Raw genomic sequence first — 52,345 nt, 5'->3', positions numbered from 1 at the left:
CTGCCTAATCAAAACGCGAAAGGAGATTTATCTAAAAATTTCTAATTTCGTGTCTTGACAAGCGTGTACATTATATTTCCTGACCCACAATTCCGGTAAATGGATAGATAATAGTTTTATTTTTCACGTTGTATCCTCTTTTGTTTTAATTTTAATTCATAATTTTAATTTATCTCAATAAGCTCAGCTTACTCTACTGTATTACTCAACGGTTTTGCAATGTCGTGCCCCCAGAACAAACAGGACCACCAGATAGGCGACCAGAATTCCGGCATGGAGCGCCATTTGCTGAGATGATTCTCCGGTCGTCCGTAAGGCAATATTGGTATGGGTTAAGGGCAGCAGGTAAATAATCCATTTTAATACTTCTGGCATCTTGTCAATGGAAAAAAAGGTTCCACATAAAAACGACATCGGTGTAATCACAAAGCTGGTAAATTTGGCCATATCTGAATGGGAATTAACCAGCAGTCCGATTAAAAAGCCCAGCGCGGAAAAAACAAAACAGTTTAATAGGGCAATCAAAATAAAATAAGGTGTAATCACTAGATCATTGGTGAAAATCGATACCATGATAATAATCAGGGTAGCCGAATAAATACCATAGAATGCCCCTGCGATGATTTTTCCCAATGCATAGACGGTCATATTTATCGGTGAGATCATATAATCTTCAAAGGTCTTGTAGAAAATTCTAGAAATATTAATGGTATTGGCGGTGTTGTTAAAACTGGTCATCATCGTGCTCATCCCAATAATCCCCGGGATAATATAGGCCATATAAGAAACCCCACCGATCTCAACCCCACTGCCTAGTCCCCAGCCAAAAGCGACCAGATAAAGTATCGGTGAAATGAGAAAACTGATGCTGGTAGCTACAAATTTTCGCTTGAAAACAGCAAATTCCTGCCAGAGAATACCGTATAATCCACTCATTATAATTCCACCCTTCTGTTTGTGAATTTTAAGAAGACATCCTCAAGGTTTGAGGGACGGATCCGGATATCACCTTCTAGCGAACCGGCATATTCGTTGGCTTTTTCTCTTGTCGGAAAGAACTCTTCATGGGTTTCTCCGTCAGCAAAATATTCCACCGTTACCTTGCCAACCTCTTCGATTAGATTAACCGGAGTGTCCAGTCTCAGCAGTTTTCCCTTATCAATCAGTCCAACCCGATCACAGAGGATCTCCGCCTCTTCGATATAGTGGGTGGTTAGCAGCACCGTTAAGCCCTTGGATTTCAGCCGTTTTAACAAATCCCACATTTTCCGACGGGCGGCGGCATCTAGCCCCACCGTTGGTTCATCTAAAAGCAAGAGCTCCGGCTCGTGAAGCAGGGCTCTGGCGATCATCAGCTTGCGCTTCATCCCGCCGGAAAAATTCTTGGTGAGATCATCTTTTCGTTCTGTGAGTTCCGTAAACGCAAGCATTTCAACAATTTTTTGTCGTCGTTTTTCTTTTGGCATCTTATACAGCATCCCGTGCACTTCCAGATTCTCCCAGGCCGACATTTCATTTTCCAGATTATTCTGCTGCGGGACAACTCCAATCTTTGCTTTGATCGAAATCAGGTTCCGATCAATACTTTCTCCACCAATGACAATATCTCCACTTGTTTTTGGTGTCAGGGTACTGATCATTCTCACGGTTGTTGTTTTTCCAGCGCCATTGGGGCCCAACAGGCCAAAGAACTCCCCATCCGCAATGGTGAGATTAAGCGCATCAACCGCTGTTAGACTTTTATATTTTTTTGTCAAATCAATTATTTCAAGCATTTGTTTCCCTTCCTCTTAAACCTTTTAATTCTCCAATAATTGCGAAACTATCCGCAACATTCACGGCACTTTCGCAATTCCAAACCGACATTTTTTGTTACCCTGCAGTCTTATTCGCTATAGTTTTCCAGATCCCCCTCAATGTCCATATAAATTTCCCGGAGTTTTTCGAGACTTTCTGCTTTCGCCTCCCACATCCCTCGCTGGGCGGCCTCGAACAGGCGCTCGGTCATATTCTGAATGGCCCAGGGATTAACGCTCTTGATCCACTCCCGGCGCTCATTGTTAAACAGAAAATTCTCCGAAATCTTTTCATACATCCAGTCTTCAACACTATCTGCAGTAGCATCCCAGCCAAAGACAAAGTCCACCATTCCCGAAATCTCCTGAGCACCCTTGTAACCATGCTCTTTCATCCCGTCAAACCACTTGGGGTTCAGAATCCGCGAGCGCATAATTTTAGCCGTTTGTTCTTTGACATTGTTTAGCGAAACCCGGGCTGGATCACTGCTATCCCCACAATAGGACTGGGGTTTATGACCCGAGGCGGTGCGGACCGCGGCAATCAGGCCGCCATGATAATTATAAAAATCATCGCTTTCTAACATATCAATTTCCATGGAAGATTCGTTTTTTATGGTAATCTGCGCCTTCGACAATCGTCGGGCAAAAACCTCGGTAACCCGTTTACCATGAACCTTTTTACCATAGGCGTGGCCACCCCAAAAAGTATAGATCTTGCCCAGATCGGTAAAATCTTCCCAATTCTTGCTGTTAATTAATTGGGTCACCCCAGCCCCGTAGGTTCCCGGTGGATCGCTGAAGATCCGCATCCCGGCTTCTTCCTGAGCAGTTTCAATACTGGCACCGTTTTGAATCAGCTCCCTGACCTCATTTTGAAAATTTCGTTTGATGAAGTTTTCTTCATCGCTTTCATCCAAACTGGCAACCAGGTTAACCGCTTCCTCCACCGATTCAATCAGATTGGGAAAGGTATCCCGAAACAGTCCGGAAATACGTAGGGTCACATCCACCCGGGGCCGTCCCAGTTCGGAAATGGGAATGACTTCCAGTCCAATAACCCGGTCTGAATTTTCCAGCCACTTGGGCTTAACCCCCAACAGATAATAGACTTCAGCAATATCATCACCAGAGGTTTTCATGGTTTCTCCGGCATAGACCACAATCACCATCGTTTCCGGATAACACTGCTCGTCTTCTAAATAGCGGTCGATCATTTTTTGGCCCAGCTGTTTGCCAACCTCCCAGGCGGCCCGGGTCGGCACCGCCGCCGGATCAATGGCATAGAAATTGCGACCGGTTGGCAATATGCTGACTCTGCCCCGGGTGGGCGCTCCCGATCCCCCGGGCGGCACAAACTCGCCATTAACCCCCTTAACCAGATGGGTCATTTCATCGGTGGTGGCGGAAAGTTTTGGCATCAGGGTACTGTTCATAAATTCGAAAACCGTCTTTAAATCAACCAGATCCGTCGGATTAACAGCTTTAAAATGACTTTTGATGTGGTCACTAATGGTGTCTGGTTCAGTCTTATTTTGCAGGTAATCTCTGACTACTTCCCGACTTAAGGCTTCAATCTCATTAAATTTCATCAAGTTAGTGACCCCTTCGGCATCCCGATGCTGGGGGTTATCTTTCAAAAATTCGTAATCCATCCCCATCGCTTTGGCAGTTGCCTGGGTTAATGACGGGATCTTGCCATTTGATAACCGCAGCAGGGAACAAACCAGCTGATAAAGCCGTTCCGATTCCGGCACCTGTCCAAAAATATGGAGTCCATCTTTAATTAAGGTATTCTTAATGCCTTCCACCCAGGTATGGAGTTTTTCTACAAAGGCTGGAAACTCTGCTTCCATCTCTTCCTGGCTGATATCCAGGTCGGTGAGGTAATTTTGTTCAATCACAATGGTTTGGATGTTTTGCTGGACAAAGGAAGTTTTCCCCTGGTCGGTGCTAACCGCCCGGTAATATTGTTTGATCAGGTCATCCAGCTCTTCCATCTCGTCATAGCTGCCACTCTGCGCCATCGAAGGAATCAGATGATCCAGAAGAACCGCATAAGAACGCCGCTTGGCCTGGATGCCTTCACCTTCGACGGTAATGCTGTAAGGATACAGATTGGGCAGGTTGGAAATGGCAATATCGGGATAACAGGCTGCCGACAAGCCAATTTCTTTGCCCGGCAACCACTCGAGCGTGCCATGGGTTCCCACATGAATCACTACATCGGCCTTAAAGCCATTTTTTAGCCATTTATAATAGGCAATATACGGATGGGGCGGTACAATATCAGTGCTGTGATAAACCTCTTCAGCTTTGTCCTCATAGCCCCGGGCTGGCTGGAGCCCAATGAAAATGTTGCCATTAAGAATTCCCGGCACCGGCATCTGATCCTTAAAGACCATGTTTTCCCCGGGCGGATCGCCCCAATCCCGGATCATCTCTTCCTGGACCTTACTTTCCAGCGCCTTAAACCAGGGCTGGTAGTCACTCTTATCAATCACCGCGACACTGCGTTTAAGGGCTTGTTCAGCCGATAAAAAGCGGGTGTCAAGGCTGACGGCGTCGATAATTTTTTGGATGATCTCATCGCCGCTATCAAAATCGTATTTGGTTGTAATCCCATCGGCCGCCAAGGCCTTAACCATATCAAAAACACTTTGGGGTGAATCCAGACCAAAGGCACAGCCGATCATATCATTTCGAGGCGGCATATTATGAAAGAGGATCGCTACCTTCTTGTCGGCATTCTCCTTTTGTCGTAGCTTTGCCCAATTGAGTGCCAGTTCGCAGATATTGACGACCCGATCCGCTATCGGTCGGTTAATGGTCTTATCGCCGATTTCATCTTTTACAAAAACCGAATAGGCAATCGTAAAGCTCATAATCTGACCGTCAAACTCCGGATAATAAACACTTCCGGGAAAAGACATGGCATCGATTCCGCACAAATTATCACACCAGTTTTCATAGCTCTGGAAGGTGGTCAGGGCCTTAATCACCGGTACATCGATGGCCTGATAAATGCTCTTTTCCACCGTTTTGGTACCATCCCCGGGATCTGAAAGGATACTTTGCGAATGGCTCATGGTGTTAATGATCACATCGACATTTGCGATTCCGGCGGTGGTGAAAATATGATCAACGACCCACTGAAAGCCTAAGCAGCCAATGGCGGGGTTAGGTGCTGAGGACGAATAAACCGCCAGCGGATGGGCTCCCTGTTTTCTGACTTCTGCAATCAGGGCATCAATGTGTTCTAAATTGTTCTCCTGCACCAATTTGCTGTACATTAAAATACCGACCACTGGTTTTTGGCTTGCCCGGGCTTCTTTAAGGGCGGTTTCAATGCTTTGTTCTTTACTTGATTTTTTGCTTGCTTCTGCGTTTAGTTTCTGGCCTGGGCAATAAATACCTTCCCAGCTGGAATGACGGGGCTCGCTGTATGCGATGTTAAGCGAGCCATAATAGGCCCCCAGGTATTTAATCAGGTTAAGGCAGTTTTCGGTGCTGGTGTCCAGAGCATATTTCTGAATCTCCCCATGTTCCCATGGTGAAATACCAGATTTTTTTAAAGCAATGACGTTTTCTTCATCACAGCCGGACCAGATAAAAAAGCGTTTCTTATTTTCAAATCGCTCCATCAGCGGCGCGAAGCTCTTAAATTGAGTGAGTCCGGCATGAATAAAAATCAGAATAAAATCAGCTCTTTCCAGTTCTGCCATGGCCGCGTCAAATGCTTCTTTGGAATCATCCAGCTTGTTGCTGGTAAGAAAGCTGACAGCAATTTTTGTTTCATCTTTAGTTACCGTTTCATTATTGGAAGATCCTTCACTTTTAAAAAGCCTGACAGCTTCCTTAAGATTGTAGGTGTGATCCATCGGTGAATGAATAAATGTTATCCGATACATATTTGCGCCTCCAGTAAACCAACTAAACAATCGGTCATCTTCTGGGTCATGGCTTCAATGAATCCATCTTTTGTGACACCTTGCCAGTCAGTGCCATTAAACCCTGCCAACTGGGGATTCATCCGTTTTAATATCTGCTTGGCTTCAGAAACTGTTTGTTCCATGTTGATCAGATCCCAATCGAATTGGTCCAGAAGATGAACGTAGAGGGAGGTAAGAACCACCAGTTCTGGTTCCTTATCCAGCTTTTCCAGCAGGCAAACAAATTCCGGCTTGGCTAAGTCATTCCCTGTTTTAAACTGATCCCAGATCGTATCCAATTTAATACCAAATCGCTGCATCCGTCTTAAAATGCTGAATTGCTGCTCGGGGCTAGCGCCCGTCTGTAAAAAAAGTGCTTCTTTTACGGCTGGTTTAACCGCTAATCCGATCAATTCCCCCAGTTTACTGTGTTTGCCGGCAAACTGATAATAGTTCGGGGATTCCCCGTTAGCGATCAAGATGGTGCCATCAGTTCCCGACCCGGTGGCCAATCCCCGAGAATACATGCTCCCCAGCAGCAGCTCCTGAATCGCTGCTGTTTTGGCCTCAGTGCAGGTGACCAACGCCCGGGTCAAAGTTTCCGGCGGCATGTTGCCATCGATGTAGAGGATAATATTAATCGTCCCCTCTTTGATTTCATGGAGCTTCCCATTAACCTCATACCAGGTGGTGGGATCGCCGACCCGACCACCATTGACCTCAATGCCTCCGGTTACGATGACGGTCACACTTAAGTTTTTATAGGCGACGGTTTTAATCGCCACATTTTCCATCGATGCAGCGGTCGTGATGCCTGCGGTATAATCGGCATCCAGGCCCAGTTCTTCGGTAATGATCTTCATGTGCTCCTGGTAGGTTTCCGCCCGGAGTTTACAGGCCATGCCAGCACCCTGGGTGGCGTCGTAATTAAAGACGGATTTAAGTTCTTCAGAATATCCGCCATTTAGGTGGGCTGTTGATAAAACCTTCACTTTTCTTTCAAAACAAATTACAATACTTTTCTGATAGCGGTGAACCGCTTCTCCTGTTGGTAACCGATGTATACGCATACTCTGATTCTCCCTCACTGAATTAATATTCATTCTCTACTCTTCTCTACCCCCTTTAATTGGTTCATCTCAGCCTATTAATGAATCAACAATTTCTTCAATGCTATCGGTATTAAACTGAGAATCATCAAAGGGGCGCTTCCGCATCCGATGGGGCAGAACAAAGATGGCCGCTTCTTTAATATCCTGGCTGGTCACCGATTCATTGCCATGATAGGCGGCGATCGTCATCGCTGTTTTCATCATCACGATATCAGCCCGATGACCATCGACTCCCAACGACATGGAAATTCTGGCGATGGTTTCAAGCAGCTGGTCATCAAAGCGGACATTTGGCAAAAACACCGCGGCATTTTGAATCCGCTCAACCTGTTCATTTTGATTGACTTTATACAGCTCATGAAAGGCGTCATTGTTTTCTTCAAAATCCAGACGTCGCTTAATAACATCTACTCTTTGGCTAATCTCCCCTTCACCGACAACATCAACAACCAGGCCAAAGCGATCCAGCAATTGCGGCCGTAAATCACCTTCCTCGGGATTCATCGTCCCCACTAGGGTGAATTTCGCCGGATGGGTATAAGAGATTCCCTCCCGTTCAATGGTGTTGACTCCCATAGCCGCTGAATCCAATAGAATATCAACCACATGGTCATCCAGCAAATTGACCTCATCAACGTAAAGAATATTACGGTTAGCCTGGGCAAGAATCCCCGGTTCAAAGCGTTTTTCACCGTGTTTAATAGCATGTTCAATGTCCAGCGTTCCCACGACCCGGTCTTCGGTGGCACTGACCGGAAGATCAATAACCTTCATCTTGGCTTTGACGATCGTGCTATCATGGTTTTTTATCTTTTCACGACAGCTCTGACAAGCTTGATCCAGATTGACTGGGTCACAGGAGAATTTGCAGCCTTCAGCCTGATCACGCTCCGGCAAAAGATCGGCCAGGGCCCGGACCGCGGTGGATTTAGCGGTTCCTTTTTCACCTCGGATTAAAACCCCACCCAAGGATGGGTTAATCACATTGAGAATCAGGGCCAGTTTCATTTTTTCCTGACCCACGATAGCAGTAAAGGGATATATTTTCTTATTATTCATTTATTATTCCTTTTCTTGTACTCGACATTTGCTGATTATAAGGAAAGCGAAACCGCAGTGACCAGACTCATGGCTTTCAGCTCATCAATCTGATAGCGGTCAGCATCCATTTGTTTCGCTAGTTTTTCAGCCAACTTTAGTTTTACAAAACGCTCATCGGTATCGATGACAATGGTTTTTATCTTTTCGACCCGAATCTTTCCAGCGGCTTTCATGGCTTCTTCAAAAGGATCACCCCGGTCGCTGTAGGTGGCCCGGCCATCCGAAATCAGGACGATTACCGGCAGCATATCCGCGTCTTTATATTTTCCGGCCTTCACCACCTCGTAAGCCATATTCAACCCTGCTGCCAGAGGTGTTCTTCCCCCAGTAGGCAGCGTTACCAGTTTCTTTTCGGCTAACTCAACACTTCTGGTCACACCCAGAGCCAATTCGGCGGCATCATGTTTGAAAACAATCATCCCGACCTTATCCCGCTTCTGATAGGCATCGTTGAGCATCGCCACAATGGCACCCTTGACAGCCTTCATCCGTTTATTGGCCCCCATGGAACCACTGGCATCAACGACAAAAATAATCGTATTTCCAGTTCGTTTTTCCCGAATCTTCACCCGGATATCGGATTTTTTAATGGCAATTGCCATCCCATCCTTTTCCCGGTCTTTCTGATAGGGTGCAGCGGTCCGAAGCGTGGCGTCCAAGGCTATGTCCCGGATTTCACCATTTATCGGAGAGCGGTTCCGCACATACCGTCCCTGAAGCGACGTGGTTACCATCAGGCTCCGTTTTCCACTGCCTTTGGAGATCGTCGCTTTTTCACTGTCTGAAATCCAGCGGGCAATCTGAAAAACAGATTCCGGTGCATCCAGATTTTCTGTTTCGCCCTGATAGAAATCATCCTCCGGATCACTCTGATCGGTCGTCTCATTCTCCGGCTCTGCTGATTCTGGCTGCTCTTGCGGTGGCTGTTCCTGATGTTCTTCCGATGATTCCGAATTTTCTGAGGAAGGGTTTTCGGGATGATCCGCTACTTCCGGTTCCGATTGAGATTGATCAGGCGCCTGCTGGTCCTGCTCTTCCGATTCTTCTGGCGTCTCAGGCGCTGTCGGCGGCGTAGCCTCCGGCACACTGTCTGCTTCCCGGACACGATGGGGCAGCGCATATTTAGCAGCTTCTTTGATATCTGAAATATTCAGTACCTTTCGTCCATCCTGGGCGGCTATGGCCCGAGCGGTTTCAATAATCACCAGCTCGGCCCGATGTCCAGCACAATTGGCTTCCTTGACCATCGATGCCGCCAGATTCATGGCATTTTCTGAAACGACAATAGCATCGATTTGATCCCAGGCGCCTTCAATCTGGTTGGATAAGGTTTTCATTTCTAAATGCCATTTCTTTTCGTAGTCGGCCGGGTTTTGTTCAAATTCAATCCGTCTGCGAATAATTTCTGCTCGAATCCGGATATCCGTTTCCCCTTCTACCTCGACATATAAGCCAAAGCGATCCAGAAATTGGGGGCGTAATCCCCCTTCTTCCGGATTCATACTACCAACCAGCATAAATTTTGCATCATGCCGATAGGACAGTCCTTCACGTTCAATAATGTTTTCTCCGGAAGAGGCTGCTTCCAACAGTGATTTGACCAGATGATCACTTAACAGATTGACTTCATCGACATATAGCAGATTACCATCCGCCTTTTTCAAGATTCCCGGTTCAAATTTTCTTTCCCCATATTTAATCGCATGCTCAAAATCGATATTTCCCAGCAGGCAGTCCTCAGTAGTGTTGAGTGGCAGTTCCACCAGCGCCGTTTCCTTTGTCAGTCGACAGACTCCTCGAACCAAGGTTGATTTAGCGGTTCCTTTTTCACCACTGATCAAAACCCCGCCGATCTTTGGATTAATGATATTCCAGATTAAAGCATTCTTTATTTCCGTCTGTCCAACAACCGCTACAAAGGGAAATACGGTATTTTTCATCATTTTTCGCTCCTCTTAACCAAGTGACTCCAGGCTTCCTTCCATTTCCAGGCATAGCTTTTCCAGTTTTTCGACACTTTCCTTTGAGGCATGCCACATTCCCCGCTGATTAGCCTCTAATAATCGTTCAGCCACATTCTGGAGAGCCCAGGGATTAACTTCCCGCATCCAGTCGGTGGTTTCTTTATCGAAGGCGTAACGGTTGGCAATGGCATCATACATCCAGTCGTCAATGACGTTAGTAGTGGCATCCCAGCCAAAGGTAATATCCACCATCGCCGAAATTTGTTTGGCCCCCCGATAACCGTGATTTTTCAAGCCCTCAATCCATTTGGGATTGTTGACCCGGGTTCGCATCACCCGGGAGGCTTCTTCATGGAGGCTCAGGGTTTCGATATGATCGGTGTCCGAAGTGCTGGGCACGTAGGCCGGCTTCTGGGAACCGCTATGGGTCGTAATCGCTGCAACCATGCCGCCAAAATAATTATAAAAATCGTCGCTGTCAAGCATGTCCACTTCCCGGGTCGATTCATTCTTCACCGCCACATTGATCTTGCTAAAACGCCGGGTAAAGACCTCTGGCATTTTTTCACCATGGACATCCTTCCCATAGGCATGACAGCCCCAGGTGGTGTAGACGGTCCCCAGATCGGTGACGTCATTCCATTTCTGACTTTCGACGACATTTTTGGTACCGGCACCATAGGCTCCCGGTGGATCACCAAACACCCGCAGCAATGACTGGCGTTCGGCCTGTTCCAGGGAAATACCCTGGCTAACCAGTTCAGCTACCTCTTCTTTTACATGCTTGCGGATATAGTTCATCTCATCGGGCTCATCCAGTGCAGCGACCAGATTCACTGCATCTTCCACCCGTTCGATCAGATTGGGAAAGGCATCCCGGAAAAGCCCGGTGATCCGTAGTGTCACATCGATTCTGGGTCGTCCCAACTCTTCCAGTGGGATCGCTTCAACCCCAATCACCCGGTCAGTGTTCCCCAACCAGACGGGTCGGGTACCCAACAGATAAAAGGTTTCGGAAATATCATCCCCATAGGTCCGCATCGATTCAGTGGCATAGACCAGCATCGAGACGCTCTCCGGATATTTACCTTCATCCTTCTGATATCGCTCCATCAGCTGATCTCCCAATACCTGGCCGATTTCCCAGGAAGGTCGGGATGGCATCGCACCAGGATCGACAGAATAGAAATTTCTACCCGTGGGCAGAATTCCAGCATTTCCTCGAGTCGGTGCCCCGGAGGGTCCCGGCGGGATAAACTTCCCATGGATTCCATTGATAAAGTGATCCAGCTCGTCGGTAATCCGCATCACCCGTGGCAACACAAAGCGACAGACATAATCCAGAGTTTCCTGCAATCGTCTGGTGGGGTTTTTATCACTACACTCAAACAGTTTGATAATTTGTGCAACAGCCTCGGGTTCATAATTTTGCTTTTCCAATTCCAGAAAAATATCACGACCAATTTCATCGGCCTCTGCTAATAGAATCCCATAGGATTTTCCATCACTGGTCGCTTTATCCGGTTCAGCCAGTAAGGCTTCATGATCCAGACCCAGTAAATCACAGACCCCATCCCGCAGCGAGGGGATGGTGCCATTACGGTTTCTGACCAGCATTTTCAGCATGTTCCTGAATTTATCACCTTTCGGAACCATCCCAAAAATGTGAAAGCCGTCATAAATATCACAGGCCTGAACGTTGGTAACCCAGGAGTGAAATTCATGGATACAGCCATCAATATCCGTTTCCATTTGTTGGGCGGTAATGCCAATATCGTCATGCAGATTCATCCTGATGGCCAATTCCTTGATTTCCTGCTGAATAATTGGCAGCTTTTTAGGATCTGCACTCTGAATATGATAGTACTGTTTCATCAACTCATCCATCTCAGCGAGTTCATCGTAAACTCCGGCTTCAAACATTGATGGCACCATATAATCCAAAAGGGTGGCGTAGGTTCGTCGCTTGGCCTGGGTGCCTTCACCGGGAGCATTAATAATATAAGAATAGAGATGGGGAATGGTACCAATGCAGATATCGCTATAACAATTTTTGGACAGCCCCACTTCTTTGCCGGGCAACCATTCGATGGTGCCATGGGTACCGACATGAATAATTACATCGGCTTCAAAAATTTTTTCAACCCAATTGTAAACCCCAATGTACTGATGGGGACAGGGGATATCGGTGCTGTGGTACATTTCTTCAGCCTTATCTTCAAAGGCTCGGGGGGGCTGCAGTCCGATAAAAACATTACCATTGAGAATCCCGGGAACGAGCAACTGATTCTCCACCGCCATAAAATCGCCTACCGGTTCGTCCCAATATTTGACCAGATTTTCCTGGATTCGGGGAATAAACTGATCAAACCACTTTTGATACTGTTCTTTCTTAACTGTGTCAATACTTTTTTTAAGCATCGCTTCCGGCGAAGACCAGCGACCGTCATTCGTCAATCCACTGGTAATACGGTCAATAATTTCTTTCCCATCCTCAAAATGATAGGCGGTAAAGATTCCACTCTCCTCCAGCGCATTCATCATCTCATAAACCGAAACTGGCGTATCCAGTCCGGCGGCGCCGCCGATGTTATCATTTCGGGGCGGATTATTATGAAGGATGATGGCCACCTTCTTTTTGGCATTATCTTTATGCCGTAATCTGGCCCAATTATGCGCTAGCGTAACAATCCGGTTAACCCGTTCAGCAATCGGTTTGGAAACCCGTTTCGAACCAAGGGGAGTGTCTTCATTTTCGGTGGTGGCAAAAGGATAGGCAATCACCTGACCGTCAAACTCTGGCTGAAACACACAAAAGCTAAGTGAAAGGGGGTCCAGACCCCGCACCGATTCATCCCACTCCGCCAATGATTGCAGGGTGGTCATGGATTGCAAAACCGGTACTTTGAATAATTCGAAAATGCTGGTATCTTTGAGCTTTGAGCCATCCCCCGGATCGGAAAGAATCGTCAGACTAAACGCTGTGGTATTGATGATGGCATCGACAATCACCTGACCATCCTGAATCATACAGCGTTCCAGCACATTGCGGATACCTTCACAGCCCAGATCCAGATCCGGCAGCATATCGGAATAAATACATAGGGGATTGACACCCTGATTTCTAATCTCACGAATCAGGGCATCGATATGAGCCAGATTATCCTTCTGAACCAGCAATACGTTGATGATAATACCAATAGTAAATTGACCATTGCTGCGAAGCTCAGTTAAATAAGCGGTCTCATCGGAGCTATCGCGATCTGGATCATAGATCCCACTCCATTTTGGCAGCACCGGTGGATCAAGGGGATATTCTCCACCGGCAAACTGATTGCCGATCCACTTGATCAGGTTTTTAAAATTTTTTACGCTGGTCGACTTGAAATATTTATAAATCGTCTTGAAGTCCTCCGGCATAATGCTGCAATCCGGAAAAACCTCACCGACCTCTTCTTCTATAGTAGTGTTAATAAAAAAAGGTTTCTGCTTTTTAAACTGATTAAAATAAGCATAAAAAGGTTTGAAAAAGGATAATGAACCATGAATGTTCATAAAAATGAAATCAGCTTTTTCTGTTACCTCAACACATTGGGCATAGACTTCACTATTTTCTAGCTCCGTTGTATTAAACAACGCCACCCTAAACTTACCGGGATAGTGTTTATCTAAATTGACCAGAGCCTCCCTGAAAGTCAGGAAAGGCTCCATACTGGTCATAATAATGACTAAATTTAACATTTTTTCACCTTATTTGGCGACGGCAGGCATTTGTCTGAAATGACTGAATTCCGCATCCGGATAGAGGTCAGAGTGGAAAATGGCCGCCAGCTCCAGATATTTTTCATCAATGGTATGATAAGTCGACCAAAAACTATCGGTAATCTGCCATACGTTGCCACTGCTGTAAATCGGAAGATCCGCCGCTACCGGCACCTGATCGGTGATCGATTTAATATCCGGCCCATATTTTGGCATCCCGGAGTTAATATAATAATCAGCCTTTGAAACCCGGCTGTAGAACTCTTCCGGGGTTATAACGATAACCCCATCTTTGCCAACCCCAATGTCATCAAAAAGGTATTCACCGCCAGCATCACGAACCATTTGCGCCGCTTTTGATCCGGCATTCTGAACATAAATTTTCCCAGAAGAGACAATGGCCCAGGCAACCTTTGGTTTTTCTTCATTTTCTACCTTGGCTTTCATTTCGTCAATACGAACCATCGCTTCATCATAGTATTCAGCGGCTTCTTTTTCCAGATTATAAAAAGCAGAGTAGTATTTAAGCCATTCCATGGTGCCCCGATAATCGGTTTCGGTACTTGATGAATCATAGAGATAAGGAATGTTATTCTGGGATAGCATCTCCATCAGCTTCTGCTGTTCACTACCCATGCCAGTTATAGTAAAAACAATCTTCGGCTTCAGGGATTGGATCACCTCATAATCATAACTGCTGCTGGTGGCAGAATTAGAGCCAATATCTTTGATTTTACCTTCTAGCATGCGATTTTTCATCGCATCGAAATCCCACTCTTCGGCTTTTAAACGCACCCCAACAATGCTGTCAAACAGCGTTTCGTCATCAAAGGCTCGTAAAAAGCCAACCTGGGTGGTACTGGTATAAACTGACTGATCAATCGGAATGGTAATCGATGGTAGATCCTTGTATTCCTCTGGAGCTTCCTGACCTTTTTGCAGCAGTAACATTTGTTTTCCTTCACCATCGGTGACTATCTTATTATTATTATCAAGATATTCGATGTTAAAATTTTTGGCATACTGCAATTTGATGGTATTGCCATCCTCGCTTTTATAGCTCTTGTCAGCAGACTGACACCCTGTTAATCCTACTAACCCTGATACTACCATTACCGCAGTGACCGCAATCACCGCTAACTGTTTAAACTGTCTTTTCATTACTCTTCTTTTCTCCTTCTGAGTTTGTTTTTATTTCATTTGCCATGACCATTTCTGAAAGGGTCGTCACAAAAGAATTTACCATTTTTTGAATCACCGCTTCAGCGGACTCATGTTGTTTTGTTGATAAGTCAAGATTAATTGATTGATCTTTGGCAATCTGCTTAAGAATTATTACCCCGCCATTGATAGCTTCCGATCCAGACAACAACCCCCAGCCCAGCTGATCCATCAGATGAACATAGAGGGAAGTCATGGTTACCAGCTCATCCTCCTGATCCAACCGATGGAGACGATCGATCCATTTGGGAAAATCGCGTTGACCTTTATGACTGAGTTCATTGAATTTTTTAAAAAAGGTTCCCTCGGTAACGCCATAGCGTTTCATTCGCGCAAATAACCGATGCTGGGTAACCGGGTTTAAGGCCATATGCTGATTGAGGGATTCTTTGACAGTATCCCGCACCAACCGACCAATCAGTTCTCCCAGCTTGCCATGCTTTCCAGCATAGGTCAGTCGGTTAGTCGACTCGCTATCGCAAATAATCATCAGGTTATCCGTTCCTGATCCGGTGGCGATACCGGTTGAGTAAAGGCTGCTGGCCATCAATTCCTGACAAGCGGCTGTTTTGGCCTCGGTTGCTGTCACCATGGCTCGGGCCATACAGCCTTGTGTCATATTGCCACTGACAAAGACCATACTATTAATGGTTCCCGGTCTTAAATTAATATACTCGCCGTTTTTTTCATAGCTGGTAGCTTTCTCACCAATCCGCCCGCCATTGACTTCCAGACTAGCGGTGGTAATAGCCGTCACGGTCAGGATGTCATAGGTTTCGCTTTTAATGGCCGCACTTTCCATGGACACAATCGTAGCCATCCGTGCTACCGTGTCCGGAGCCAACCCCAACTCCTCCCGGATAAAGGACTGCATTTTTTCCTGCTGACCGGGTTCCATGTGTTCGCACAACCGACCCGGCCCGGGGTTGACATCCTGATTAAATATCGCCGTTAGATTTTCCTGATAACCACCATGCTCCATGGCGGTACTGATAACCTTTCGTGGTCCCGAAAAAGGCACCACCAGACACCGATGATAGCGATGAATAGGATCTCCGGTAGCTGTTACCCCCAACATCATCTCAGCACCCACTTCCTGTTTGTGGCGGGATGATCTGCAAAATCTCGGCCGGATTTTTACAGCATTTTATTTTTTCGGCCCAATCACCAAACCGTCCTTTTAATTCGCTTTGATCAGTTAAGCTAAAAACTACTTTTCCCATTTTGATGGCATCAATGATTAAATCCAGATTATGCTCATTCGTTTTTCCCACCGGAAAGCCGGTGTCAATAACATAGTGCATTTTTGCCATTTTAGCTGCTGCATCTTCGTAATGTTTTTCGGTAATCCGACTAAACGAGTCTTCTTCAACAACATCGCAATTGAGGGCCTTTGCCACATGCAAGTCAATGTCATTGCTATGCAGTACCCCGCAGCACATGCCAAAACCAGCTCGGGATACGGCCCGATAAACGCCGGTTCCAGTGCCATTTCCGCCGGTAATAAACACTTCCGGTAATACCGGTGAACAAAATTCGAGGCACCCTAACAACTCATTATAATTAGCCCCTTCAATTGAGTAAAGACTCTGAATTGTACCAGTTTTGATAATCTCTTCTGGCGTTCCCTGAGCTTTAACCTTACCCTTTTCAATCAGTAAAATCTTCTGACAGCCTTTAATAGCAATATCAATGTCATGGAGGGATAGCACCACGGTGATGCCTTTTTCCAGACAGAGTTTTCTTAAAATACTGATGACTTCCACCTTGTGCCGAACATCCAGATGACTGGTAGGTTCATCCAGAACAATCAGCTCGGGTTCCTGAACCAACGCCCGGGCAATCATGACCTTTTGTTTTTCACCATCGCTAAGTTCGAAATAATAGCGGTTTTTCAGATATCCAGCATCAACCAGATCAAGCGCCTCATTAACAATCTTTTCGTCTTCTGCTGATAGTCTTCCCATAAAATTGGTATGGGGATATCGACCCATTGAAGCAATTTCAAAAACAGTCAACAGTCCCAACGAGACCTGTTCAGTCAGCACGATCGCCATTTTTTTAGCCAGTTCTGCTTTTTTGATGGTCGCTATATCCCTTCCATTAATTTCAACTCGCCCATTTACCGGTGGTTGCAATCCCGTTAAGGTCCGCAAAATCGTAGATTTTCCAGACCCATTGGGACCCAACAAACAGATCAGTTCTCCTTTTTGGGCACAAATATCCACTTGTTCAACAACTACCTTTTTATCATAACCAACATTCAGATTTTCAGTGAAGATTACTGGTTTCATAGCTCATTTCCTTTCGTTTTATGGACGAGTAAGTAAACAACAATCGGCGCACCGATTAAGGCCGTAATAACCCCCAAGGGCAGTTCAATGGGGGAAAGAATCATCCGTGCAATAAGATCACAAACCCCGGTCATCAAGGCCCCAGCGAAAATGACCCCCGGTATCAGAATGCGATTATCTGACGTCCCTAGAGTGATTCGCACCATATGGGGAACGGCCAGGCCGACAAAGGAAATTGGCCCGGCAAAGGCGGTGATCGTTGCCGTCAAGACACTGGCAATCAGAATCACAATCACCCGGAATTTTTTCATGCTGAGCCCCATGGAAATCGCATAATTCTCACCAAAGAGCATGGCATTTAATGGTTTACTCAAAACAAAAGCCAGAATAATCATCGGTAAACCGATGCCATATAAAAACTGGACCTGTGGCCAGGAGAATCCCGAAAAACTGCCCATCGACCACATCACAAAGCCATGCAGCTGTTCTTTGTCGGCAAAAGCGGTCAGGATACTGGTAAAGGCATTGCAAATAAACCCGGCCATCATCCCGATGATTAAAAGGGTTGTGATGTTCTTTACTTTTTGAGCGGCAAAAACCACCACCACCATCACCAGCATGGCACCCAGAAAAGCACCGGCAAACAAACCCATCGGGGGCAGGGACTTCAATCCGAATGAGAATCCACCTAATAGTACCAGCCCCACGAACAAGGTTGCCCCGGATGAGACCCCTAAAATATAAGGCTCGACGATTGGATTTTTAAAAAATATCTGCAGCAACAAACCGGAAAGTGCCAGACAGGCTCCCCCCATGATCGTAGCCAGGGTTCTGGGTAGGCGAATATTCATAATAATCGGGCCATAGGTATCATCTGCCACTGCTTTTCCCGACAAAATAGATAGAATATCCGGAATACTGATATTGATGGACCCCACACTGATGCTGTATAGCGAAATCACCACAATGGCCCCAAGAATCAAGACCAGGATGCTGATTTGTCGTGCTTTTCTGTTTTTTATACTTTCCATTACCACCTCTGATTCATAATTTTCGTTGCTTTTTTCTTCATTATGAAACCTCCATTTATATTTCTAAATTAATACTATCGATGCTAACCAATATTTTCGCAATTTCCCCTGCTAGCTCGCAATATTAATTGCTCTGACAGTTTTGCTTTGTCCTTTAATCAGAAATGTTGATCTGACTATTTTGTAATTTTCCCAAGTATAAAAAAAGGCTCATTATCTCAAATTGAGACAATGAGCCCGTAAAACGGTACGCAAATAAAACCTTTTTTCTGTCTCTCGCAGAGTTTTGCATAAACAGGCAGGTCTTCTGGCTCAAGCGTCAACATACCCTCCTACCTTCCCATATTTCTACAGTGGCATTCCTGGAGGAACTCTTCTTTTACAGCGGCGGGACCGCGGAGGATTTTCACCTCTCTTCCCTTTTAATCGGCCTGCAATACAATGGATTGCAACCGACACCTGTTTTTAATTATTCAATTTTTAAACTTAGTCCTTTTAAACCCGTCTTATTTCTTAGCTTTTTTTGAGTCTGTTTTTTTTGGCTCGTCTTCTTTTTTCTTTCGCTCCACAAATCGCCCCATTAAGAAGGCAATAATCCCGACCCCGATTCCGGTTTGAAGACAGAAAAACAAACTTTCCACTTCACCGGGTATTTCACCGTTTATCGCCGTTTCAAAAATTGGGGTAAACCAGGGTTCATACTCTGTTCCGGTAATCTCAGACACAACCCCACTGCCCGCATCATCAGAGCCCCCAAACTCGGCATCCTGCAAGATAAACAGGGGGACCAGAGCAATGATTACTGCCAACACTAAAAGACCAATGACTGTTTTTTTTGTCGCTGTCATTATTTTACACCTCCGGTAAGATATCCCAGATCATTAAGTTCTGGTTGTGCATAGGTTTCCAGCCCGATTATAATAACCACGGTTAAAATTCCTTCGATGATAGCCAAGGGAACCTGAGTCGGTGCAAAGACGGCTAAAAATTTAACCATCGAAGCGGCAACGCCACCACTTTCGGAAGGATAGGCCATCGCCAACTGGAATGCGGTAACACAATAGGTAAACAAATCGCCAATTGCCGCTGCCAGAAAAACACCGACATGCTTATTAATTTTTATTTTTTTACAAAGTATAAAAATTCCGAAGGTTACAAAGGGGCCGGCAATCGCCATTGAAAAGGTATTCGCGCCCAGAGTCGTCAGCCCACCATGTGCCAGCAAAATAGCTTGAAACAATAGGACAATGACGCCTAAAATACTGACTGCCGCTGGTCCAAACAGAATCGCGCCCAGCCCGGTCCCGGTCATATGAGAACAACTGCCGGTTACGGATGGAATTTTTAAAGATGATAACACAAAAACATAGGCTCCAGCCATAGCCAGTAAGGTGATGGTTTTAGGATTTTCTTTGAGTGTTTTTTTTATCGACATGTAACCCTTAATTAAAAATGGAATACAGATCACGCCCCAGGCCACACTAAAACCGACTGGCAGGTAACCTTCCATAATGTGCATCGCACTGGCCACCGGGGTAAACCCAAATACCAGGGCGATCGCAGCCGCAGCCGCAATAAATCGCTTCTCTCTTGTTGTTAAACTTGTGTTCATAGTTCCTCCTCTAGTTTTTATCTATATATTATAAGGGTTTGCGAAAATTCTTGAGCGCTCAATTTTGAACTCTCACAAAGCCAACTTAACTTAAAATCGATTGCGCAATTACTGCTATCGTAACCATCTACCTAAATGACTCTTTACCGAATATTTTTTTGTAATAAAACTTTAAGCGCCTGGGGAGTGGTTGGATAGTTGCTTTCGTCCTTTATCATTTTGTTTTCAACCAGCATCTCATAAACATCGAGCATGGCTGGCCGTTTCAGATTTGCCTGCTCCAGGATTCTCGCGTTTTTAAAAATCTCCAATGGCGTTCCATCAGCAATAATTTTTCCCTGATCAAAAACTATCGCCCGCTCTGCCCAACGATAGGCAAAATCCACATCGTGCGTGGAGATCAGCATCGTTTTGCCTTCTTCTCCGAGCTTTAGTAGCACCTCTTCTAACATCTGGGCATTGAGGGGATCCAGGGCCGCGGTTGGTTCATCAAAGATAATGACCTCTGATTTCATCGCGATAATATCAGCAATCGTCACCCGCTTTTTTTCGCCGCCACTTAAATAATGAGGCGGACGATCTTTAAAATCGAGGATGTTCATGTAGGTTAGGGCCTCATCGACCCGGCTGATTACCTCTTCTCGAGGCAGTTTTAAATTCATCGGGCCAAAACCAACCTCGGCCATGACGGTGGAGGCAATGATCTGATTGTCGGCGTCCTGAAAAACAATCCCGATATTCTTGCGCAAATCTTTTATATTCTTTTTATTAATAATTGTGCCCTGATAGCTGATTTCGCCGTGATCGGCTTTAAGTACCCCATTGGCATTAAGAAAAAAGGTCGACTTACCAGACCCGTTCGATCCGATCACCGCAATCTTTTCGCCCTTAAAAATATTCACACTGACCCCATCCAGCGCCGGGTTTCCGTTTCCATAACTGTAATAAAGCTCGCTGACCTTTAGTATTGGTTCACTCATAATTAATGCCATCAATCCTTTCTAGTGCGTAAAAATCCCAAGCAGAATCAGAAAAATCATGAAGGCAGCCCCAATTATCAGGTGACTCACCTGAAGCTTCTTTTCTTCTTCCAGAAAAACCAAATCGCCGTCATAGCCTCTGGCTTCCATGGCGGTATAATAAGCATTGGCCTTTTTAAGTGAAACCACCAGCATATTGCTGGCGACACTGCCAAAGGTATAGCAGGCAGTCTTAAAATCACTATAGCCCTGGCGGGAATCGGCAGAATTTCGTATGTTATTAAAAACATCCAGCATAATAAAAATATACCGATAAATCAGGTTCATTAGCTCAATAATCAGCTTGGGCACATGGGCCTTTCGGAGCACCCCGATGATTTCTGAAGAAGGTGTGGACAAGGTCATCATAATCATGGCGCTAATGGCACCAAAGACTTTCAGAATCAGAAAGGCCATTTCCTGGAGCTTGGCAACTGAGGTAAAGAGATAGCCAAAACCAAGAAAAAGATTAAACTGCCCGATCGGCTGGCTTGAAAAATCAACCCCAATGGCAATGGTTCCCAGAAGAATAAAGGTAATCGGTATCATCAGTACCGAAATATACGCTCCCAGCGGCAGTCCGCCTTTTAACACCGTCAAATAGGCCATGCTGGCGATTACGGCCAGAGACACAAAGGGATTATTTAGCCCAATGCAAAGAAGCAGGGTGGTAAAGGAAAAAACCACTTTAAAGGTCGGGTTCCACTGTCTTATTTTTGAGGCATAGGCATAAAAATCAATGGCCGATCCTTCGCCATGTTTATGTCCAATTTGATGATGGTGTCGCTTCTGATGATGCATTGTTTCATGCTCCGGTTTTTCACCGGTTTTTACAACACTGATCCATTTATCTAAACTTTTTTCCACATGAAGCCTACCCTTCTATTGTTTGCTTGTCTTGACGCTTACTGATTCAACTGACCATGGCAAATTTTTCCCACACCTTTCATCAACTCTTCAATTGAAGAGAATTTATTGCTGCAGTTTTCTTCAATCCGGTCGACCAGAATAATTTTCATCCCCAGTTTTTTAGCGGCTTTGATTTTGTCCACTACGCCACCCATGTTGCCACTTTCCTTGGTTACCAGGACCGACGCCTTACAATATTTAAATAATTCAATATTTAACGCTTCATTATAGGGGCCCTTAATGGCAATGATATTTCTGGGGTTAAATCCCAGACTTTCGCATTTACTTAAAACTTTCCAGTCTGGAAGCACGCGCAGATAAATCCTTTTCGAGAAGTCGGGAATCCTTTTGAATGTTTCAATCTTATTACTCCCAAGCGTAAGTAAAATATTGCCTTCGCAGTTTTCCAGAACATCACAGGCTTCTCCGTAGTTCTTAACGATGGTAATGTCCGGGTCATCCTCATATCTGATCCGCTCCCGTTCATAACGAAGATAGGGCAGGGCTTCGAATTTGCAGACATTGATGGCGTTTCTTGTTATTTCTGTTGAAAATGGATTGGAGGCGTCAATTAAACAGGCCGGTTTAAGCTTTCTAATCAACTGGGTAATGTAATCTTTGTTCAGTTTACCCTGATAAATATCCAGATTATTAAACTCATCCAACATACCAGCTCCCAATCGCGAAGTAACCGTCACTGCCGTATCCTGTTTTTTTTCTAGTAGTCTTTCAATCACTGTCTTTGCGTCGGTTGTCCCGGCTATTACGAGTACTTTTGACATTAATTCTCCATCCTATTTCTTACTTTTTTGCACCAAAAAACCTCATTATCTCTAAACAAGACAATGAGGTCGCAAAAATGCGTACAAAAATAAACCTCCTCCATCTCTCGTAGAGTTTGAGATACACAAACAGGCAGGTCTTCTGGCTTGAGCGTCAGCATTACCTCCTGCCTTCCCAACTAAGTGGTGGCATTCCTGGAGGAACTCTTCTCTTACAGCGGCGGGACCGCGGGGGATTTTCACCCCTCTTCCCTTTTCACCGGCTTATAATACATGGATTACAGCCGACACCTGTTTATCTTATTAAATTCTTATTCTTTTTTTAAGTCTCTTGTACTATATCAAAAAATAGTAATTTTGTCACGGATTTTTTTGTCGGATTTTTTATAACTTGAAAAGTTCCGTTCTTAAACCCAGCTCGACTAATGACAGACCGGCGATGGAAGTCACATCGGTTTCATCAGGATCCACCAGCACGATGGCTTCTGAATCGATGGTATCAATGGTTTTTAAATCATCAGTCAGACCAACACCCGTTTTCTTTACTTTAGTTTATTTATTTTTCAAAGCTTTGCGTGCCAGTCTTGCTGGTGTGATGATGCGATCTTGATAATCAAAGCACTCTTTGGCAATAACATTACTCAAAAGCAACAGGCAAATGAGATTTGGAATGGCCATGAGGCCGTTCATGGTATCCCAGACGATTTCCAAAGCAATGGTTGAACCGATAAAGGTAACCAGACAGTAAACAAATCGATAGATCTTAGTTGCTATGGGCGCTCTGATAAGATATTCCAGGGATTTTTCGCCATAATATTCCCAACCCAAAATAGTTGAAAAAGCAAATAGCATAATACCAATGGTTATAATCCATCCTCCGGCAGGTCCTAATGCAGATTGAAATGCCATAATAGTGAGATTCACACCGGTTACCAAATTTCCAGAGGCATCCACACTGCCTAATGCACCGGAAGAGGCAATGACTATGCCGGTAATACTGCAGGTTACCAGGGTATCAAAAAAGGTGCCGGTCATATTGATATAGCCCTGTCGTGAAGGATAGTCGGTTACTGCAGCCGCTGCGGCGATGGGTGCGGAGCCCAGGCCCGCCTCATTGGAAAAAACCCCCCGGGCAACGCCCCAACGCATCGCGGTTAACATACTGGCAATAATCGTTCCACCGACACCACCGGCAATGGCAGTGGGAGAAAAAGCCATCGTAAAGATTTCAGCTATGCCGGCTGGGACATTTTCATAATTAATGATAATGACGGTTAATGCGGCGATAAAATACAAAACAGCCATAAACGGTACAATTATGCCGCAAACCTTTCCGATACTTTTAATCCCGCCAAGAAGCACAGTGATCGCCAGACCTGTAATGATGAGTCCGGTAATCCAGGTTGGCACCCCAAAGGTTCCATAAACCGCATTTGAGATGGAGTTGGCCTGGGTCATGTTGCCGATACCAAAAGAAGCGGCCACTGCAAAGACTGAAAATAAAACGGCCATTGTGGATCCCAGCCATTTAATTTTAATGCCATTTTTCATGGCATACATGGGCCCTCCGGACATTTCGCCCTGTTCGTTGGTTTCCCGATATTTTATGGCCAGTACACTTTCACCATATTTGGTGGAAAGACCAAACAGGGCACTGATCCACATCCATACCAGGGCACCAGGACCTCCCAGTACCATGGCCGTTGCCACACCGACGATATTTCCTGTACCGATGGTGGCGGCCAAAGATGTCATTAACGATTGAAAAGGGGAAATATCCCCACGTTTTTTCTTCTTCGTTTTCTCGGTTTTTACAAAAATTGATTTCAAAGCATAACCAAGGTTACGCCATGGCAAAAACTTTAACCGAATGGTTAAAAAGATTCCTGTTCCTACTAAAAGCATTAGCATAACAGGTCCCCAAACTAAATTGTTGATCGCTGTAACTATTTCCGAAAAGTTCATGTATTCCTCCTGAATTTTTAAAGCAACTTAAATATCGTAGCATAGTTAGTCGGTTTATGCCAAGAGACTCAAGGTAATGCTAGCGCTAAAAGGTAGGCTTCTTTAATACTAATCGAAACTATTCAAAACATACGTTTCCATAATAAAGCGGCTCCCCAGTGCTGATAATCACATAAAGCCCCTTTCGATATTCGTTATAGTACTCATTTTGAAACGGCGATTCAGTGGCTTTTTTCTGGGTCACCACATATTGATCCGGTGACAGTGTTTTAATATGGTATGCGGATCCTTTTTTTGATATTTCATCGTGATTCCTACCTTTCCTGCAACTGTTTTATTATTACCCTATCTTTCCGAGTGCTAATCAGTCTTCAATAATATTAAGAAAGGCTTCAAGACCATTCACTGGCTGTTCAAGCGGTTATTTCTACAGATATAGGCTGTCCGGTTCGCCGTGAATCATCTGCTGATTGACGGCAAACTCATTGATCTTTTTCAGATCTGTTTCGCATTTATTGATTTCAACCGACGCCTGCTTATCACTATTCAATTTTTATTAAATCCTAAATCTCATTGTGGTATATCGAACAAATGTAATTTTATCACGAATTTTTTTGTGCATTACATCCTCATCCTGAACGCTTTATTTTTGACCAATCTCGAAAAATCCAAGTCCATCAATAGCGGCTATCATCTTATGAAGATAATCATCACTGGTAATCGGCCATTTATATCCTTTACGGAAAAGCATATTAGTGGTAAACCGTTGTTCACTGCCCAGATAAGCAATCTGCTGGTGCGAGCCGGTATCGGTGTAGGCAATGATCCCCGATAAATAACGGGTCAGGCGGTCATCATTCATCGCTGTTTCCAATCGTTTCTGGAACTCTTTTTCGCTGATGATCGCAATCTCAAATCCGTAGCGCCCCATCGCGGCAATCACATCAGCCATTGTGATATGATGATTATTGTAGGGATGGAAGACCCTGAAATGGTCAGCCGTTTCGCTGAGCTTAAGGATAGCCGCCGCGGTGGAATCGATTGGGGCAAATTCCACGGATGCTTCCAGACCAGAAAATGGAAAGGCCCCAATCAGTTTATAAGCTTTCAGTTTACCCATAAAGGCATTGGAATTAAAATTGATCTGGAATTCTCCGTCAGAATTCCGGGCCATCAGATTTCCAACCCGCATAATTTTCGCTTTCAATCCCTGATTTACGGCCTCCAGAATATATCGCTCGGCCGTAAATTTACTATTTGCATACTTATTGTCGAGATCCTGACCGATAAAAAGATTGTTTTCTGACAGCTTGGTATCTACCGGCGGCTGACTGTCAATACTGGTACCCGCAATGCTATGGGTAGAAATCTGAATCAGCCGAGCTTCTTGGGCCATACAATAATCAATCAGCAGCTGAACCCCACCCACATTAATATTTTCAATTTCTGTTCCAGCGGCAAAATGCTTCACATTAGCCGCACAATTGATCACAGTATCGACGTTAATCGCATTTAAGCAATTCAGAAAAGTACTGTCGGTAATTTCTCCTTCGACAATCTGAATGCGATTTCCGAAGAACTCAGCATAATCCTTATTAAAGTAGAAGACCAGCATGTTTTTCAAGCGCTTCTCACCACTTAAGGAACCCTTCGGACGCACGACACAATAAGCCGTGCCAGGATAATTCTCGATAAAGTTCTCCAGAATATGAACTCCGAGGTATCCAGTGGCGCCGGTCAGCAAAATATTCCCCACGCACTCACCCGCGACATGCTCGGCTTTTCGCAGTTCATCCATGGTATTAAATTGTAACACCCGATTAATCTCATTGTAGTTATAATTTCGGACTTCCTGTTGCCGACAACCGCCCTGAAGTGGGACGTGTCCCTCATTTTTCATAAATTCAGCCATTTCCCCAGGGGTCTGATATTTAAAAATATTGGCATAACTGATTTTAACGCCACGTTTTTCCGCCTTAATGGTTAGTTTTGTTGCCATCAGTGAAGTCCCACCAATTTCAAAGAAATTGTCATTAGTCCCAATCGGTTTAATCCCCAGGGTTTCTTCAAATGCTTCGCAAATTTTCTTTTCAAGATCAGACTCCGGCTTCACATAATCGCCAGTTTTGGTTAGCTCCGGTTGCGGCAACGCCTTCATATCGATCTTGCCATTTTGATTCATGACAAATTGTTCCAACTGCGTGAAATAGGTGGGTACCATGTATTTAGTCAGTTTTTTCTTTAAATGTTTGGCTAGCTGATCAGGATTAATCCATTTCCCAGCCGTATAATAGGCACAGAGATATTCTACCCCATTGATTTCCTGAATGGTTACCACTCCCTGGGATATACCCGGATAGCGACTGATCAGGGCTTCAATTTCACCCAGTTCAATCCGCAGCCCACGCAGTTTTATTTGATGATCCATCCGTCCCAGCACTGCCACTTCACCATTTTCAGTCCACTTCGCATAGTCTCCGGTTTTATATACCCGTTCATTATTAAAGCTGATAAATTGTTTGGCTGTAAGTTCCGGATTATTTAGATACCCCCGGCCAACTCCTTTACCGCCAACTAGCAATTCGCCAACGACCCCAATGGGCAGCAGGTTGCCATCCGGGTCACAAATATATTCCCGGACATTAGCTAGCGGCGCTCCGATGGTGATCTGGTCGTTTTCCAAATGTCTGGCATTTGAAGAGATGGTGATCTCCGTGGGCCCGTAGCTGTTGAATAAAACCGCATTGGTCAGACCTTTTAGGATATTATACAGGTTCGATGGGTATTTTTCACCGCCACAGATGATCAGACGGGCTGATCCCAAAACAGTTTTAAAAACTTCTGACTCCAAATAGGAAATCATCCGGGAAGGAGTTGCGGAAAACCCATCCGCCCCAGATTCCTTGAAAAAGGCCGCCAAATCATTGGGGTTATTCACCTGTTCTTCGTCAGCAAAGGCAATCGTGATACCATTGAGCAATGCTGTCATATTCTCTTTCAAAAATACATCAAAGGCCACAGTGGTAATCGATAATAAGGTCGACACATTGTTAACCAGTGCCTGAACAAAGTTATTATTGGGTATATTAGCCACATAATTGGCCAAACCTTCCTGTTCCAACATCACTCCCTTGGGTTTGCCGGTGGAACCCGATGTATAAATGAGGTAAACCAGATTATCCGGAGCAATGTCTATCTCTGGATTTTTATCGTCATTGCCTTTTAACAACTCATCAATATCCAGCGCCCGATCAAATCCTGCTGAGATATTTTCATTGCTGGTGATCAGATATTTGGCGGCACTATCAGCTAGAACCTCGGCAATCCGCTCACTCGGATATTCAGGATCAACAGGAATAAAAGCCGCTCCTGATTTGAGAATTCCAAAGAGGGCAATATGCAGGCGGCTGTCGCGATCCAATAAAAACGCAATCTTATCCTCCGGTTTGATGCCCTTTTTTATCAAAGCATTCGCGACCCGGTTTGACAAACGATTCAACTGATCAAAGCTCAGCCGACCATCTTTAGCAATTAAGGCCGTTCGCTCTGGATAACTTCGAGCCATTATTTCAAAGCGACGAACTGGAATTTTTTCATCCAACTGGGCCTCTGTCACGTTAAAACTTTTTAATTTAAGACGATCTACGGCCCCTAACATCGACAGTGATTTCACCGGCTGTTCACTATTACTAATCATCTGAGCCACTAGCTGTCTAATGCTTTCTGTCAGGCGCATCATCATTACCTGGGAATAAAGGCCCTGGTGATACTGCGTCTCAATCTCATAATCACATCCCCGCGAATTGATATGAATGGATAAGGAAAATTTCGGTTTCTGCTGTCCCATTTCGTTTATTTGTAAGGGTTCACCTGCTAGTGTTACGGCTTCCAGTACCCCGGCCTGATAAGCAAAGTTAATCGTCGGGGTCAAGTGGTGGGCTTCGGCAATTCTGGTAAAAGGATAAGCTTCGTGACTCATCGCTTCAAACAGCAGATTCTGAACCCGTTTTACAAAAGCTCCGACCGCTTCATCATTCTGTATCTCCAGACCGATGGGTAAGGTTTTAACCAGCATACCGATACTGCGACCGACCCGAACATCACCCCGCCCATTGGAAATAGTGGTAAACTGAACATCTGGATTTCGAGAATAACGATAGAGCGCCATAATCAGCCCACCCATAAACAGACCGCTGGGAGAAATTCCCTGACTTTTGCAGAAGTCATCAACCACCTTACCATCAACTACCAGCTTTTCTGACGCCAGCAGCGCTTCCCCTGAATGATTACGATCACCAGGTATCACGGTCATTTCCGGCTTGATGATCGCGTCAAAATAGGCTTGATCCGCTAGATAGTCTTTTGTTTGCTGATAATCAGCTTCTTTCAAAGCCAGATCAAAAGCCGTGTACGCTTCTTCCTCCAGTGGACTTCCATCATAAGCCGCTACCAGATCGGTCAGAAAAATCTGTAAGGATGCGCCATCAAAAATGATGTGATGGAAATCACAAAGCAGATAGATCTGTTTTGGCGTTTTTACGATAGTCACCCGATAAAGCGGCTCCCTGTATAGATCAAAAGGTTTAACAAACGCCGCCTTAATCTTTGGATATTCCGTTTCCGTGGATTCTATCAATAATACCTGGGGCTCGGCCTGATCATTACGTTTCTGCGTAACGCTACCATTTTCATCGACCAGATAAGTTTTTAAATAGCTGTGTCGATTGATCACCTTTCCGACTGCCTCCACCAGCGCTGCGGCACTAATCTGATTTGACAGCTTTATTTCCGAAGGGATATTGTATTGTAACGCCTGGGGGTCTTTCTGACACTCCAGATAAATTCCCAGCTGATTTTCAGTAAGTGGATAGCTTGGCTGTTTTTCGTAACTAACTACCTCTTTCTTAGTGGCCGAAGCTGAATTCGTTACCAGTTTTTCCAACTTTTCAATGGTTTTATTGCTAATAATGTCTGTCGTTTTTATTTCAATCCCGCAGATTTTATGAAGCTTAACCGACAAACGAATGGCCATCAACGAAGTAAAGCCAATGGTGAAAAGGTCGTCCGTGATCCCAAACTCGTCGGTTCCAACAATCTCGCTGATAACCACAAATATTTGCTGTTGCAATGCATTCTTTGGCAAAACAATCTCGCCCCGGGTAATCATCGGCTCTGGCAAAGCTTTTTTATTAAATTTACCATTGGGGGTCAGTGGCAACTGTTCCAATTGCATATAGGCGGTAGGAATCATAAAAGAGGTCAATTTTTCGGCCAAAAAGGCCTTTAATTCCGCCACATCCACTTCCGCTGGAGCCGTATAATAGGCGCAGAGGTGCTGCGTTCCGCCCAGTTCCTTTACATCGACGCAACAAGCGGTGATTCCCTCAAACTGAGCCATCCGGCTTTCGACTTCACCCAGCTCAATCCGCAGTCCCCGAAGCTTGACCTGACCGTCCATCCGGCCGATAAATTCAATTTCCCCATTTTCCAGCCATCGAACAAAATCCCCGGTACGGTAGATCCGTTGACCCTGCCATTTTATAAATTTTTCCCGCGTCAGTTCTTCTCGATTGAGATAACATCGTCCCACGCCGGCACCGCCCACACAAAGCTCACCGATGGCGCCAATGGGTAATACCTGAAGTTGCTCATCCAGGACAAAGAGTTGATAATTGCCAATCGGACCACCGATCAAAAGGCAATCCTTTTCGGTCTGGAATTTACGAACGGTCGAAAAGATCGTGCATTCGGTCGGTCCATAGGCATGGAACAAATCATAGTCTGGCAGCGAGATCGAGGGCAGTTTTTCACCACCAATAGTCAACGCCCGCAAGCTTTTATTATCAATTTCCTGAACAAACTGGCGCCCCAGTTGGGTTGTCATAAAAGCCAGGGTGACCTTGTTTTTTTCATAATATTCGTTGAGCGCAATAAAATCCAGTCGGATTTCCGATGGAATAATGCAGACGCCAGCGCCGGCGGTAAGATAGGGATAAAGATCCAGCATATGGGCATCAAAGCCAAAATTGGCATAAGCCCCACATCGGTCGGCGTCTGTAACCGCGTAGTAAGACTGGAACCATTTGCAGAAATTAGTCAGATTGCCATGCTCCAACACGCACCCCTTGGGCATTCCGGTAGATCCTGAGGTGTAAAGCACCACAAACTGATCCCCAGCTTCCGGCATTTCCAACGTGATCCTCTTATCATCTGCCAGATTTTCTAGCACTTCCGTTTTGATAACATGCCCGGCAAAGTCGGGGAGATGTTCTTCTGGCAGGTTGTTTTCGCTAAGAATCAGCTTGACATCGGCATCTGCCAACATATAGGCCAACCGGTCAGCAGGAAAGCTATAGTCCAACGGCATATAAGCAGCACCGGCTTTAAGCACCGCTAATGGATAAACAACCATCAGCTCACTGCGGTCAATCATAATTCCCACCACGGTTTCTTTATGAACCCCCATCTTTTTAAGATGTTTGGCTAGTTTTGTGGTTATCTCATCAACCTCTTTAAAAGTCAGGGTTTTGTCTTTAAAAACTACCGCCACTTGATCTGGTAATTTTGCCGCTTGGTTTCTAAACATTTCGACAATACTCTGAGCTTGATCCGAATAGACCTGATCATTCTGGTTAAAGTCCCTTAGCAAACGACTTTCTTCGCTGGCCGCGATCACTGGAATTTTAGCGCAGGAGATTTCCGGGTCATTAATAATTGCCACAATCATACTTTCCATGGCGGCGGCCATATTAAGAATCTGATTCTCACCAAAACAGGCGGTTTTGTAATCATAGGCTATCGCCTGAAGCCCCTGGCTATCGTCCTTTGCCAAATTTACCCGAATCGTAATCCCGGCAATCCCAGTATTCATCACTCCTGCAGTAACCGGATAAGGCATCGCTTTAGTGGCATTGGAAACAATGGCCACATTCATCAGTTTTTCGGATACCTCTGCCGGCTGATCTGTAAGGATTAAGTCAAAGGGATAGCGAGAATGGCTAAGACTTTTTTTCATGGACTCTTTTGAACTGATCAGAAACTTTGAAAAGGGGGTTTCGATTTCAAAATCGGTCATTACCGGTACCGTACTAACATACATCCCCAGCGAATGATTGATTTCATCATCATAAATCCGATTGCCAAAACCCATCGAAAGAACTGCTTTTCTGGCATTATTAAAGCGCGCAAAATAAAGACTTGAAAGGGCCAGCATAAAAACAAAGGGCGATACCGGCTTTTTAAAACTGTTTAAATAGCCATTCAGTTTCTGGGTCGTTTCCGGTTTCAGTTCTAAAATATGGCGTCTGGCAGCATTGCTATCAGTAACATTTATTCTTTGCGAAAGATCCCCAGCATCCTTTAATAGCTCCTGCCAATAAACCTTATCATCCTGACAATCCGGCGATTCCAGATAAGCCTTTTCAACCACTTGATATTTCATCGTGTTGGAATGGAGCTTAAACAGCTCTTTACCTGCTGTCAAGGTATCATAAAGCGAAATAATATAATCACAAAGAATATTAACACTGGTACCATCACAGATCGCATGGTGAAGCAGCAAATGAACCCTGGTTACATCGGCACCTTTAATAATCCCAAAGCGAAACAAAAATTGATTAAATACCTTACCAAAAGGATAAAGATCGAGCGTTTCCATGGATTTCGCTACTGCTTCGCTGGTTTTCTCCTTCCAATCATAAACACTTATCTGGGACAGATCCGCTTCGCTCACATATTGACTAATCTCACCATTGTCGTCCATATCAAAGCAAATATTCAGATCCTCGGTATTGAGTACCACATACTCTAAAACCTGTCTAAGCTGTTCTTCACTATCTGGGGGAAAGGAAATAATCATCGGTATATTGTTGATGGTGGTGTTTTCCACAAATAGTTCACTGTCTAAAATCCGCTTTTGCGGATGGCTGATGGGTTTACTTTTCATTTTGTTCCTCCGTTTTTCAATTTACATACTGATCATGGTATTGTTAAAGTTCAAAACATAGCTGTAACGAAAATCTGTCGCCATTTCATGTACTAACCGCAGCCCATAAGTTTTTTCGACTCCAAAATCATGAATATAGGCCACCGGATTAAACGGCCGGCCGTCATCTCTAAAGCGCAGGACCAGATCTGAATCAATAATGGACAACCGAATATCGATAACATTTTTTTCTTTTTCCTTAAATCCATAGCGGATGATGTTCACACTTAATTCTTCCACAATCACCCCGACATGGTTGGTTCGCTTGGCATCAATACCATTTTCCCGACAAAAATCCATCATTGTCTTGGAAATCCCGGTAGCATCAGTAAGTGAATTGGAAATCGTCACATCCATTAGACGTGTATTTGTTTTCTCGAGCAGCAAAATCGGGATTAAATCCTTTTGCGACCTTTTTTTGATAATCCCACCCGTTATTAATATTAAGGTTAAAACAATCATTTCATTTAAAACAAAGGCGATCCAGATTCCAACTTCTCCAAATTGTAATCCCAATAAAAAAACCAGTGGAAGTAAGACGAGATTATTCTCAAAAACGGTAATCATTGAGGCAAACCCGCGTCGATTGACCGTTTGATAATAACTGGTCAACAAAAAATTAATCCCGAAAAATGGTAACGAAAAGGCAAATATCCGGATGGCTGTCTGGATGGAAGTCATCATCGCCTCATCTCCTGAAATACCAAATAGTCCCGCCAGTTGCATGGGAAAAAGCAAAAATATAACCATGAGAACCCCACAGAGTATTGCAACCAGTGTCATCGCCGTTTTGATGATCACCTTTATACCGCCATAATCCTTTTCCCCGTATGTACACCCAACCACTGGCACAACCGTTTGAGCTGTTCCGCCAATAACAATACTCGCGGTGGAAATCATATTCAGACAAACTCCAAAAGTTGCCACACCAATAGGACCAATGCTAATAATCAAAAATGAATTGATCGCAAGATTTTTTATAAACCCCGTTATTCCAAACAAAGCTGATGGCAATCCGGTTAATAAAATATTTCCACAATTTCTGAGTTCAGACAGCTTCGGTTTAACGAACTTTAAATTTCGTTTTGAGGATAGTAAATAGATCAATACAAACATGGCCCCAACAAGATAACCGGTTACCGAAGCCCAGGCAGCCCCGCTAATCCCCATTTTAAAAACACCCATATAAATAAGATCACAGGTCAAATTGACGACATTTGCAATAATCAAGATATTTGCAGCCAGTTTAGGAAATGAGTCTGCGCGCATAAAATAAACAATCCCGGGAATAACAACCAATGCTGGGGCACCAAGGATTAACACCGAATAGTAATCTTTGACCAGTGGCATTAAGGTACTTCCGCCACTTAAAATCTGGCTGATCTGATTTGAAAAAACAAAACCTGTTATTCCCAAAAATCCTGAAATCAGCAACAGTCCAAGCACCGATAAGGTAAAATTCAAATTGGCGCCTTCGTGATCCATCCGTCCTTTACAATGGGCTACAACAGTGGAGCCCCCCACTCCAATCAGCGCATATATTGCATAAAATAGAAATACAATGGGAATACAGATGTTTACCGCCGCAAAAGCTTCTGTTCCCAAAATATTTCCAACAATAATTCCATCTACAATCATGCCCAGGGACAATGCCACATTCATCATAATTGTCGGCAGCAGATAGGAGAAAAACTTCCGCTGTAACAAAACGCCTGAGCGCTCAAATATCGGTTCTGAATTCTCGTTTATCATCAATTATCTCCTTTTAATTTTTTCAATACGCATCTAATACTTTGTGATCGATTTCAAGCGACTAATTTTCATGTTATTATTATGCTCTGAAAATCTCGCTTCTTAAACCCAGCTGAACTAACGACATACCGGCGATCGAAAACACATAGGCTTCAGCCGGGTCCACCAGTACAATGGCTTCCGAATCAACGGTATCGATCGTTTTTAAATGATCGCTCAGTCCAATTCCTGTTTTTTTTAGCAGACTTTCCTTTTTTGTCCAGATTTTTGTAAAGGTCAGCGCTTTGTTATCACTTTCATTAATTAGTTTCAGTTCATTTTCATTACAAACATGTCCGGCAAGTTCCGGATCATAGTTTTCAACTGTTTCAACGTCGACCCCGACCGCTGAGTGATGCACGGCGCAGATAACCCCTTTTTTACAATGGCTAATATTGAAATGGATCTGGGGATAATCGATTAGAAATGGTTTGCCCCGCTCGGAATAACTGAACTGTATTGCCCCCGAAACACCATACTCGCTTTTTATCCCATAGTTTAATAAAACATATCCCAATACCGAAAGCTTTTGGTCAATTTTCTGACGATAAGCTGTTGCCTTGTTTTGACGTTCGGCAGGAAGTAACCTCAAACTACTTCTAAAAAGATCATCTGAAAATTCGTCTATCCGATCAAATATATAAACCGCCATTGATTACCTTCCCCTTTTTATTTGCAATAGCACCATTGTAACAAACTTTTCATTTGTTTACAATTTCTTTCACAAAAAGGGATTAAACTGTCTTGAAAAAGACAGTTTAATCCCTTTTTATGGAATTTTCACTTTAGCCTAAAAGCAATCTATTACAACGTGTTTTAATATTCTTCCCGGATTCCAAATTCAGCGTCTTCCACCCATTCCTCTGGACGTTCAACCAGGGTAATCAGGTTAGCAAAAATATTATAATGATTTTCTTCCTGCTTAACCAGATAGCCAAATAATTTTTTTATCTGTGCCTCTGTCGATTCTTCGAATAATTTTTCATACAGTTCAATACTGTCTTTTTCCATTTGTAGCGCCATTCGGTAAGCATCTAATTGCTTGGGTATTTCTTTGAATCTTTTTTTAAAATCACCCTTATTTTTAAAGACGTTGTCAGTATTCGCGAGTGCTTCATTGTCACCTAATTCATAATTTACTTTGTCGAGCTCTTTTTTTAGTAGTGCCGCATGATCTTTTTCATCATCGGCCAATAATAAAAATACGGCATTAAGTGAATTATCCTTATTCTCTTCTGCTAGTCCCCGATAATATTTTTCGCCATCATGTTCCATTTTTATTGCAAATTCAACTGTGTTCATCTTTTTTACCCCTTATTATTTATAGAATCGTCGCTTTCGCGATAAACCGATTAATCTACCAATTCCAAATAGTCGCCATACCCCTGAGCTTCCATTTCGTCTGCCGGAATAAAGCGCAACGATGCGCTATTGATGCAATACCGCAAGCCACCAGTTTCTTTGGGTCCATCGTCAAAAACATGACCCAGATGGGCATCGCCAGTGCTGCTGCGGACCTCGGTTCGTTTCATTCTCAAACTCGTATCACTTAATTCTTTGACCAGCTCCGGGTCGATCGGTTTAGAAAAGCTTGGCCAGCCACAGCCCGACTCAAACTTGTCACTCGATGAAAAAAGCGGCTCCCCAGTGGTGATATCCACATAAAGCCCTTTTCGATATTCGTTATGGTACTCATTTTGAAATGGCGGTTCTGTGGCATTTTTCTGAGTCACCGCATATTGATCCGGCGTTAACGTTTTTAATAAGGTGTCCTGATCTTTTTTTTTGTATTTCATCCTAGTTCCTACCTTTCCTACGACTATTCTATTACTACCCCATCTTTTGGGGTGTTAATCAGTCTTCAATAATTTTAAGAAAGGCTTCAAGATCACTGACTGGCTGCTCACAGCGATAGTCTTTGCAGATATAGGCGGTGGGTTCCCCATGAATCATCTGCTGATTGACGGCAAATTCATTGATCTTTTTTAGATCTGTTTCGCTTTTATTAAAAAGCACCACTGAAAAAGGCAAAAACTGCTTATTCAATCGGCGATTCATCTCCCGGATTGTGGTATCTTTTTCATAACCGGCAAAGACCACCTCAGTGGTTGGCTGTTCATGGAATAATTTTACGCAAAGCATCATGGTACTCGCCATCGGTGCCTGATTCAGGTTTCCGGCAAAATAGCTAAACATGCCATTGACAATATCGAGGTACCTTTGTTCTCCGGTTATTTTCCCGATTTTAAGCAAACAATAGGCCGCCAGCGCATTTCCCGATGGCTTGGCGTTATCATAGATTTCCTTGGGCCTGGCAATGAGCCTTTCAGCGTCATTTCCGTACTGAAAAAAACCCGCCGTTCCAAATTCATCGCCAAAGAGATTAATCATCTCCACTGCCCGAACAATCGCTTTTTCCAGATAATCGGTTTTAAAAGTGGCCTGATATAATTCCAGATAGCCCCAGATGACACTGGCATAATCATCCAGATAACCCAGAATTTTAGCCTCACCCTTGCGATAGCGGGCATAAAGTCGGCCGCTCAGCCGGGTCATGTTATTCTCTATAAATGCCATCGTCTCTTCGGCCTGTTTGATATAGACAGATTTGTTAAAAACCCGGCCCGCCATGGCCAGAGCGGCAATCATCAGGCCATTCCATGAGGTCAGGATCTTGTCATCCTTATGGGGATGAACCCGCTTTTCCCGCTGAGCAAACAGATCGGCGGTCATCTCATCGAGGGCTTTTTCAAGCTCTGGATTGGCTTCGATGAGATCAATGTCACAGTCAATCATATTGGCAATATTTTTGCCCTCAAAATTTCCTTTTGTCGTCATTGGATAAAATTTGAAAAAGACCTCGGCTCGCTTTTTGCCCAATATTTTTTCGACCTTATCCGTGGACCAGACATAAAACTTGCCTTCTTCCCCCTCAGAGTCGGCATCCTCGGCACAATAAAAAGCGCCTTCCGGTGATCGTAAATCCCGATTGACATAGGTGATCGTTTTCTGGGCAATTTTTTTATAGAGTTCATTACCCGTGGCCTGATAGGTTTCGGCATAAGCCATAATCAGTAAGGCATTATCATAGAGCATTTTTTCGAAATGAGGAACCAACCATTGTTCATCGGTTGAGTAGCGGGAAAAACCAAACCCGATATGATCAAAAATGCCACCCTTATACATCTGCTGCAGCGTTTTTTCCACCATCACCAGGGCATCCGGCTGTTTAAAGGCCTGATAGCAACGTAACAAATAGAACAGGTGATGGGGGGTGGGAAATTTAGGGGCCTTACCAAAACCACCATAACAATCATCAAAGCTTTCATCCAAAAAATCATAAGCATCGTAAAAAATGCTCTGCTTTAATTCCGGTTGTTCTTTTCGCATCTCCAGATCATTGAGCAGTCCTGTCATCTTATTCGCTGAATGGACAATGTCTTGATTGTTTTTTTGCCACTGACTGTCGATGCCGATGAGCACATCGATAATACCAGGATGCCCAAGCCGAGATTGCTTGGGCAAATAGGTGGTCACATAAAAGGGTTTTCGATCGGCGGTTAAAAAAACATTGAGGGGCCAGCCTCCCTGACCAGTACTGACCTGGGAAAAGGTCATATAAATCTGATCAATATCCGGCCGTTCTTCCCGGTCCACCTTAATGCTGATGAAATATTTGTTGAGAATTTCAGCTACTTCTTCATCCTCAAAGGATTCTTTTTCCATCACGTGACACCAGTGACAGGTGCTATAGCCAATCGACAAAAAAACAGGTTTATCTTGCCTTTTGGCCAAATTAAACGCCTCATCCGACCAAGGATACCAATTAACCGGATTATAGGCATGCTGTAATAAATAAGGACTCATTTCATGAACAAGTCGATTCGCTTTCTTTTGAACGTCGTCGAGAGCCATCTTCTTCAACTCCTTTATCGAATTAGTTATCACCCCTATTATGATTCTCAACCATTAACTTAGTCTTTAATCTACGCTTCAAAATTCATAAACTCCTGTTCCAGTCGCTTATTGATCACCTTAAAAAAAGCAACACTGATTGTGATACCAATTATGGTATAAAACGCATAACCGAGAAAGTCGTTGACAAAATATCCCAACAAAGCACTGACACCGATCAACAACCCGCTATAAGCCATGCCGACAAAAAGTGTGATAATCACATTCATATTGTTCTTAATGGCTTTCTGGGGATTATCCCAATTGAGCAGCGGGCGGTTCATATCCATGAATAAACCGAATAATAAAATCGGTAATGATCCCAGAATTCCCAGGATAACCGTTAACAGCAGCGTCGACATGGCTAAGGGAAAAAAGAATTGAATCGCGATGATTGTAAACACAATTCCCAGACTCTGAATCAGCAGCGCTACACCAGTTCGTCCAACGATCTGATCGTTGGCTGTCACTGGAATCATCCGGGTAAGCCAGGACGCCTTGCCTTCCCGAGAAAAGGTGGTCGCTGTGGTGGCTGTGGTGCCTCCAAAAAAAATAAAAAAGGCGATCAGTATATAATTAATCAATATCGGCATCTCTCTGAAAAATTCCTGCATTCCCTGTAAATCTTCCGCGGGTATCTCGATAAAATAAAAGCTAAGGAGAACACAAAGCGGGGCAATGATCACCACGCTGACATTATTAAAAAAGTAAACCGGCGTCCGCAACAACAGTCGCAAATCCATCGTAAACACCGCCATCGCCCCATGGCTCTTTTTACCAAGGGCTTTGCTTCGCTGGGCGCCGCTTAGCTTCCTGCTCTTTTTCATAATCTTTCCGCTGACAATACTCTTAATATAAACCCGTTCGCCAATCGCTACCATCAGGGCGCAGGATAACGAGGTAATCACCAACAGCGCGCCCACCCAGGGAAAGGACATCAGCGTAATTTTATTCAGCGCCCAGGCCATTAAAAAGCTGGTCGGCAGAATATAGCCAATCGTGTTTAAAAGCCCCTCGTTGCTGGTCAGCATCCCATTGATTAGCTGTTGAAAATCAACCTCATCACCACTGCCAAGTTGGCTGGTAAACCAGAACTGCACTCCAAAAATAAGGGCAATCCCTAAAAATACAAAAACAATCTGTAGCATATCTTTACGACCTTTAATGGACGCCGATTGCATCACCAGCATAACCAGAGCAGTCACCATTGAAAGTGGCAACACTGGAATGGTTAAAAATACCAAAAATGATAGTAGCAGATAAATCAGCCCCATTCCCTGGCCGATCCCGTAAATGATCAGAATGGGCAGAAAAACAAAGCCTGCAAAAGCATACTCAAACACCAGGATACTAAGAAATTTAGCGAAAATCAGCTTTCGCGGGCTGATCGGCAGTGGGATCAGCTCTTCCATGTTATCGGAGAAATAAAACTCCGAAAGAATATACATAATTCCAAAAACGAAAATCAGCACCGTTGCCATGATGTAGCCGACACTCAAAAAAACTGAAGTCTGATCAATCATTGAAAGCCCAATATAGGTGGCCGTCATCAACGAGATAAACATAAAATATGCCGGTATCAAGGCCACTGGAACAATAATCAGGGTAAAGAGTTGTTTATAGAATTCCTTTTTATTGTATTTCTGATTATAAAAAAACAACGATATCCCCAAGGATTCATTAATAAAAAGTCTGGTCAAACTGATAATTTCTTTCATTATTCTGTCAACTCCAGGAAAATATTTTCAAGTGATTCCTGGCTCCCGGCTTTTTCACGAATTTCGGCCATGGTTCCCACCTCAATGATCTTTCCCTTTTTAATTATGGCAATCCGGTCACAGATTTTTTCGGCCACATCCAGTACATGGGTGGAAAAGAAAACCGATCGTCCGCTATCGCAATGATCACGCATGATTTTTTTTAGTTCAAAAGACGCCTTCGGATCAAGACCGACCATCGGCTCGTCCAGTATAAAGAGCTGGGGATTATGAATGAGTGCCCCCACCAATGCCAGTTTCTGCTTCATCCCATGGGAAAAGGATCCAATCGGATCGTTGACGGCATCCTTGATTTCAAAAATATCCAGATATTTCTCGATCCGTTCCTGTCTTTCGGTAGCGGCTACCTGAAACACATCGGCCATGAATTTTAAATATTCGATACCTTTAATCTTTTCAAACAGTTCTGGGGTATCCGGGACATAGCTGAATTGTTTTTTTGCGTTCAAGATGTCTTTCTGATTATCAATCCCATTGATCGTTATTTTACCGCCATTGGGGGCCAGCAAGCTGACAATCATTTTAATGGTGGTCGTTTTTCCAGCACCGTTAGGCCCCACAAATCCGAAAATTTCGCCGGGATGCACTTCAAAGCTGATGTTATCAACTGCTTTCTCATTCTTATTTCCATAGGTCTTTGAAACCTGTTCAAGTTTTAACATAGTCACTCCTTATTTCTTTTTTTGATCTAGTTTATTTTAACACAACTCTGGCCTTTTACGATGGTAAAATTTAATATTGTTTTTAGAAATAAGGCATACAATAGAGAAAATAGACTATCGGCATTAAAAAAAGTAACTGGTCCGCGGCGATATGCGTAAAGATCGCATCAATGATCACTTATTTTTTAGAACTGCCTCAACCCTTTAAACGAAAGCAGGTAACCGCGTGATCACACAAAATGAAATTGCAGCATTGAAAGCCCAGGGAATCTTAGCCCAGCAACAGGAGGGTTATTTTTCGATCCGGATTTTAAGTCGGGCCGGAAATTTCACCTCCGCAGAATTCCAGACTCTGGCGGAAATCGCCAAGAAATATGGTCGGGGTTATCTGGGTGAAACCACTCGATTGGCCATTGAAATACCTTGGATCGCTTATTCTGATATTGAAGCGGTTAAATCAGCTCTCACCGCCGGAGGATTGGTTTACGGTGGCACCGGTAAGAAAATTCGGCCCCTGGTCGCCTGTAAGGGTACGGTTTGTCAACATGGTCTTTATGACACCCAAAAGCTGTGCAGCGTTTGTCATGACCAATTCTTCGGTCGGGATCTTCACGCCAAAACTAAAATCACCTTTGTGGGCTGCCCCAATAATTGTGCCAAAGCGAACACCAATGACATCGGTCTCGTCGGACAATCCTATGTTCAATTTGACTGGAATGCCTGTATAAACTGTGGCAAATGCACCAAGGTCTGTCGCGCTCAATCGCTAACGATGCTCAATCAAAAGCTCCTCTGGAACGAACGAAAATGCGTCAATTGTGGCAAATGCGCTCAGGTTTGCACCACCGGCGCGATCACCGAAGAGGTTCGCGGCATTGCCGTTTATCTGGGTGGCCGGATGGGTCGGGGTTACCGCTTCGGTGACCGTTTAACGGACCTTTATGCAGCCGAAGAGGTTCCTAATCTGATTGAAAAAATTCTGGAAACCTATCTTGAACTGGGTAAGGACGGTGAACGAATCGCTGCTGTTCTCGACCGCATCGGGATCAACGCCTTCGAAGATTTTTTGCAGGAGCGCCTGGGCGAGTAGCTGCCAACTTTTAACAAGCTGGTACCAAGCGAACACTATAAAGAGGGCTGATTTTTCAACCCCCTTGAGGTTGTCGACAAACTATCGTACCGACCAATTGTTAATCTGTTGTTCGCTGCAGAATCGGACAGGCGATGCCGTGTCCGCTCTGATGCATACAACATGATTTAACAATTGTCGGTACTGGGTTATCTTTTTTGACAGTCAGAGAGGGCTGATTTCTTAGCCCTCTTATTATTACCATTCCGTATATTTTGCCGAATTTTTCTAAAATTCTTTGTTACTATAAATCCGTAACGAAATAAGATAGGAACCGAACACCATTATGACGGTAAAACCAAGCAACAAAAAGAAATAAATCAATGGATTGATCGCTTCTGGTAGCGGGATCTGCATCTGTGTCAACAACAGAATCAGGCCGGTGGGAATTAAGGCACTTAAAATCAGCATCAGTCGGGCTTTTTCGGCGCCAAACTGGTAAATCAGCGGAACTATCAATGAACCATAACAAAAAGCAACTAAATAGAGCACCCCGATAATGACCAGAATTTCCATCGAAAAGCTTTGTCTCATGATCATGTTTCCAACGATACCGACAATCAGTGCTAAGACTGCCCCCAGGGTGTTTAAGAGCGCCATCACCAGGTATTTACTGAGCACCATTTCTTTTTGGGTCACTGGCATGGTCAAGGCGTAGGCATCCCACTTAGCCAGATCGTCATAACTAATCGTGGTCACCACCATCATCGCAAACATCAGGATAATCATACCAAAGATAAAACCATTTCCCTGGGGTATGTAAATAACTGCAAAAAGGGTAATCATTAATCCCAGCATTTTAAATGTACTTTTTAAATTAATCAGATCTTTTAAAATGAGTCCCTTCATTATTTTTCCCCCCTTACATAAAATAGCATCATTTCTTCAATGGTTACCCCATCCACAACGGTCTCGGGATATTTCTTTTTAATGGCAACCTTATCGTTAACCAGTACCTCAAAGCTGAACTGGTTTTTGCGATAGCGGATATACTCGTTTTTTTCGAGCCTTCGAAAATCTTCTTCTCCGCATTTAAGAACCCCCATTTTAGACAGCAGGGTCTCTTTTTCCTCATCCAATAATATTTCACCCTGATGGATAAAGACAATATAATCGGCGATCTTATCGAGATCACTGGTGATGTGAGAGGATATCAAAATGGCATGTTTTTCATCCTGGATAAACTCCATAAAGACGTCCAAAATTTCCTCCCGGACAATCGGGTCCAGTCCACTGGTGGCTTCGTCTAAAATCAATAACTCCGGTTCGTGGGATAGTGCCACCGCAATCTGCAGCTTCATTTTCATCCCCCGGGAAAATTCCTTGATAATCTTATTTTCTGGAAGATTGAATTTTTTCAGGTAGTTCTGAAATAATTGCACATTCCAATTTCTGTAAATACTGGCCAGCATCTTAGAGATATCACCAGTCTTTAAATTATCGTGGAAGTTACACCCATCCATCACAACACCGAGGGATTCTTTGATTTTTTTCTCATCTTTTAAGGCGTCCATTCCCAGCATTTCAATGGTTCCCCCATCCCGCCTGACCAGATTAAGCATGGCTTTAATGGTTGTCGTTTTGCCGGCCCCATTCTCACCAATAAAGCCAACAATGCTGCCTCTGGGCACCTTAAAGCTGACATCTTTTAGCTTAAAATCTTTATAATTTTTATTTAAATTTTTAATTTCGATGGCATTCGTCATGTTATTCTCCCTTATACAATAGTTCTAACAGCTCACTGAGTTCCTCCCAGGAAATATCACTGCTTCTGGCAATATCGACCGCTTTCTGCAGCAGCTCTTCGACCAGTCTTAGTTGCTCTTCCCGGATAAACGACAAATTCTGGTTAGCGACAAAACTGCCCTTACCAGTGACTGTTTCAATAAACCCATCCCGCTCCAGATCCGAATAGGCGCGCTTGGTGGTAATCACGCTGATCCGCAGCTCCTTGGCCAGAAAACGCATACTTGGCAAGGCGTCCCCGGGACTCAGCTCACCGCTGATAATCATCTTCTTGATCTGCATAGCAATTTGCTCATAAATCGGTTTGTCGCTGGAATTGCTGATGGCGATGTTCAACAAGTCACCTCATTTCTTATGTTATAGTGTGTATATACTATATTCACACTATAACCATTTCCGTACTGTCTGTCAAGTTTTTTTGAAAAAAAATAAGCGGGGGGTTCTCCCACTTGCATCTGTTAGATCATTAACCGAGTACCAACCATTGTTATATCTGATTGTATGCGTTGGGGCGAACAGGTGATAGCCTGTCCGACCCTGTAGCATACAAGGGATTAATAATTGCTCGATACGGCACTCTAGATTCAACCCTAATCTCAGCGCTCCAGCTTATTCCCAGCTCTGAACGCTCAATTTTTTCTGAAGTTTTTTAAGCTTTTCCCGTTCCACTTTATAATTGGGGAGTACTTGTTCAACAATTTTCCAAAAGTGAGAAGAATGGTTCATTTCAATGAGATGGGCCAGCTCATGAACGACCACATAACGAATGGTGGTTTCTTCAGCCATCACCAGATACCAGGAAAAATTAAGATTGCCGGCACTGGAGCAGGAACCCCACCGGGTTCTTGCACCATTTATTTTGACGGCCTTGGGTTTTAGTCCCATATGTTTTCCCAGATCTTCCACCATCGTGCTGAGCACCTTTTTTGCCAGCGTTCGGTAGATACCCACCAGACTGGTTTTTAATTCCTCGGCCGACATCTGAGCGTAAGCGTAGAAACACTGGCCATCATAGCCATAGGTCGGTTTTTCGACCGGCACCAGGGAGAATTCGCGGCCCAGAAAAAGCAGCTTGGTACCAAAGCACAGCTTGAAATTCGCCCGTTCTTCTGCCTGTCGTGCCACTGCCCCATAATGGGTGTTAATCCAGTGTTGATGCTGGTTCACAAAATCCGCAATGACTTTTTTAGGCGTTCCGTTGGGAACCCGAACCTCAATTTCGGCATTTTTGGTAATATAGAGGCCCATGGTTTTTCGTTTTGAATGTTTGATCGTATAATTCTTTGTCATCTTCGTCCTATTAGTTTTCAATCCGTTTTATTTTTCAATCCGCACCTTACTGCCGCCGACACCGGCCTCACCGGGGGTAATCAGCAGTTTGACCGGCATCCGGTTCTTGATCGATTCCACATGGCTGATGATCCCCACCTTCAGGCGGTCGTTATGGAGCATTTCGATGGAGTTCATCACCACCTCCAGGGCATCTTCATGGAGGGAGCCAAAGCCCTCATCGAGGAAGAAAAATTCCAGTGGTGCCCGTCCTTTTAACTGTATTTCAGCGGAAAGCGCCAGCGCTAATGATAAGGAAGCCAGAAAGGTTTCCCCGCCTGATAATGTTGAAGCATCCCGGGCGGCCCCGCCGTTTTTGTAGTCCCGGATAATGAATTTCCCCTCATCATCGGCTTCCAGTCCGTAATTGCCGTTACTGATCTCGGTAAGCCGTTTCGATGCTTCAATGGAGATGTACTTGAGCCGGGAAACGGCGACAAATTCGACAAAGCGCTTGCCGGAAAACAGTTTTTCCAGATCGGCAATTAGTGCCAGCCGGTGATCCACTTTTTCCTTTTCGGCTAAATAGCTTGCCAGCTCCGCCAGGCGTTTTTCTAAATCGTCAATGCTGGTTTTTAACCGGATTTCCAGGCCCTTCTGCTGTTCAATGCTTTCTTCTAACAATTGATGGGAGGTAACAATCTCATCATAAGCCGAGGTGGTCATCGCTCTGCCATCAATTTTTTTGTTCAGATCTTCCAGCTTGCCACTTAATTTAGTCCGGTTCTGATAATAACCCTCAATATCCGCTGCCAGATTTTTAATGCTATCCTCCGCAATGCAAGCATTTTGAGCAGTGATCAGATCTTTAAAGCCCAGGGTATTTAACTGCTTTTTCAGGGCTGTTTCAGTCGTCTCAAATTGGCTTTGCAGGGTCTTAAGATTGGCTTTTTTAATGGTCACCGTTTCCTGGGTTTTGCCATACTCTTCCCGGGCCGATTCCAGTTTTTTCTTCGCCGTGGCCCAGGCATTTTCAATCCATTTGATGTTACCGATAAATTTATCTTTTAATTCACCCAGCTCTTTCAGCTCATAATCTTTTCCCAGTTTTTCCTCAATGGCGGTTCTTTTTTCTTTAAACTGCCTGGCCTTTTCACCAATGAGCAGCAAGAATTCCTGCACCTGGCGGTTAATGTCATGAATGGTTTCGCTGAGTTTCTCCAACTGCTGCTGATGGGCAGCAAGCCCTTTTTCCAGCTTTTCAAGGCTATCCATTAATTCGCCCCGCCACGCATCCCTCTTTTTAATGGTTTCATTGGCGGCATCAAAATCAAAGGCTTTTGGAGCCATTAGCTTTATTCTTAATTGGGCTCCTTCTGCTGTCAGCTCCGTGAATGCTGTTTCCTTCTTCTTTTTAAGTTCATTCACTTCCTGGGTCTGAAGAAACAGGGCTTCTTTGGTTGCCGCTTTTTCTTTGAGATCTCCTTCTAGCTTTAATAACTGGTTTTTTGCTTCATGATTCCGGGTTTCCAGTTTTTTTAGCAACACTTCCCAGGTTTCCAGATTCTTAATTAGCTCAGTATTAGCGACCTCCAGTAACTCCGGTTGCCCTTCGGGAATAGCTTCCCCAAGACTGATGATTTCAGTTTTCAAATTCTTCTGATTTTCAACCAGAATGGTAAAACTGCCAGTTAATTGGGCAATTTCCGCGGTCAGTTCGGCCAATTCCTTTTGCTGCTGCAAATAGGTATTATTGATGACCTCCACCCGGATTGCATCATCCGATTCTTCCAGATCCGCCGTCAGAGGATGTTCGGTTGAACCGCAAACTGGACAGGGTTCTCCGGCACTGAGCTGTTCTCTGAGTTTATGCCCCATATTTTTATTTTCCAACCGCATCAGTTGTTTTTCTACTGCCGCCATTTTTTCTTTTAACAGCTTTTCAGTCGACTTTTTCGACTCAATGGACTGAACCAGGGTGTCAATCTGCTTTTCCAGTGCCGCAAGGCTCTCTTTGCTCTCTCTTTGTTTGAGAAAACGGTTTTTGCTGCTAATGATCGCTTCTTTTTGCTTGCCGATACTGTCCCAGGTAGCCGGTCGATTTTTTTCATGGGTGTTAAGTTCCTGTTCGATAGCTGACTGTTCGCTTGCTAAAAACTGTCTTTGTTCTTCAAGGTTTTTCCCGCTTTCGAGCAGTTTATCGATTTCGCTTTGGTTTTTTAACAAACGCTTTTCATCATTTTCGATTTCGTTTTTCAGCCGCGCAATTTCTTTGGTGATATCAATCCCCCGACTGATTTTTTCGCGATGATCCGGTTCGATCCGACACTTTCTTTCCTCTAGACGCTGCTCATTAAGCTGCTTTTTTACCTTTTCCATTTTCTGAATCAGTCGTGCTTTTTCATTTTCCAGGCTGATCTTCTGATGATTTTTCGCATCCATTTTTTTATTCAGATCATGGATTTCCGTTTCCAGAGCCAACTGGGCTTCTTTCCAGATAATGGCATCGGCCACCTTTTCCAACTTGCTCTGAAATTTAAAGAGATTTTCGCTTTTATACGCGTCGGTTTGACTAAAGCTCTTTTCACAATCTTCTTTTTCCAACAGCAGTTGTGCCAGTTTGTCTTCACTGCCAAGCAGACTGCTTCCGCTTTCTTGAACCTGGTTTTTGAGGGTTTTAAACGCTTCCAGAAAAGGTCGCACTTCCAGGGCCTTTTTCCCCAGCGCCAGCTGCTGTTCTTTTTCGGTGATTTCTATTTGCTTTGTTTCAAGATTTCGGACTTCGTCTTTGACGTTCTTCTGCTCAGTGAGTAAACCCATTAAAACCTTGGCTTCAGATAATTGGGTACTCAGCTTATCAAACCGTTGCTGGTTTTCTTTAAGCAGCTGATGGTTTTGCTCGTAGCTGCTCTTCTTTTCGGCCAGCACTTCTGGTGTAACGCCTTCATAGGTCTTCATGCTGCCGACGATCTGGTTGAGCTTTTCAACCTCATTGATTCTTTCTGTTTTCAGACGGTTGGAGAGATCATCCCCATATTTGGATAGGTTAAAAAGCCGCTCCAACATATCCCGCCGGGGCTTTCCTTCCAGCTTTAAGAAATCACTGAATTTTCCCTGTGGCAGCACCACGGTCCGGGTAAAATCGGTGAGACCCAAACCAATAATTTCCTCACAGGCACTGGTCACCTCGGTGGTTTTATCCGCCAGCACCAATGCCCCTTCGGGTCTTAATTCCAGCAGCTGACATTTTCCCTGATTGATGCCCTCATTTTTATTGCGCTTAAACTCGCGGCTGACCTGATAGGTTTTCTCTTCCTGCCCGGCGATGACAAACTCATACACCACGCTGGCCTTTTCATCGTTGACATTGATATAATTACTGCTGTTTCGGGACAGTTTGCCATAAAGCGCCAAGGTAATGCCATCCAGAATGGTAGACTTACCGCTGCCGGTGGGTCCGAAAATACCAAAAATCCCGGCCTGGGTCAGAGTCTCAAAATCAATGAGCTGTTCTTCCTGAAAACTATTAATCCCTTTAATTTTTAGTCGGATTGGTCTCATTGTTTATCCTCCTCAGCAACCAGTGAAAGCAGCAGTTTTAGAACCTCATCATCGGCTTCAGTGCCCCTTTCACGGCGGTAAAATTCTTTAAACACATCCCCAAAGGACTTTTCTGTCAGCGCTTCCAGGCTGGCCTCGGTTTCTAAGGTGGTCAGCCGGGGGATCACCTCCAGAATATCATCCTTATATGCTTTCATCTTTTTGATTTCATCTTCCCGGATATAGTGATCGGTCTCAATTTCCAGATAAACCCAACAGGATCGCTCCCCATTAGCTTTGCATCTGGCAATGGCATCATCGACATTCTCGCATTTCCAGACCTCGATAGGCTTATAAACTTTTAGTTCAATTTCGCGGATCTCATTTTTAACGGTAACGCCCTCTGCAACGACAATTTCCACCACCATGCATTTTTTTCCATAGGCGATTTCCCGGCGGTTAAAATGAATCGGTGAACCGGCATAGCGTCCCCGGCCATTGGTGCCGGGAATCACCTGCGGTTTATGAATATGTCCCAAGGCGATGTAATGGGCTTTTTCGGGAAAGCACTGGCCATCGACAATATAGGTGCCACCAAGCTGAATAGTCCGCTCTGATCCGGCTTCCTCGCTGCCCATGGCAAAGATATGGGTGGTCACCAGATTAATGGTATCGTCTCTGAAATGAGACTCCAATTGCGAAAAATAGGTTCGGATCCGGTCACTGTAGGATTTTTGATTTTCATCGTCGGCGGTGGTCAGATCATATAAAACCTCATTGAGCCGTTTCTCACTGGGATAAGGCAGCAGCAGTATCACAGCCCGTTCGCCGTTGATTTCAATCTCCACATAACCTTCCCCGGATTCCACCACCTGATGTTTGCCATACACCCCGGTTGGAATGATGGTCTTTGGCACCCCGGCCATCAGAATACCGTGATCCCGGGCCAGCGGTCCCGGCGCTTCAAGGCGCTGGGGATTGTCGTGATTGCCGGCAATCACCAGAATCAGCCGTTTCCCACCGTCGGATAATTGCTTTAGGGTCTCATAAAACAATTCCTCAGCTCTGGCCGGTGGGTTATAGCTATCATAAACATCTCCAGCAATGATCAGTAGATCTATTTTTTCTTCCCTGACTATTTTAACAAAGTCCGCCAGAAAGCAGGCCTGCTCATCCATCCGGCTGTGACCTTCAATATTTTTTCCTAAATGCCAATCGGCGGTATGTAATATTCTCATTTGTGCGACCTCACTCATATCCGTTTTGTTTATTATCCCACAGTCGCTTTTTTTTGTATAGACTAAAAAAACTCCGGCAAATGCCAAAGCCAGAGCGTATTGTATGCTTGTATAATTTTTTATTTTTCCTTTGAACAATGTGGATTCTATTTAGGCGAATCCAAGTTAGTCATTTGCACTTTCTTTTGAAGCAAGTAAGCCTTTTGTCAAACAAAATCCAGCAAGGGTTGGGATGAGATAAACGGCTGGTGCACTCCTAATCAAAACCGGATTAACATTTATATATGTAAATAGAACAAATGCTGGTGTATACGGCATATAATATAAAAATCCAACAATAAATGCTATAGTCATAAACGATCCATTTATCTTAATTTTAAGTGCTGCTGGTTTTCTGGTCAATAATTCTAACAACATTCCAAACATCATGCTAATCAGAGGCATCGTAACATCCGTAAAGAAAAACCCATCACTGATAAAAAATGGCAAGGTTGAATTAAAGTTTGAATTTATAGGACTGTTCTTATATAAAAATCTCATCTTGTCAATAATATTAATATACAACATTATTAATGGTATAATAAAGTATGGGTAGATTTTTTTTAATATATTCAAAATAAACACCTTTCTTTTTATGTAATCTCTTTATTATTCTATTGTTTGTATTGATACATTGCATTAAGAAGATGTTTCGTTTGAAAACAAACCTTCAAACATAAAAAATCCGGATAAAATCGGAATGAGGCACATCAATTGAATCATATATTTCCCACTATAAATCGTTGGTATTGGAACAAGAATACAAAAATTTATCATATAATATATCGCTGCGCACATAATTGCAATAGCAAAATAAATGATGTCAACTTTGAATCTCAACTTTTTTCTCTCACTCAGAAAATGTAGCAGAAAACCAAGCACAAACCATTTAAAAAAGCCAATCAGTATCATCCCCCTATAGCGACTAAAATAAAAAACGGTGCTCAGCGGTTCCATCGTAATAAAGCTGTTTTGAATGGTTATAACCCAAAAATCCATCAGTATAAAAAACAGCAGATACCCGATCATTAGACCAATTTTCAATATTTTTTTATTCATATTATCATTCTCCTCTGACTAAATAGTACCATACTAGTCATCTTTGAATGAGTTAATAAAATTATTGACTTGAGCGACTTCAGAAAAATTTGCTGTACTATCTTCGCTTTTAATTTCAGCATAGCAGCTAACTTTATAACCAAGCGTAAATATCAAAAGTGCTGTGTCATCCTGGTATTTTATATTCTCTTTTTTGTCACCTTGCCAAGTAAGATTCTTCTTTTTTAAAAACTTATTTACATCCGTACGAGGTGGAAGGAGATATAATCGATCCCACCCATGTTTTCCTGTAACAATTGCCATATCCGAAAAATTTCCATTCGCATTTTTTAATGATGTTCGAATTTCATAGGTAATATCTGTAGCACGATCTGAAAATGGTTCGAAACGATCCATTCCATATGAACGTGCACCGATCAGCATCAAAAGCACTGCACATATGGTGTACACAACTTTTTCGATTCTTTTTTTTGATTGCTTAAAAAAGATATTTAGGATGATTAATATCCCCAGAAGAACAAAACCGATCTGCATGCTTAAACTATTACCTGATATCAGGTAATAATTTAATAAACCGATAATCAGCACACTAACCGTTACTTTAAATACTAGCCATATCGTTTCCTTTGTCATTCCATACCACCTCTAATTACAATACATTTTAAGTCAAAACTATGAATCGATAAGTACCCGTACTAGCCCATCAAGATAAAATTGAAAGCAAAAATTTCTTTGATGTTGGCAAAATATGAAACGCCAGAATAACTTACGCCGTAAACAGCATCAGTAGTAATGTTCTAATTTCTGGTAACTACTTTCACTTAGCCTTAACGAAAGGATCTTGTTACTCTTTAGGTAGATGTTGCAATAATAGGTATCAAGTGCTTTTTCTCTCACTTCATATCCTGAAATAAATTCAAGTTTTACCGGTTTATTAAAATGATAGATTAGATTATCCGATTGGATGTAAGATGTCGTCGTAAATATGTATGTATTTATTAGTAATATTAACAAGCCATATACAATCATATCTAAATTCTCATTTGGATTGACATAGACTACATTTCCCAGACTTATAATGAATGTAATTTTTCCAGTCAATACCATTATAAACATCAATATTTCGAAAATGCTTTGACTTCCTTCATAGGGATATTCAAGGACTATCTTGAATTTTAAGTTTTCGTAAATTGAAAAAATCAAAAAAGCGGAAAAGGCGACTAAGTAACCATAATCAGCAATCTTTGTTGCTGTGGCAACGAATAATATTATCATTATAATTAACAAAGTTAAATCGATGTAGTACTTTCTTTTCATGTTTTCAGCATTCTCCTTACAGATCCAATTTTACTTCATTATTTGCCACTAAAAGCATCACAGAATATCCATTCAAAATGCGTTAAGAAGACCGCAATCATACCATCTATCATCGCAAAAGCAGAAGACATCATCCATCTTCTGCAACAGGCGCTTGATAATGCCACCCGACTGATAGCAGAGTTTAGAGACGCTGCCTTTTCGCTGCCGGAGTACCAGCTGCTTAAACTGGGTGTTTTTGATACCCTAACCAAGGCTTTATTTGTTTTTTGCAAGTACTTTTTGCAGAAAGTTGCAAGTTAAAAATACAGAATGTTGCATTATGGAAAATCCATAGTT

37 protein-coding genes and 2 riboswitches are annotated in these 52,345 nt (G+C 43.7%); of the genes, 1 reads left to right on the top strand and 36 read right to left on the bottom strand.

The features are described 5' to 3' along the window. Positions 1–201: 201 nt before the first annotated feature. From U2P91_RS15680 to U2P91_RS15550, 27 genes are all read right to left on the bottom strand, one after another. A complete protein-coding gene (locus U2P91_RS15680; RefSeq protein ID WP_111889241.1) occupies positions 202–936 on the bottom strand; it encodes an ABC transporter permease in 735 nt (244 codons plus the stop codon). Beyond that, positions 936–1,775, bottom strand: a complete 840-nt coding sequence (locus tag U2P91_RS15675; protein ID WP_111889240.1) for an ABC transporter ATP-binding protein — start codon at positions 1,773–1,775, stop codon at positions 936–938. Before U2P91_RS15675 ends, U2P91_RS15680 begins: the two co-directional genes overlap by 1 nt. Before the next feature lie 110 nt (positions 1,776–1,885). Then, a complete protein-coding gene (gene cobN / locus U2P91_RS15670) occupies positions 1,886–5,707 on the bottom strand; it encodes a cobaltochelatase subunit CobN (RefSeq protein ID WP_111889239.1) in 3,822 nt (1,273 codons plus the stop codon). Further along, positions 5,695–6,798 carry an adenosylcobinamide amidohydrolase gene (locus U2P91_RS15665; RefSeq protein ID WP_111889238.1) on the bottom strand — a complete coding sequence of 368 codons (1,104 nt, stop codon included), beginning with the start codon at positions 6,796–6,798 and terminating at the stop codon, positions 5,695–5,697. The genes cobN (U2P91_RS15670) and U2P91_RS15665 overlap by 13 nt, the downstream gene beginning before the upstream one ends. Before the next feature lie 69 nt (positions 6,799–6,867). Then, positions 6,868–7,899 carry an ATP-binding protein gene (locus U2P91_RS15660; RefSeq protein ID WP_111889237.1) on the bottom strand — a complete coding sequence of 344 codons (1,032 nt, stop codon included), beginning with the start codon at positions 7,897–7,899 and terminating at the stop codon, positions 6,868–6,870. A gap of 35 nt (positions 7,900–7,934) precedes the next feature. After that, positions 7,935–9,884 (bottom strand): VWA domain-containing protein, encoded by a 1,950-nt coding sequence (locus U2P91_RS15655; RefSeq protein ID WP_242988526.1) that lies wholly within the window; start codon positions 9,882–9,884, stop codon positions 7,935–7,937. Positions 9,885–9,896: 12 nt separating this feature from the next. Further along, the gene (cobN, locus tag U2P91_RS15650; RefSeq protein ID WP_111889236.1) at positions 9,897–13,646 is read right to left on the bottom strand and encodes a cobaltochelatase subunit CobN; all 3,750 of its coding nucleotides are present in this window, start codon (positions 13,644–13,646) and stop codon (positions 9,897–9,899) included. 9 nt (positions 13,647–13,655) lie between these two features. After that, the gene (locus U2P91_RS15645) at positions 13,656–14,828 is read right to left on the bottom strand and encodes an ABC transporter substrate-binding protein (protein ID WP_111889235.1); all 1,173 of its coding nucleotides are present in this window, start codon (positions 14,826–14,828) and stop codon (positions 13,656–13,658) included. Next, positions 14,812–15,969, bottom strand: coding sequence for an adenosylcobinamide amidohydrolase (locus U2P91_RS15640; RefSeq protein ID WP_111889234.1), 1,158 nt, complete (start codon positions 15,967–15,969; stop codon positions 14,812–14,814). The genes U2P91_RS15645 and U2P91_RS15640 overlap by 17 nt, the downstream gene beginning before the upstream one ends. Before the next feature lies 1 nt (position 15,970). After that, entirely contained in the window at positions 15,971–17,182 is a 1,212-nt protein-coding gene (locus U2P91_RS15635; RefSeq protein WP_111889233.1) for an ABC transporter ATP-binding protein, read from the bottom strand. Further along, positions 17,179–18,213 (bottom strand): FecCD family ABC transporter permease, encoded by a 1,035-nt coding sequence (locus U2P91_RS15630; RefSeq protein WP_111889232.1) that lies wholly within the window; start codon positions 18,211–18,213, stop codon positions 17,179–17,181. The genes U2P91_RS15635 and U2P91_RS15630 overlap by 4 nt, the downstream gene beginning before the upstream one ends. Before the next feature lie 279 nt (positions 18,214–18,492). Then, positions 18,493–18,691: riboswitch (cobalamin riboswitch) on the bottom strand. A gap of 28 nt (positions 18,692–18,719) precedes the next feature. Beyond that, complete coding sequence (locus U2P91_RS15625) at positions 18,720–19,061, bottom strand: energy-coupling factor ABC transporter substrate-binding protein (protein ID WP_111889231.1); 342 nt, start codon at positions 19,059–19,061, stop codon at positions 18,720–18,722. Next, positions 19,061–19,825 carry an energy-coupling factor ABC transporter permease gene (locus U2P91_RS15620; RefSeq protein ID WP_111889230.1) on the bottom strand — a complete coding sequence of 255 codons (765 nt, stop codon included), beginning with the start codon at positions 19,823–19,825 and terminating at the stop codon, positions 19,061–19,063. Before U2P91_RS15620 ends, U2P91_RS15625 begins: the two co-directional genes overlap by 1 nt. 143 nt (positions 19,826–19,968) lie before the next feature. Further along, positions 19,969–20,805 (bottom strand): energy-coupling factor ABC transporter ATP-binding protein, encoded by an 837-nt coding sequence (locus U2P91_RS15615; RefSeq protein ID WP_111889802.1) that lies wholly within the window; start codon positions 20,803–20,805, stop codon positions 19,969–19,971. 21 nt (positions 20,806–20,826) lie between these two features. Then, positions 20,827–21,645 carry a cobalt ECF transporter T component CbiQ gene (cbiQ, locus tag U2P91_RS15610; RefSeq protein ID WP_111889801.1) on the bottom strand — a complete coding sequence of 273 codons (819 nt, stop codon included), beginning with the start codon at positions 21,643–21,645 and terminating at the stop codon, positions 20,827–20,829. 104 nt (positions 21,646–21,749) lie between these two features. Beyond that, positions 21,750–22,535, bottom strand: a complete 786-nt coding sequence (cobK, locus tag U2P91_RS15605) for a precorrin-6A reductase (protein ID WP_111889229.1) — start codon at positions 22,533–22,535, stop codon at positions 21,750–21,752. Between the two features lie 114 nt (positions 22,536–22,649). Beyond that, positions 22,650–22,845: riboswitch (cobalamin riboswitch) on the bottom strand. 242 nt (positions 22,846–23,087) lie between these two features. Then, on the bottom strand, positions 23,088–24,500 hold the full coding sequence (locus U2P91_RS15600) for an alanine/glycine:cation symporter family protein (protein ID WP_111889228.1): 1,413 nt from the start codon (positions 24,498–24,500) through the stop codon (positions 23,088–23,090). 118 nt (positions 24,501–24,618) lie between these two features. After that, complete coding sequence (locus tag U2P91_RS15595; RefSeq protein ID WP_242988524.1) at positions 24,619–24,744, bottom strand: peptide-methionine (R)-S-oxide reductase; 126 nt, start codon at positions 24,742–24,744, stop codon at positions 24,619–24,621. Between the two features lie 183 nt (positions 24,745–24,927). Next, positions 24,928–25,050, bottom strand: coding sequence for a hypothetical protein (locus tag U2P91_RS15590; protein WP_256372197.1), 123 nt, complete (start codon positions 25,048–25,050; stop codon positions 24,928–24,930). Between the two features lie 93 nt (positions 25,051–25,143). After that, positions 25,144–32,445 (bottom strand): non-ribosomal peptide synthetase, encoded by a 7,302-nt coding sequence (locus U2P91_RS15585; protein WP_322519974.1) that lies wholly within the window; start codon positions 32,443–32,445, stop codon positions 25,144–25,146. A gap of 21 nt (positions 32,446–32,466) precedes the next feature. Beyond that, on the bottom strand, positions 32,467–34,236 hold the full coding sequence (locus tag U2P91_RS15580; RefSeq protein ID WP_111889224.1) for an MATE family efflux transporter: 1,770 nt from the start codon (positions 34,234–34,236) through the stop codon (positions 32,467–32,469). Between the two features lie 79 nt (positions 34,237–34,315). Then, the gene (locus U2P91_RS15575; protein ID WP_111889223.1) at positions 34,316–34,927 is read right to left on the bottom strand and encodes a 4'-phosphopantetheinyl transferase family protein; all 612 of its coding nucleotides are present in this window, start codon (positions 34,925–34,927) and stop codon (positions 34,316–34,318) included. Positions 34,928–35,091: 164 nt separating this feature from the next. Further along, positions 35,092–35,577 carry a ferritin-like domain-containing protein gene (locus U2P91_RS15570; protein WP_111889222.1) on the bottom strand — a complete coding sequence of 162 codons (486 nt, stop codon included), beginning with the start codon at positions 35,575–35,577 and terminating at the stop codon, positions 35,092–35,094. Positions 35,578–35,627: 50 nt separating this feature from the next. After that, positions 35,628–36,071, bottom strand: coding sequence for a peptide-methionine (R)-S-oxide reductase MsrB (gene msrB, locus U2P91_RS15565; RefSeq protein WP_111889221.1), 444 nt, complete (start codon positions 36,069–36,071; stop codon positions 35,628–35,630). A 58-nt stretch (positions 36,072–36,129) separates the two neighbouring features. Then, the gene (locus U2P91_RS15560; protein ID WP_111889220.1) at positions 36,130–38,190 is read right to left on the bottom strand and encodes a thioredoxin domain-containing protein; all 2,061 of its coding nucleotides are present in this window, start codon (positions 38,188–38,190) and stop codon (positions 36,130–36,132) included. Between the two features lie 71 nt (positions 38,191–38,261). Next, on the bottom strand, positions 38,262–39,947 hold the full coding sequence (locus U2P91_RS15555) for a putative ABC transporter permease subunit (protein WP_111889219.1): 1,686 nt from the start codon (positions 39,945–39,947) through the stop codon (positions 38,262–38,264). Continuing rightward, positions 39,947–40,669 carry an ABC transporter ATP-binding protein gene (locus U2P91_RS15550; protein WP_111889218.1) on the bottom strand — a complete coding sequence of 241 codons (723 nt, stop codon included), beginning with the start codon at positions 40,667–40,669 and terminating at the stop codon, positions 39,947–39,949. The genes U2P91_RS15555 and U2P91_RS15550 overlap by 1 nt, the downstream gene beginning before the upstream one ends. A 226-nt stretch (positions 40,670–40,895) precedes the next feature. Between U2P91_RS15550 and U2P91_RS15545 the strand changes: the two genes are divergently transcribed. Next, positions 40,896–41,759 (top strand): 4Fe-4S binding protein, encoded by an 864-nt coding sequence (locus U2P91_RS15545; RefSeq protein ID WP_111889217.1) that lies wholly within the window; start codon positions 40,896–40,898, stop codon positions 41,757–41,759. 267 nt (positions 41,760–42,026) lie between these two features. Here the strand turns inward: U2P91_RS15545 and U2P91_RS15540 are convergent, their stop codons facing one another. From U2P91_RS15540 to U2P91_RS15500, 9 genes are all read right to left on the bottom strand, one after another. Then, positions 42,027–42,647 carry an ABC-2 transporter permease gene (locus tag U2P91_RS15540; RefSeq protein WP_111889216.1) on the bottom strand — a complete coding sequence of 207 codons (621 nt, stop codon included), beginning with the start codon at positions 42,645–42,647 and terminating at the stop codon, positions 42,027–42,029. Beyond that, positions 42,647–43,504 carry an ABC transporter ATP-binding protein gene (locus U2P91_RS15535; RefSeq protein ID WP_111889215.1) on the bottom strand — a complete coding sequence of 286 codons (858 nt, stop codon included), beginning with the start codon at positions 43,502–43,504 and terminating at the stop codon, positions 42,647–42,649. Before U2P91_RS15535 ends, U2P91_RS15540 begins: the two co-directional genes overlap by 1 nt. Before the next feature lies 1 nt (position 43,505). Then, positions 43,506–43,880, bottom strand: a complete 375-nt coding sequence (locus tag U2P91_RS15530) for a GntR family transcriptional regulator (RefSeq protein WP_111889214.1) — start codon at positions 43,878–43,880, stop codon at positions 43,506–43,508. Positions 43,881–44,153: 273 nt separating this feature from the next. Continuing rightward, on the bottom strand, positions 44,154–44,834 hold the full coding sequence (locus tag U2P91_RS15525; RefSeq protein ID WP_111889213.1) for a M48 family metallopeptidase: 681 nt from the start codon (positions 44,832–44,834) through the stop codon (positions 44,154–44,156). 27 nt (positions 44,835–44,861) lie between these two features. Further along, a complete protein-coding gene (locus U2P91_RS15520; protein ID WP_111889212.1) occupies positions 44,862–48,374 on the bottom strand; it encodes an AAA family ATPase in 3,513 nt (1,170 codons plus the stop codon). Next, positions 48,371–49,591: an exonuclease SbcCD subunit D gene (locus U2P91_RS15515; protein WP_111889800.1), complete on the bottom strand. Its 1,221-nt coding sequence runs from the start codon at positions 49,589–49,591 to the stop codon at positions 48,371–48,373. The genes U2P91_RS15520 and U2P91_RS15515 overlap by 4 nt, the downstream gene beginning before the upstream one ends. Positions 49,592–49,756: 165 nt before the next feature. After that, positions 49,757–50,206, bottom strand: a complete 450-nt coding sequence (locus U2P91_RS15510; protein WP_111889211.1) for a hypothetical protein — start codon at positions 50,204–50,206, stop codon at positions 49,757–49,759. A gap of 63 nt (positions 50,207–50,269) precedes the next feature. After that, the gene (locus U2P91_RS15505) at positions 50,270–50,689 is read right to left on the bottom strand and encodes a hypothetical protein (RefSeq protein ID WP_111889210.1); all 420 of its coding nucleotides are present in this window, start codon (positions 50,687–50,689) and stop codon (positions 50,270–50,272) included. A gap of 33 nt (positions 50,690–50,722) precedes the next feature. Next, positions 50,723–51,322, bottom strand: a complete 600-nt coding sequence (locus U2P91_RS15500) for a hypothetical protein (RefSeq protein ID WP_111889209.1) — start codon at positions 51,320–51,322, stop codon at positions 50,723–50,725. Positions 51,323–52,345 lie beyond the last annotated feature (1,023 nt).

The organism is Acetobacterium sp. K1/6, from assembly GCF_034438075.1.
In the GTDB taxonomy this organism is placed as follows: domain Bacteria; phylum Bacillota; class Clostridia; order Eubacteriales; family Eubacteriaceae; genus Acetobacterium; species Acetobacterium carbinolicum.
This window is presented reverse-complemented; position numbering and strand designations above follow the sequence as displayed.

Coding starts and splice junctions, on each gene's coding strand:
- U2P91_RS15680 (WP_111889241.1), bottom strand. CDS start 936: ATGAGTGGATTATACGGTATTCTCTGGCAGGAATTTGCTGTTTTCAAG.
- U2P91_RS15675 (WP_111889240.1), bottom strand. CDS start 1,775: ATGCTTGAAATAATTGATTTGACAAAAAAATATAAAAGTCTAACAGCG.
- cobN (WP_111889239.1), bottom strand. CDS start 5,707: ATGTATCGGATAACATTTATTCATTCACCGATGGATCACACCTACAAT.
- U2P91_RS15665 (WP_111889238.1), bottom strand. CDS start 6,798: ATGCGTATACATCGGTTACCAACAGGAGAAGCGGTTCACCGCTATCAG.
- U2P91_RS15660 (WP_111889237.1), bottom strand. CDS start 7,899: ATGAATAATAAGAAAATATATCCCTTTACTGCTATCGTGGGTCAGGAA.
- U2P91_RS15655 (WP_242988526.1), bottom strand. CDS start 9,884: ATGATGAAAAATACCGTATTTCCCTTTGTAGCGGTTGTTGGACAGACG.
- cobN (WP_111889236.1), bottom strand. CDS start 13,646: ATGTTAAATTTAGTCATTATTATGACCAGTATGGAGCCTTTCCTGACT.
- U2P91_RS15645 (WP_111889235.1), bottom strand. CDS start 14,828: ATGAAAAGACAGTTTAAACAGTTAGCGGTGATTGCGGTCACTGCGGTA.
- U2P91_RS15640 (WP_111889234.1), bottom strand. CDS start 15,969: ATGATGTTGGGGGTAACAGCTACCGGAGATCCTATTCATCGCTATCAT.
- U2P91_RS15635 (WP_111889233.1), bottom strand. CDS start 17,182: ATGAAACCAGTAATCTTCACTGAAAATCTGAATGTTGGTTATGATAAA.
- U2P91_RS15630 (WP_111889232.1), bottom strand. CDS start 18,213: ATGGAAAGTATAAAAAACAGAAAAGCACGACAAATCAGCATCCTGGTC.
- U2P91_RS15625 (WP_111889231.1), bottom strand. CDS start 19,061: ATGACAGCGACAAAAAAAACAGTCATTGGTCTTTTAGTGTTGGCAGTA.
- U2P91_RS15620 (WP_111889230.1), bottom strand. CDS start 19,825: ATGAACACAAGTTTAACAACAAGAGAGAAGCGATTTATTGCGGCTGCG.
- U2P91_RS15615 (WP_111889802.1), bottom strand. CDS start 20,805: ATGAGTGAACCAATACTAAAGGTCAGCGAGCTTTATTACAGTTATGGA.
- cbiQ (WP_111889801.1), bottom strand. CDS start 21,645: ATGCATCATCAGAAGCGACACCATCATCAAATTGGACATAAACATGGC.
- cobK (WP_111889229.1), bottom strand. CDS start 22,535: ATGTCAAAAGTACTCGTAATAGCCGGGACAACCGACGCAAAGACAGTG.
- U2P91_RS15600 (WP_111889228.1), bottom strand. CDS start 24,500: ATGAACTTTTCGGAAATAGTTACAGCGATCAACAATTTAGTTTGGGGA.
- U2P91_RS15585 (WP_322519974.1), bottom strand. CDS start 32,445: ATGAAAAGTAAACCCATCAGCCATCCGCAAAAGCGGATTTTAGACAGT.
- U2P91_RS15580 (WP_111889224.1), bottom strand. CDS start 34,236: ATGATAAACGAGAATTCAGAACCGATATTTGAGCGCTCAGGCGTTTTG.
- U2P91_RS15575 (WP_111889223.1), bottom strand. CDS start 34,927: ATGGCGGTTTATATATTTGATCGGATAGACGAATTTTCAGATGATCTT.
- U2P91_RS15570 (WP_111889222.1), bottom strand. CDS start 35,577: ATGAACACAGTTGAATTTGCAATAAAAATGGAACATGATGGCGAAAAA.
- msrB (WP_111889221.1), bottom strand. CDS start 36,071: ATGAAATACAAAAAAAAAGATCAGGACACCTTATTAAAAACGTTAACG.
- U2P91_RS15560 (WP_111889220.1), bottom strand. CDS start 38,190: ATGGCTCTCGACGACGTTCAAAAGAAAGCGAATCGACTTGTTCATGAA.
- U2P91_RS15555 (WP_111889219.1), bottom strand. CDS start 39,947: ATGAAAGAAATTATCAGTTTGACCAGACTTTTTATTAATGAATCCTTG.
- U2P91_RS15550 (WP_111889218.1), bottom strand. CDS start 40,669: ATGTTAAAACTTGAACAGGTTTCAAAGACCTATGGAAATAAGAATGAG.
- U2P91_RS15540 (WP_111889216.1), bottom strand. CDS start 42,647: ATGAAGGGACTCATTTTAAAAGATCTGATTAATTTAAAAAGTACATTT.
- U2P91_RS15535 (WP_111889215.1), bottom strand. CDS start 43,504: ATGACGAATGCCATCGAAATTAAAAATTTAAATAAAAATTATAAAGAT.
- U2P91_RS15525 (WP_111889213.1), bottom strand. CDS start 44,834: ATGACAAAGAATTATACGATCAAACATTCAAAACGAAAAACCATGGGC.
- U2P91_RS15520 (WP_111889212.1), bottom strand. CDS start 48,374: ATGAGACCAATCCGACTAAAAATTAAAGGGATTAATAGTTTTCAGGAA.
- U2P91_RS15515 (WP_111889800.1), bottom strand. CDS start 49,591: ATGAGAATATTACATACCGCCGATTGGCATTTAGGAAAAAATATTGAA.
- U2P91_RS15505 (WP_111889210.1), bottom strand. CDS start 50,689: ATGAATAAAAAAATATTGAAAATTGGTCTAATGATCGGGTATCTGCTG.
- U2P91_RS15500 (WP_111889209.1), bottom strand. CDS start 51,322: ATGACAAAGGAAACGATATGGCTAGTATTTAAAGTAACGGTTAGTGTG.